The 57,671-nt window shown below is 57.7% G+C and carries 45 protein-coding genes and 1 tRNA gene (1 of these 46 running past the window's edge); 12 read left to right on the plus strand and 34 right to left on the minus strand.

All coding sequences use genetic code 11. The annotated features are described in order from the left end of the window. The 4 genes from KHU33_RS09400 to KHU33_RS09415 all read right to left on the minus strand — a co-directional run. Positions 1-1,112, minus strand: a 1,112-nt coding sequence (locus KHU33_RS09400) for an SEL1-like repeat protein (RefSeq protein WP_211462584.1), incomplete at its 3' end; no start/stop codon positions are given. Positions 1,113-1,123: 11 nt separating this feature from the next. Next, positions 1,124-2,641: a DUF6396 domain-containing protein gene (locus KHU33_RS09405; RefSeq protein WP_211462585.1), complete on the minus strand. Its 1,518-nt coding sequence runs from the start codon at positions 2,639-2,641 to the stop codon at positions 1,124-1,126. Positions 2,642-2,754: 113 nt separating this feature from the next. After that, positions 2,755-4,701 (minus strand): phospholipase D-like domain-containing protein, encoded by a 1,947-nt coding sequence (locus KHU33_RS09410; protein ID WP_211462586.1) that lies wholly within the window; start codon positions 4,699-4,701, stop codon positions 2,755-2,757. A gap of 70 nt (positions 4,702-4,771) precedes the next feature. Continuing rightward, complete coding sequence (locus KHU33_RS09415) at positions 4,772-7,546, minus strand: type VI secretion system Vgr family protein (protein ID WP_329956038.1); 2,775 nt, start codon at positions 7,544-7,546, stop codon at positions 4,772-4,774. 147 nt (positions 7,547-7,693) lie between these two features. Here KHU33_RS09415 and KHU33_RS09420 point away from each other — a divergent pair, with 147 nt between their 5' ends. After that, complete coding sequence (locus KHU33_RS09420) at positions 7,694-7,915, plus strand: hypothetical protein (RefSeq protein WP_211462588.1); 222 nt, start codon at positions 7,694-7,696, stop codon at positions 7,913-7,915. Here the strand turns inward: KHU33_RS09420 and KHU33_RS09425 are convergent. The 8 genes from KHU33_RS09425 to KHU33_RS09460 form a co-directional block, all read right to left on the minus strand. Next, the gene (locus KHU33_RS09425; RefSeq protein ID WP_211462589.1) at positions 7,912-8,730 is read right to left on the minus strand and encodes a M55 family metallopeptidase; all 819 of its coding nucleotides are present in this window, start codon (positions 8,728-8,730) and stop codon (positions 7,912-7,914) included. The two genes, KHU33_RS09420 and KHU33_RS09425, sit on opposite strands and share 4 nt — an antisense overlap. 20 nt (positions 8,731-8,750) lie before the next feature. Beyond that, positions 8,751-9,782 (minus strand): DmpA family aminopeptidase, encoded by a 1,032-nt coding sequence (locus tag KHU33_RS09430; RefSeq protein WP_211462590.1) that lies wholly within the window; start codon positions 9,780-9,782, stop codon positions 8,751-8,753. Further along, positions 9,782-10,681 carry a glutathione ABC transporter permease GsiD gene (gene gsiD / locus KHU33_RS09435; RefSeq protein ID WP_211462624.1) on the minus strand — a complete coding sequence of 300 codons (900 nt, stop codon included), beginning with the start codon at positions 10,679-10,681 and terminating at the stop codon, positions 9,782-9,784. Before gsiD ends, KHU33_RS09430 begins: the two co-directional genes overlap by 1 nt. Positions 10,682-10,695: 14 nt before the next feature. Beyond that, positions 10,696-11,616, minus strand: a complete 921-nt coding sequence (gene gsiC / locus KHU33_RS09440) for a glutathione ABC transporter permease GsiC (RefSeq protein ID WP_211462591.1) — start codon at positions 11,614-11,616, stop codon at positions 10,696-10,698. Between the two features lie 101 nt (positions 11,617-11,717). Further along, a complete protein-coding gene (gene gsiB, locus KHU33_RS09445; RefSeq protein ID WP_211462592.1) occupies positions 11,718-13,271 on the minus strand; it encodes a glutathione ABC transporter substrate-binding protein GsiB in 1,554 nt (517 codons plus the stop codon). Positions 13,272-13,328: 57 nt separating this feature from the next. Further along, positions 13,329-15,191 (minus strand): dipeptide ABC transporter ATP-binding protein, encoded by a 1,863-nt coding sequence (locus KHU33_RS09450; protein WP_211462593.1) that lies wholly within the window; start codon positions 15,189-15,191, stop codon positions 13,329-13,331. Positions 15,192-15,217: 26 nt separating this feature from the next. Further along, on the minus strand, positions 15,218-16,150 hold the full coding sequence (locus KHU33_RS09455) for an isoaspartyl peptidase/L-asparaginase family protein (RefSeq protein ID WP_230414158.1): 933 nt from the start codon (positions 16,148-16,150) through the stop codon (positions 15,218-15,220). A gap of 106 nt (positions 16,151-16,256) precedes the next feature. Then, complete coding sequence (locus KHU33_RS09460) at positions 16,257-17,216, minus strand: MurR/RpiR family transcriptional regulator (RefSeq protein WP_211462594.1); 960 nt, start codon at positions 17,214-17,216, stop codon at positions 16,257-16,259. A gap of 311 nt (positions 17,217-17,527) precedes the next feature. On the opposite strand from KHU33_RS09460, the gene KHU33_RS09465 reads away from it, so the two are divergent. Then, a complete protein-coding gene (locus KHU33_RS09465; RefSeq protein ID WP_211462595.1) occupies positions 17,528-18,031 on the plus strand; it encodes a cupin domain-containing protein in 504 nt (167 codons plus the stop codon). Between the two features lie 17 nt (positions 18,032-18,048). Here the strand turns inward: KHU33_RS09465 and KHU33_RS09470 are convergent, their stop codons facing one another. The 3 genes from KHU33_RS09470 to KHU33_RS09480 form a co-directional block, all read right to left on the minus strand. Continuing rightward, entirely contained in the window at positions 18,049-19,326 is a 1,278-nt protein-coding gene (locus KHU33_RS09470) for a dicarboxylate/amino acid:cation symporter (protein ID WP_211462596.1), read from the minus strand. A 193-nt stretch (positions 19,327-19,519) separates the two neighbouring features. Next, the gene (locus KHU33_RS09475; RefSeq protein WP_211462597.1) at positions 19,520-20,608 is read right to left on the minus strand and encodes a WD40/YVTN/BNR-like repeat-containing protein; all 1,089 of its coding nucleotides are present in this window, start codon (positions 20,606-20,608) and stop codon (positions 19,520-19,522) included. A gap of 2 nt (positions 20,609-20,610) precedes the next feature. Further along, on the minus strand, positions 20,611-20,880 hold the full coding sequence (locus KHU33_RS09480; protein WP_211462598.1) for a MoaD/ThiS family protein: 270 nt from the start codon (positions 20,878-20,880) through the stop codon (positions 20,611-20,613). 179 nt (positions 20,881-21,059) lie between these two features. Here KHU33_RS09480 and KHU33_RS09485 point away from each other — a divergent pair, with 179 nt between their 5' ends. Then, on the plus strand, positions 21,060-22,532 hold the full coding sequence (locus KHU33_RS09485) for an aminotransferase-like domain-containing protein (protein ID WP_407928263.1): 1,473 nt from the start codon (positions 21,060-21,062) through the stop codon (positions 22,530-22,532). 9 nt (positions 22,533-22,541) lie between these two features. On the opposite strand, the gene KHU33_RS09490 is transcribed toward KHU33_RS09485, so the two are convergent. From KHU33_RS09490 to KHU33_RS09545, 12 genes are all read right to left on the minus strand, one after another. Further along, complete coding sequence (locus KHU33_RS09490) at positions 22,542-22,841, minus strand: helix-turn-helix domain-containing protein (RefSeq protein ID WP_211462599.1); 300 nt, start codon at positions 22,839-22,841, stop codon at positions 22,542-22,544. A 4-nt stretch (positions 22,842-22,845) separates the two neighbouring features. Next, positions 22,846-25,149, minus strand: coding sequence for an FdhF/YdeP family oxidoreductase (locus KHU33_RS09495; protein ID WP_211462600.1), 2,304 nt, complete (start codon positions 25,147-25,149; stop codon positions 22,846-22,848). Between the two features lie 311 nt (positions 25,150-25,460). Next, positions 25,461-25,886, minus strand: coding sequence for a CzcE family metal-binding protein (locus KHU33_RS09500; RefSeq protein ID WP_211462601.1), 426 nt, complete (start codon positions 25,884-25,886; stop codon positions 25,461-25,463). Positions 25,887-26,123: 237 nt separating this feature from the next. Next, positions 26,124-27,215 (minus strand): redox-regulated ATPase YchF, encoded by a 1,092-nt coding sequence (gene ychF, locus KHU33_RS09505; protein WP_211462602.1) that lies wholly within the window; start codon positions 27,213-27,215, stop codon positions 26,124-26,126. 250 nt (positions 27,216-27,465) lie between these two features. Beyond that, on the minus strand, positions 27,466-28,890 hold the full coding sequence (locus KHU33_RS09510; protein ID WP_211462603.1) for a DUF6056 family protein: 1,425 nt from the start codon (positions 28,888-28,890) through the stop codon (positions 27,466-27,468). Positions 28,891-29,044: 154 nt separating this feature from the next. Continuing rightward, positions 29,045-29,629, minus strand: a complete 585-nt coding sequence (gene pth, locus KHU33_RS09515) for an aminoacyl-tRNA hydrolase (RefSeq protein WP_211462604.1) — start codon at positions 29,627-29,629, stop codon at positions 29,045-29,047. A 206-nt stretch (positions 29,630-29,835) separates the two neighbouring features. Next, positions 29,836-30,456, minus strand: a complete 621-nt coding sequence (locus tag KHU33_RS09520) for a 50S ribosomal protein L25/general stress protein Ctc (protein WP_211462627.1) — start codon at positions 30,454-30,456, stop codon at positions 29,836-29,838. A 131-nt stretch (positions 30,457-30,587) separates the two neighbouring features. After that, on the minus strand, positions 30,588-31,538 hold the full coding sequence (locus KHU33_RS09525) for a ribose-phosphate pyrophosphokinase (RefSeq protein WP_211462605.1): 951 nt from the start codon (positions 31,536-31,538) through the stop codon (positions 30,588-30,590). A gap of 186 nt (positions 31,539-31,724) precedes the next feature. After that, a tRNA-Gln gene (locus KHU33_RS09530) sits at positions 31,725-31,801 on the minus strand. 95 nt (positions 31,802-31,896) lie between these two features. Continuing rightward, positions 31,897-32,784 carry a 4-(cytidine 5'-diphospho)-2-C-methyl-D-erythritol kinase gene (gene ispE, locus KHU33_RS09535; RefSeq protein ID WP_211462606.1) on the minus strand — a complete coding sequence of 296 codons (888 nt, stop codon included), beginning with the start codon at positions 32,782-32,784 and terminating at the stop codon, positions 31,897-31,899. Between the two features lie 19 nt (positions 32,785-32,803). Further along, positions 32,804-33,490, minus strand: coding sequence for an outer membrane lipoprotein LolB (locus KHU33_RS09540; RefSeq protein ID WP_211462607.1), 687 nt, complete (start codon positions 33,488-33,490; stop codon positions 32,804-32,806). Further along, complete coding sequence (locus KHU33_RS09545) at positions 33,487-35,313, minus strand: tetratricopeptide repeat protein (RefSeq protein ID WP_211462608.1); 1,827 nt, start codon at positions 35,311-35,313, stop codon at positions 33,487-33,489. Before KHU33_RS09545 ends, KHU33_RS09540 begins: the two co-directional genes overlap by 4 nt. Positions 35,314-35,591: 278 nt before the next feature. Between KHU33_RS09545 and mutM the strand changes: the two genes are divergently transcribed. The 3 genes from mutM to mutY are packed head-to-tail and all read left to right on the plus strand — an operon-like array spanning position 35,592 to position 39,502. Further along, on the plus strand, positions 35,592-36,413 hold the full coding sequence (gene mutM / locus KHU33_RS09550; RefSeq protein ID WP_211462609.1) for a bifunctional DNA-formamidopyrimidine glycosylase/DNA-(apurinic or apyrimidinic site) lyase: 822 nt from the start codon (positions 35,592-35,594) through the stop codon (positions 36,411-36,413). Positions 36,414-36,445: 32 nt separating this feature from the next. After that, positions 36,446-38,383 carry a dynamin family protein gene (locus tag KHU33_RS09555; protein WP_211462610.1) on the plus strand — a complete coding sequence of 646 codons (1,938 nt, stop codon included), beginning with the start codon at positions 36,446-36,448 and terminating at the stop codon, positions 38,381-38,383. Further along, positions 38,384-39,502: an A/G-specific adenine glycosylase gene (gene mutY / locus KHU33_RS09560; protein ID WP_211462611.1), complete on the plus strand. Its 1,119-nt coding sequence runs from the start codon at positions 38,384-38,386 to the stop codon at positions 39,500-39,502. It begins immediately after the preceding gene. Positions 39,503-39,526: 24 nt separating this feature from the next. Here the strand turns inward: mutY and KHU33_RS09565 are convergent, their stop codons facing one another. From KHU33_RS09565 to ilvA, 7 genes are all read right to left on the minus strand, one after another. Then, positions 39,527-40,153: an LON peptidase substrate-binding domain-containing protein gene (locus KHU33_RS09565; protein WP_211462612.1), complete on the minus strand. Its 627-nt coding sequence runs from the start codon at positions 40,151-40,153 to the stop codon at positions 39,527-39,529. A gap of 54 nt (positions 40,154-40,207) precedes the next feature. Continuing rightward, positions 40,208-41,071 (minus strand): RNase adapter RapZ, encoded by an 864-nt coding sequence (gene rapZ, locus KHU33_RS09570; protein WP_211462613.1) that lies wholly within the window; start codon positions 41,069-41,071, stop codon positions 40,208-40,210. 97 nt (positions 41,072-41,168) lie between these two features. After that, the gene (gene hprK, locus KHU33_RS09575; RefSeq protein WP_211462614.1) at positions 41,169-42,116 is read right to left on the minus strand and encodes an HPr(Ser) kinase/phosphatase; all 948 of its coding nucleotides are present in this window, start codon (positions 42,114-42,116) and stop codon (positions 41,169-41,171) included. A gap of 92 nt (positions 42,117-42,208) precedes the next feature. Beyond that, positions 42,209-42,685: a PTS sugar transporter subunit IIA gene (locus KHU33_RS09580; protein ID WP_211462615.1), complete on the minus strand. Its 477-nt coding sequence runs from the start codon at positions 42,683-42,685 to the stop codon at positions 42,209-42,211. Between the two features lie 335 nt (positions 42,686-43,020). Continuing rightward, positions 43,021-43,632: a hypothetical protein gene (locus KHU33_RS09585; RefSeq protein WP_211462616.1), complete on the minus strand. Its 612-nt coding sequence runs from the start codon at positions 43,630-43,632 to the stop codon at positions 43,021-43,023. Positions 43,633-43,765: 133 nt separating this feature from the next. Further along, positions 43,766-44,605: an NADPH-dependent 7-cyano-7-deazaguanine reductase QueF gene (queF, locus tag KHU33_RS09590; RefSeq protein ID WP_211462617.1), complete on the minus strand. Its 840-nt coding sequence runs from the start codon at positions 44,603-44,605 to the stop codon at positions 43,766-43,768. A 152-nt stretch (positions 44,606-44,757) separates the two neighbouring features. Next, a complete protein-coding gene (ilvA, locus tag KHU33_RS09595; RefSeq protein ID WP_211462628.1) occupies positions 44,758-46,284 on the minus strand; it encodes a threonine ammonia-lyase, biosynthetic in 1,527 nt (508 codons plus the stop codon). Positions 46,285-46,462: 178 nt separating this feature from the next. Between ilvA and KHU33_RS09600 the strand changes: the two genes are divergently transcribed. The 6 genes from KHU33_RS09600 to KHU33_RS09625 form a co-directional block, all read left to right on the plus strand. After that, entirely contained in the window at positions 46,463-46,954 is a 492-nt protein-coding gene (locus tag KHU33_RS09600) for a YqaA family protein (protein WP_211462618.1), read from the plus strand. Between the two features lie 370 nt (positions 46,955-47,324). Further along, positions 47,325-51,341 (plus strand): DUF3683 domain-containing protein, encoded by a 4,017-nt coding sequence (locus tag KHU33_RS09605; protein WP_211462619.1) that lies wholly within the window; start codon positions 47,325-47,327, stop codon positions 51,339-51,341. A 2-nt stretch (positions 51,342-51,343) separates the two neighbouring features. Next, positions 51,344-51,778 carry an HIT family protein gene (locus KHU33_RS09610; RefSeq protein WP_211462620.1) on the plus strand — a complete coding sequence of 145 codons (435 nt, stop codon included), beginning with the start codon at positions 51,344-51,346 and terminating at the stop codon, positions 51,776-51,778. Between the two features lie 20 nt (positions 51,779-51,798). Further along, positions 51,799-52,230 carry a gamma-butyrobetaine hydroxylase-like domain-containing protein gene (locus KHU33_RS09615; protein ID WP_211462621.1) on the plus strand — a complete coding sequence of 144 codons (432 nt, stop codon included), beginning with the start codon at positions 51,799-51,801 and terminating at the stop codon, positions 52,228-52,230. Between the two features lie 237 nt (positions 52,231-52,467). Next, entirely contained in the window at positions 52,468-54,234 is a 1,767-nt protein-coding gene (locus KHU33_RS09620; protein ID WP_211462622.1) for a ShlB/FhaC/HecB family hemolysin secretion/activation protein, read from the plus strand. Positions 54,235-54,297: 63 nt separating this feature from the next. Further along, on the plus strand, positions 54,298-57,671 hold part of the coding region annotated (locus KHU33_RS09625) for a two-partner secretion domain-containing protein (protein WP_211462623.1) (this coding region is incomplete at its 3' end). The annotated region continues 3,270 nt past the right edge of the window; 3,374 of 6,644 annotated nt are visible.

Genomic DNA, 57,671 nt, shown 5'->3' on the forward strand with positions numbered 1-57,671 from the left:
AGCGGCATGGCCTCTTTCGGCAGCACCCAGCCTTGCGGAATGTGGGCGCGACCGGAAAGGTTAGCGCCGGGTGTCGCGGCCGGCGGCGCTGGCATCGGCATGACCGGCTTGGCTGCATTGAGCAGGTCTTCCGGCTTGCCATTCCATTGCGGTAGTTTAGCCGGTGGTAATGGCAAGACTTTGTCGAGGTTGGGGAAGCGTAGATCTGGATTGTGTTCAAGGGCTTTTCCGAAAGCCCAATAACGGTCTGCCCGCGCTTGATCTATGCCATGAGGAGCCAGACCGCCAACCTTTTCAAATTCATCAGCCAAATAGTTTGCCGCTTGGGCATTACCAAATCTGACGCCTTCGTGGAGATAGCGGAGTGCTCGTGGCTTATCTTTTATGTGAAGTGTCACACCAAGCGCTAAAGCTGCATCGCCATTGCTTTGCGCAAAGGCACATTCCAACATCTTTATACCAATGACAGAGTTACCCCAAAATGTATGATTTGGGTCGTCAAAAACTGCATTTAAACTACGTCCGACAGTGAATTGTGCATAACTGCTGCCCATATCCGCGGCCTGTTGCCAGAACGCCCAGGCGGCCGTCGCATCTCGCTTGACGACAAAACCATCGGCATAGTAGTTACCCATCACAGCGTAAGCCAGCGGCACCCCCATCCGCATAGCATCTTCAGTCAATGCCATCGCTGCTTTAGAATTGCGCGCTACAAGTACCTTGTCAGAGTCGCGCAAGCCCCATACACCGGTCTGATACAGCGTCGCGAGATTGTTCATGGCTTTCCAATGCTTGCGTTCTGCAGCCTTGGTATATAGCTCGATGATGCGCGGCCAGTTGCGGTCGTCTTTCCACAGATCCGGTGTATCCAGCGCCAGCGCTTCCTGATACCAGGCCTCTGCCTGCGGGTCCAGCGCCGGCGTTACCGTCAGTTCGTGCTTGCAGATAAATTCGGTACGGTGCGGATGAAAGAGTTCAGGTATTTGATTACGTGGCAATTTATTGTCCATGGAACAGGCTGTTTGAGAAAGTGACAGACAAAGAAGCCACAGCGGCAGGCAACAACGCCATGCGCCGTCATGCCTGCTGGATGAGGTAAAAAATGGCATCATGCGGTGGCGCCTTACCCTGCCTCGACCAACTGCCACGTCACCATATCGCTGGCGACATCCACCAGCCAATCTTTATCCGGCTCCGGAAAGCGCTGTCCCTGCAACACAGCGCTCTGCCGCCAGCGCCAGTTCACCAGGGATTTCAGCGGATGCTCTGCCGGTATCGTCGGTTGCCAGACGCCGCTTTGCGGGCACGGATCTGCGCCGTCGCACAAGATCATGGCGGCGGGATTCGCGCTGGCGATGCGCCACAGGCCGCTGCGCACCTGGGCGGCCAATGCCGGCAGCGCCAACTGTTGCGGCATGCCCATGTAATGCCACATGATGCGACCGTCGGCTGAGGTCAGACCATTGCGCAGGCCTTCAAACAGATCGCCTTGGGCATACTGTTGCGGCGCTTGATCTTGATTCCATAAGAGATGGGCTTGGGTGCGCGGGCTGAGCAATTGCGGCAGCCAATAACCGGTGAACCGGACGGCGGTGCCTTCATATTGCGACGAGACTTGTCTGCCGTCGCTTGTTTCGGCAGCCAGCGGCATGGCCTCTTTCGGCAGCACCCAGCCTTGCGGAATGTGGGCGCGACCGGAAAGGTTGGCGCCGGGCGTCGCGGCCGGCGGCGCTGGCATCGGCATGACCGGCTTCGCCGCGTTGAGCAGGTCTTCCGGCTTGCCATTCCATTGCGGTAGTTTAGCCGGTGGCAATGGCAAGACTTTGTCGAGGTTGGGGAAACGTAGATCTGGATTGTGTTTCAATGCATCGCTAAACACTTCATAACGATCGGCGCGAGCATTGTCTATTCCATGAGGGGCAAGCCCGCCTACCTCTTGAAACTCGCCGCGCAAATAATTGGCTGCACCTGCATTCCCAAATTTCACGCCTTCGTGGAGATAGCGGAGTGCTCGTGGTTTATCTTTTATGTGAAGTGTCACACCAAGCGCTAAAGCTGCATCGCCATTGCTTTGCGCAAAGGCACATTCCAGCATCTTTATACCAATGACAGAGTTACCCCAAAATGTATGATTTGGGTCGTCAAAAACTGCATTTAAACTACGTCCGACAGTGAATTGGGCATAGCTGCTGCCCATATCCGCAGCCTGTTGCCAGAACGCCCAGGCGGCCGTCGCATCTCGCTTGACTACAAAACCGTCGGCATAGTAGTTGCCCATCACCGCGTAGGCCAGCGGTACCCCCATCCGCATGGCATCCTCGGTCAATGCCATCGCTGCTTTAGAATTGCGGGCTACGAGTACCTTGTCAGAGTCGCGCAAGCCCCATACACCGGTCTGATACAGCGTCGCGAGATTGTTCATGGCTTTCCAATGCTTGCGTTCTGCAGCCTTGGTATATAGCTCGATGATGCGCGGCCAATTGCGGTCGTCTTTCCACAGATCCGGCGTATCCAGCGCCAACGCCTCCTGATACCAGGCCTCTGCCTGCGGGTCCAGCGCCGGCGTTACCGTCAGTTCGTATTTGCAGTTGAACTCGGTACGGTGCGGATGAAAGAGTTCAGGTATTTGATTACGTGGCAATTTATCGTCCATGGAACAAGCTGTTTGAGAGAGTGAAATGCAAAGAAAGAACGCCGCTAAAACACGCCGCGATACACCCGCATATTTATAGATTGCATCGATTCGTGATTTGTTCATGCGTTGGCTACCTCGGTAGTTGAAACGGCTGGGGCCTGTGCCAAACGTATCCCAGTGGCACCAGTTCCTCCACGATTGTCTGAAAAAGTCACAATAAAGTCAGTGATACTTCCAGCATTTTTTATCGCATCGGCATTGTTTAGCATTTTTCTGATCCAATCTCCGTGCGTTTGTTTCATACTCTTTTTATCCCCGTTTAAGTCCTCGCCCGCTACATTCCCCCACACTCTCTGCCGTATTTCTTTGGGCAACTTAGCATCCATGCAAGCAATGTTGATTTCACTGTCACCCGCCATGCTGCGCAAATTCAGGTTGGCGCTGCCGAGTGTAAAAAATACGTCATCGATCACCAACAACTTGCTATGCATGTAGATCTCGCGGCATTTTCCTTTTTCACCCTGCGTGTACAATTTCGCCACCAATACCTGAATGCCCATCATCTCCAGATCAGCAGCACTGACCGGAGCGCGCATCGCTGACTGTTCGATATCAGCATTGATGATGTTGCGGTCGACGATCGTTGCCGGATTCGCCTTATCAAGTATTTTTCCGGCTTTTGCGTACCAGCGGTCGCCGGCTTGAACATTCCCCTCTCGTCGCTCCTGCACAGCCTTTTCGTAGGCTGGAAAGGTCGCGGTGCCGTCCGCTGCATGGGCCTGTCCCAGTTCCGCTATCGTGTCGTAAGTGCGAGGCACAAATTGTGGGCGCTCCGGCTCTGGGGTCAAGATGAACACGTACAAGTCGGGAATCGGCGGCTTGACGCCCGCAGCTTGCATACCCTTCAGATACAGTTGACGCATGGCCTTCAAATGTTCGGACCAGGCGGTGTACTGAAAATATTGGTTCTCGACATAGAGATAATTTCGCGCCTGGCTGGTAGCCAGCCAGTATGCTTCCTGCACGGTCTTATCTCGCTCTTCGGGTTGCGTTCGCACGATCTGTGCGATATGCGCCTTTGCTTTTTTCGGGATTGTGAATTGCTCCGGCTTGATGCCGTCTCGTACAAATGCCAACGAGCCAATATCTGACGGTTTGGGATCCCAGTCGGTTTTCGCACGATCCCACGCAGCGACAAAATTGCGGTTGAGGCAGTGCAAAGTAGAGCCTTTCACACGAATGGCATAATCGCGGTAAGGCTTCAGGCTCAGTGTCGGATTGTTCTCATCCACCGTTCCCTCCCAAAAATGGCCACGTCGCGGATCGTCGTAGATGTGCTTCGGCGTATCCCAACAGTCCGTGGTCGAATTGAGCCCCATCACATAGCCGACAGCAATTTCCGGGATCTCGTAGTCAATCAGAATGGGCTTTTGATGGTGACTGGCAATAGCCTTCATGCCGCCAAGTTCTCCCGGCGTATAACCTTTGGTGTCTCCCTCAATATTAGCGCCAACGTCCTTTGCGGCCGGATCGCGATGCCGCACATGCAGATTGGCAAATCTTCCTTTCATGGCCTTTTTCCACCATTGCTCGCAATAGAGCTGACGTTCTCGGCTGGGCGCACCTTTCTTCTTTTTGCCTTCGTCTGTATAGCCAAAAAGATTGTTTGCACCCCCTCGACCGATCCGGCCAAGTATTTGGCCCTCGCTACACCACACCAACATCCGAACGGTAACGCCTTTGCTGGCAACTTGAGTCAGCAGATCGCCATACAGTTGACCACGCGGCCAATTCTTGCCTTGACGATCCGAAACTTCCATACCAGGATCGAATCCCCAGAGAATCAGATCGACGCTACTTTTCGCTGCAAGAATATCCTTGACTATCTTCGGGAACGCCTCGGAGGCGCATACATAAAATTGCAAGCGGTTGTGTTTGTAAATCGGATGATCACCAGATTTATTCCGGTTCTCCAATAACCATTGTTTACTCATGTTGCCTTGACGACTTAACTCGTCAATGTGGAATTTTCCTGTCCGAAGCAGCTTGGCGATATCTGGCGGCATAACTATGCTTTCTTCAAATGATTAGTGGCAAATAAATCTCAAACCAAGAGGAACACGTCGCTTTCCAGACTTACGACGTTACCCCGTTTTCCGCATCACCCAAATCGCGGAAACCCTGATTCGACAGATGTTGCTGCTGCCCTTGAATTTTTTGATTGACCGGCAAGGTGATACGGCTGCCCTCGCTCAACTTCACTTCGTATTGGCTGGTTGGAATGTGATTTTTGACCACAACACGCCCCCATTCGTCGGTCACGCCGCGTTCTATCAACGCGCCGTCACGGTAGAGTTGATACGGCTCCGGGGTGCTGTGCTGCAAGCCAGCCAAGGTGTGCAGGTTAAATACCATTTGCTCTTGCGCCTTAACCGGAACCGGCAATTTTGGCGTAGATAAATTCGCCGGGCCAATCCAATTTCTACTAGCTGAATGGACTTTCCACGCGCCACTGGTGCCAGTGTCAATACCGCCAGCAGCCCATTTGGTATAACTTCCGCCGCCGTTGATCATCACTTCTTCCTGTGCGGTAATGGTGATGCGATTGGCGGTGTGAGTGATATTCAATTTCGCTAACAGGTTGATACTGTCTTTCAACGCTTGAATCTCGATATCACCTTGTGCGGCAGTGGCTTTGACGCCGCCGCGATGGGTGAACAAGCGAATCCCGTTTTTGACACTTGCCAGCAATCGCTGCCCAATCGACAGACTCACATGCCCGCCGCTGGTCAGTGCAATATGTTCGCCGCTGGCGATGTGCGTCGATTGCGGCGTGGTGGTTTCGATGCCGGCAGGGCTGGCAAGTATCAAATGCGGTTCGGCCAGTTCCGGGAAACTCCCCGCTTTCGCATCGCCGCCGCTGCCCTTGATGGCGTCGTTCTGGGTTTTGATGATCTTGGCGACGTCGCTTTGGTCACCGTTATTCTCTTGAGCCTGATGCAGTTGCGCAAGATCTGCCAGATTTTCATGCTGGTCACGGGCCTGCGTCAGACGCTGTACCGTCTCGCCCATATCGGTAATATGGGCTTGGGCGCTGCTGCGGCCTTCGGTGGTAATTAACAAACCCTCCTTAGCGCGGATCGCGCCGTGACCATCGGTACGCAATTCGTAACCTTGGCCTCTAGGATCTTTACGGCCGGCGTTGTCTTCGATGCGGGTGATATTGCCGAGACTGAGCTGGCTGTGCTGATGATCGCTCTTGAGCTGGACTTGAATCTTCTCTTCAGTGTCATCCATCACCAGATGATTGCTGCGGCCCGCGGCGCTGTTGCCGCCATTCGGCGTCAGTTCGCGACTGCGGAAACCGGACAAGGCGCTCTGGCCGGGCAACGACCAGGCCGGCAGATTCATTTGGTTGTGTACGCGCCCGGTGCAGATCGGCAAATCGGGATTGCCGCTGATGAAATCGATCAAGACTTCCTGTTTTATCCTGGGAATATGACTCGCCCCCAGTTGATTGCCCGCCCAAGGGCTGGAAACCCTTACCCAGCAACTGCTGTTTTGATCGGCTTGCCCCAGACGATCCCATTGGAATTGCACCTTGATCCGGCCCAGATTATCGGTCCAGATAGGCTTATTTTCCGGCCCCACCACGATGGCGGTGAGGATGTGCATGGCCGGTCTTGGCGTGATGCTTTCAGGCCGGTATTGTTCGCCCCGCAGCGGCACCACTTCAAAATCGACATTGACGCGAAATTGTTGCGGGTCGCCGTCCGGGCGCTGGGTTTCCTGCGCGACGTCTTCCATCTCGAAGCGCGTGGCGACGATCAGATATTCGATGTTGGCTTTGCCAACCGGATGCCGGCCCAGCGTGAAGGTGCAACCCGGCACCAAGGCACGCACATGGCCGGCGCCGCTGGCGCGTTCGGCGTTGTTGCGCAGGCGTTCCATGCGGATGCGGGCGTTCTTCTTGCCCTCTTCCAAAGGCTCGTTGGTCGCCTGCTGGGGGCCTGCTTTCGGCTGTACGTAATGGGCGTCCGTGTGATATTCGTAGACCTCGGCGTTATGGTCGGAGACGCGATGGTCGTTGTGGCTGACTTCCAGCGTGCTTCTCGGCCGGGTGTAGTCGTAGTCGCGCGAGGTGTAGCGGCCCGGAGTCACGCGGTGCGCGGGTGAAAACGTATGGATGAATTCTTGGTCGATCCTTGGCTTTTCGCCGTAGTAGTTCAGGACGTGATAGGCGTCGCTATGAAACGGTTGATGCGCGGCGTTGCCGTCAGTGAGCACCAGGCGATGCTTGCCGTCTTTGTGCTCGAAGAAATAGTTGATCCCCGCGACTTCACACAGTCTACTGAAGAAAGTGAAATCCGATTCCGAAAACTGGGTGACGTAATCTCGCTTGGGGTACGTATCGAAAAGACGCTTATCGACCGGAAAAGTGTACTTGGACAGCACCTCGTCCAGAATCTCGACAACGGATTTGTCCTGGAAAATCCGGCAATCGGCGTTGCCGTCAGCCCATTTCAACCACGGCTCCAGCGTGATTTCGTAAAACACATACCGTCCGACCTGGCGCAATATGGTCGCAGTGCTGACGAGACCGGAGATTTCACGGACACCGGCACCGATGTTAGCTAACCCGCTGCCGCCCGGCATGCCTGCAACAAAACTACCTGAGCCTTCCAACTGGATTGCTACGGTCAGTTCTTTGCCTAAAAAGGAGTCCAAGTCATCATCGACGGCCGAAGCGAAATTGACCAAGGCATCCGGCGTTTTGAGGATGACTGTATAGGCGTAGAGGCTATTGAGGGATTCGCTGCCCTTGATACTCACGGGTACCAACGCCGGCTGTCCCATTATTTCTGGGATGGCAACGCTTTTTACACTCAGTGTTCGTGGGGAAGTAAACATAGTGGCGGCGACTCCAAGTTGGATGACAAAATACCAATATTTATATTGATAATACGTCAACTTGTTCGGCGGCGCATCTAGTTTCTTTGCAAAACTATGTTGATTTCTTGTCAGATCGCATGCAAATGCTGTGGCGACAGGCCACGGATGCAAGGGATAGGTAAAGTGAGTTGGGCGTTTTTAGCGCACACAAAAAATCAGTATCAGCAGCGCCCCATATTCTTGCAGATGACAAAGATGCCAGAGATTTTTGTTGCGGATGATATGAGTGAGATGCTGGGCGCGCCAGTGAAACTTTCCAAGTTGAATAAACTACAGTCCATTGCAGCGTTACCGCAGCAATGGGCTGTTGAGCGCTCGCAGGCTTAACGCAGCATGAAAGACATCGCCGACAAGCTATTCAATACTCTCACCGCATATTGCACCGACGGCGCAGAGAATTCGACATTGACGCCGTCGATCCGTTGCAGCAAAGGCAATTGACAGAACAGGTCGGCTAGCGCCGGGCTCTGGATTTGCAGTCTGCACGTGATGGCCGGCGGCAGGATGAATGGACGGGCGGCATGCAGGTTGGCCAATGCGATTTGGGCGCTGTCGCTCAACAAGGTCAGTGCACGTTGCGGCGACAGCGACACGCCGCTGTTGCAGCCATCGGCAGTCTTGACGCTGACCAGCGTAGCCTGCGGAAACAGCGGTCGGTTCTCCGCTACAAAAACATCGTCGCCGCTGCCGAAAATCACCGGCACGCCGAACTCGCCGGCGAGCGCGCCGTAGATGCCGGCTTCGCCCAGTTCCTGATCGTTGAGCCAGACCCGCGAGAAAGCAAAGCTGTTGATGGTGTGGGCCAGGATGCCGCGGCTTTGCGAACGGCCGTGGTAGCCGACCATCATCACGCCGGCGACGCCGCTGTCGACTCCGCTCATCATGCCCAGCAAGCGCGGCTTGCCGAGAATCGCGGAGGCGGCGGGATGCAGCAGATCCGGCAGCAGGTTGCGGAAACCGCCATGCGAGTCGTTCACCAGAATCTCGCTCGCGCCGCCGGCCAACGCACCTTCGATGACGGCGTTGGCTTCCGCCGTCATCAAGCGCCGCGCGCGTTCGTATTCGGGATTGCCGGGGCGCGTTTGTTCGGGATGGAATACGCCGGCAACGCCTTCTATATCAACGGAAATCAGGATCTTCATTATGCTTTTCTCGTAAAAAACTAAGGCAGGCCGGCGGCCGCATCGCGCAAGGACAAGCGCTGATGGCCATCGCGTCCGGTCACGGTTTCAGCCGCAAATAGCGCATTGACGATGGCCTGTTCGGTGCTGTCGACGACTGCTTCAAACAGGGGATCCAGCAGGTTATCGTACAAGGAAAATGACCGCTGCAGCACACTGCAGGGCCGGTACGGCACGGTCTGCGCGGTTGAAAAGGCCAGCGCCAGATCACCGCTGCCATGGCCATAGATCGAGCCGGTACGGCCGAGGCCGACGCCGCAGCGGGTCGCCAACCGGCCCAGCTGCCGTGCATCCAGCGGTGCATCGGTGGCAATAATCATGATGATGGAGCCCATCTCGGGTGTCTCTGCCGCGGGTTGCCGCAAGCGCAGCAATTCTTCTCCGATATGCCGGCCTGCCAGCGTCAATCCCGCCAGCTTGCCGAAGTTGGCCAGCACCAGCGCGCCGATGCAATATTGATTGCCGTCGATGCTTGCATAACGCGAAGCCGAACCGATGCCGCCCTTCAGATCAAAACACGACATGCCGCGCCCGGCGCCCACTGCGCCTTGGGCAAATTCAGGCGCGGCACTGGCCAGCGCTTGCTGATAATGCCCGGCCGTGATGGCCATGGCCTGGATATCGTTCAGGTAACCGTCGTTACATTCGAACACCAAGGGATTGACCGTGGGATCGCTGCGGCCGATTTCCGGGTTGGCCTGGATCGCAGAAATAATTTGCGCGGTGGCGACGCTGCCGACCGACATGGTATTGGTCAGCGCGATCGGCGTCTCAAGCAGGCCCAGTTCCTGCACCTGCACCAGGCCGATGCTTTTGCCGAAACCGTTGAACACCGTTGCCGCCGCCGGCAGCTTGTCGCGAAACGGATCGCCCAGGTGCGGGCGGATTACCGTGACGCCGGTTTGCAGCGCGCCCTGCGCCAGAGTGGCGTGGCCGACCGTAACGCCGGCGACGTCGCTGATGGCGTTCAAGGGGCCGGCAGGCAGCCGGCCGATATGAGGAAGAGCAAGCATCAGCGGCGGTCGATCTTGGGATCCAATGCGTCGCGCAAGCCGTCACCCAACAGATTGAACGCCAGCACGGTAAAGAAAATTGCCAGGCTAGGGAAAATCGCGATATGCGGCGCCGTCATCATGTCGGCGCGTGCTTCGTTAAGCATCGCTCCCCATTCCGGCATTGGCGGCTGTGCGCCCATGCCGAGGAAGGAAAGGCTGGCGGCAGTGATGATGGAAGTGCCGATACGCATGGTGAAATACACCACCACTGCCGACACCGTGCCGGGGAAGATATGGCGCAGGATGATGATGCGGTCGTTGGCGCCGATGCTGCGCACCGCTTCGATGAAAGTCAGGTGTTTCAGCGCCAGCGTATTGCCGCGCACCAGCCGGGCAAAAGTCGGGATGCTGAAAATCGCCACCGCGAGAATCACGTTCGACATGCCGTTGCCCAGAATCGCCACGATGCCGATGGCCAGCAAGATACCGGGAAAAGCAAACAGCACATCGCAGATGCGCATGATGATGCGGTCGGCCCAGCCTTCGTAGTAGCCGGCAATCAGGCCGGCCAAAGTGCCGACCACCGCGCCCACCGCCACCGATGAGAAACCGGCGGTGAGGGAAATACGGGTGCCCATCAGGATCCGGCTGAAAATATCGCGGCCGAGGGAATCGACGCCGAACCAGTGCGCCAGCGACGGCCCGGCGTTCAAGGCGTCGTAATCGAAATAATTCTCGGCGTCGTAAGGCGCCAGCCAGGGTGCGGCAATCGCTACCACGATCAGGAACAGCACGAAACAGCCGGCCGCGACCGCCAGATGCTGTTTCTTGAACTTGCGCCAGAATTCGCTCCAAGGAGTGCGGATGGTATTGGGCAGCGGTGCGGCAGCAACTGCAGCCACGGGATTGAGTGGAATAGACACAGGCGGCCTCACTTGTAACGGATGCTAGGGTTGATGACGGCGTACAGCACGTCAACCACCAGATTGATGAAAATGAATTCCAGCGAAAACAGCAGGATCTCGGCCTGGATGATCGGATAGTCGCGCATTTCAACGGCGTCGATCAGGAGCCGGCCCATGCCGGGCCAGTTGAACACTTTTTCCACCACGATCGAGCCGCCCAGCAAGAAGCCGAATTGCAAGCCCATCATGGTGACTACCGGAATCAGGGAATTGCGCAGGCAGTGCTTGAGCACCACGATGGTTTCCGACAAGCCTTTGGCGCGTGCCGTCCGGACAAAATCTTCCTGCAAGACTTCGACGAAGGAGGAGCGGGTAAAGCGCGCCATCACGGCGGCCACCGCTGCGCCCAGCGCCAGCGACGGCAGGATGTAATGACGCCAGCTGTCGGCGCCTATGGTGGGCAGCCAGCCGAGCTGGACCGAGAACAGCTCCATCAGCAGCATGCCGAGCGCAAATGAAGGGAAAGAAATGCCGGATACCGCCAGCGTCATGCCCAGGCGATCCGGCCATTGATTGCGCCATACCGCGGAAACGATGCCGATCACCAGGCCGAACAGCACCGCCCACATCATGCTGGTGATAGTGAGCCAGAAGGTAGGCCAGAAACGTTCGGCGATTTCATCGCTGACCGGGCGCTTGCTGCGCAGGGAATGGCCGAAGTCGCCGCGCACAGCCTTGCTGAAATAGTTGATGAATTGCAGGTGCATCGGCTGATCCAGGCCGAGATCCTTGCGGATCAGCTCGACCGTCTGCGAATCGGCTTCAGGCCCGGCCACCAGCCGCGCCGGATCGCCCGGCAGCAGATGGACAAACAGGAATACCATGAGCGCCACGATCAGCAAGGTTGGTATCAGGCCCAGCAGGCGTTTTAGTACGTAAGGAAACATGGGGCACTCGGGTAATTGGCCAAATCGCGGCGATAGAATATGTTTGCTGAAAATCTCTGCTGCGTCATCCCCGCGTTCGCGGGGATGACGCTGGCTGACGATTATTTCATTTCGATTTCATCGAAATTGAAAGAACCGTCAGGCATCACATAGATACCTTTCAGGCTCTTGCTGCGTGCATACAACAGTTTCTCGGTAACCAGGAAAGCCCACGGCGCATCTTTCCAGATTTCGGTTTGCGCATCTTTGTAGAGCGCGGTTTTTTCGGTGCGGTCGGTAGTGGTCAGCGCCTTGGCGATATCGGCGTCGACTTTGTCGTTCTTGTAGTAAGCCGTGTTGAACAGCTTGGGCGGGAACGATTCCGAGGCCAGCAAAGGACGCAGGCCCCAGTCGGCTTCGCCGGTCGAGGACGACCAGCCGGTGTAGTACATGCGCACCGGTGCGTTGGCCGCAACCGGCGCGCTTTCCACTTTCTCTACACGTACGCCGGCTTCCAGCGCCATCACCTTGGCCTTGATGCCGACCTGCGCCAGTTGCTGTTGCACGAACTGGATGATCTTTTGCGCGGTAGTGTGGTTATAGGCAGACCACAATTCGGTTTCGAAGCCGTTCGGATAGCCGGCTTCAGCCAGCAATTGCTTGGCCTTTTTCGGATCGTACGGCCAAGGTCCGGTCTTCAGCGCGTAATCGACGCCTTGCGGCAGCACGCCGTCCTGTGGCGCTGCGTAGCCGCTGAAGGCCACTTTGATGAGTGCTTCTTTGTTGATGGCGTAGTTGATGGCTTGCCGTACTTTCGGATTGTCGAAAGGCTTTTGCAGCGTATTCATCGAAATGTAGCGTTGCACGATCGACGGCGAGGAGATCAGGTCCAGATTAGGCTTGCCTTTCAGCAGTTCGGCTTGCTCGAAAGGGATGCGGAAGGCGAATTGCGCCTCACCTGTTTGCATCACGGCGCTACGGGTATTGTTGTCGACCACCGGCTTCCAGGTGATGCTGTCGATCTTCGGGTAACCCTTCTTCCAGTAGCCGTCGAACTTGCTGACCTTCAGGTAATCGGTCTGTTTCCATTCTTCAAACTTGAACGGGCCGGTGCCGACCGGATGGAAGGCGATATCCTTGTTGCCGTATTTCTTGAGCGCGGTCGGCGAAATCATCGCCGCGGAAGAGTGGGCCAGAGTATTGATGAAAGGCGAGAACGGCTCTTTCAGGGTGATCTTGACTTCGTAATCGTTGACGACGTCGACCTTGGAAATCCGGTTGAACAAATTGAAGCGCTTGAGCTTGTTGTCCGGATTGATAACCCGTTCCAGCACCATCTTCACTGCATCCGACTTGAAGTCGGTGCCGTCCTGGAACTTGACGCCTTTGCGCAGGCGAATGTTGTAGACCAAGCCGTCTTTGCTGACTTCATAGCCTTCCGCCAGCACATTGACCAGCTTCAAATCCTTGTCGAAGCCGAACAAGCCTTGATAGAAGGATTTGATGGCCGCTTGCGACAGCGTGTCGTTGCTGTCATATGGATCGAGCGTGGTAAAGGTCGAATCGACCGCCAGCGTGACGTCTTTGGCGGCGAAAGCCTGGCCGACGGCGAATTGAGCGGTCAGTGCAACGGCGGTAGTTGCCAGTGCCTTGCCGAAATATCGAGTAGTGCGCATGTGTTATTCCCCTGGTTCAAAAAGTCGTTGAAGATAAACAAACAAAGCAGAAAACGCTTAAAAGGCACCGGCAATCCGGTGAGTTGCAACAAAGTGTCCCGGGCCGACTTGCTTCAGCGGTTCGACCACGGGCAGGTCATCGATATTGCGGATCGGGCTGGGAATTTCTTCCGGCAGCATTTCGCGCTGGCGATGACGTTGATTCGGATCGGCAACCGGCACCGCCGCCATCAGCTTCTTGGTATAAGGATGCTGCGGATTTTCAAAGATCGCGCGGCGCGGACCGATTTCGACGATCTGCCCCAGATACATGACGGCGACCCGATGGCTGATGCGTTCCACCACCGCCATGTCGTGCGAAATGAAAATGAATGAAATGCCCAGTTCCCGTTGCAGATCGAGCAGCAGATTGACGATCTGCGCCTGGATCGAGACATCCAGCGCCGATACCGATTCGTCGGCGATGACGATCTTCGGGTTCAACGCCAGCGCCCGGGCGATGCAGATCCGCTGGCGCTGGCCGCCGGAGAATTCATGCGGATAACGCTGCGCATGTTCCGGCAGCAGGCCCACCCGCTCCAGCAGCGCCGCGACTTTCTCTTGCGCGCCTTCCGCCATGCCGTGCACCAGCAGCGGCTCCATGATGGAATAGCCGACCGTCAGGCGCGGATCCAGCGAAGCAAACGGATCCTGGAAAATAAATTGAATCTCGCGCCGCAGCGAGCGTAGTTCCGAGCGTGGCAGCTTGGCCAGATCGCGGCCGCCGAACTCGACGCTGCCGCTGGTGATGTCGACCAGCCGCAGCAGCGAACGGCCGGTGGTCGATTTGCCGCAACCGGATTCGCCCACCAAGGCCAGCGTTTCGCCCGGATACAGATCGAAATTGATTTGTTCAACCGCATGCACGCGTTGCTTGACGCGGCTGAAGACGCCGCTTTTGACATCGAAACGGGTGGTCAGATTGCGCACCTTCAGCAGCGGTTGCTGCTGCGGATCGGAACCGGGAATGGCGCGGATGATTTTCGCTTCCGCCTCCATTTCAGGAGTGACGATTGCGCCTGCAATGGCAATCCGTTCCGGCAAATCGGTGCCATGCATGGCGCCCAGGCGCGGCACGGCCGCCAGCAAGGCGCGGGTGTAGGGGTGCTGCGGCGCTTCAAAGATCGCGTGCACATTGTTTTCTTCGACCTTTTCACCGCGGCACATGACCACTACCCGATCGGCGATTTCGGCCACTACGCCCATATCGTGGGTGATGAAGATCACCGCCATCTGCATTTCATCCTGCAGTGCGCGTATCAGCTGTAGAATCTGCGCCTGGATCGTCACATCCAGCGCGGTGGTCGGCTCGTCGGCAATCAACAGCGATGGTTTGCAAGACAGCGCCATGGCGATCATCACGCGCTGGCGCATGCCGCCGGAGAGCTGATGCGGATGGCGGTCAAGGATGCGCCGCGCTTCCGGGATACGCACCGTTTCCAGCATGCGCAAGGCTTCGGCGCGTGCTGCGGCCATGCTCTTGCCTTGATGCAGGCGTATCGATTCGGCGATCTGTTCGCCGACCGTGAACACCGGATTGAGCGAGGTCATCGGCTCCTGGAAAATCATGGCGATTTCCGAACCGCGGATGCGGCGCATGGTGTGCTGATCGGCACTGGCCAGATCGATGACGCTGCCGTCGCGGCGCTGGAAATTCATGCGGGCGCCGGTGATGCGGCCGCCGCCGTAATCGATCAGGCGCATGATGGCTTGCGACGATACCGATTTGCCCGATCCGGATTCGCCGACGATGGCCAGCGTTTCACCGGCATCGATATGGAAGGACAGATCGCGCACCGCTTCCACCTTGCGTTCGGAAGTGGTGAAGCCAACGCTCATTTGTTCCACCGTCAGCACCCGACGGCCGATTTGCTTGTTCATAGGATCGCTTTCTGTCGCTGCTTGCATCATTTGTAGATTGCCGTTACCGGGGCTTCGCCGACCTTGGCAAAGCCGCGATACATGCCTTCGGTATTGAACGGCAGCGTCACATTGCCGTGCGCATCGATGGCGATCAAGCCGCCGCGGCCCTTATAACGCGGCAACAGATCCATCACAACTTGTTGTGCCGCGTCCTGCAACGACTGGCCTGCATATTCCATGCGCGCCGAAATATCGTAAGCCGCCACGGTGCGCATGAATGCTTCGCCGGTGCCGGTGGCGGAAATAGCGGCGGTGCGGTTGTTGGCGTAGCAGCCGGCGCCGATCAGGGGCGAATCGCCGACCCGGCCAACCCGCTTGTTGGTGATGCCGCCGGTCGAGGTGGCTGCCGCCAGGTTGCCATGCATGTCGACCGCAACCGCGCCGACCGTGCCGAATTTATTGTCGGGATCGATGGGCGCAATATCGATCTCTAGCTCGCTTGCAGCTTCACTTGCAGCTTGGCTGGCGGCGTCGTGATCGAGCAACAGCATGCCTTCCTGATCGCGGGCGCGCAGCCATTGCGCGTGCCGGGCTTCGGTATGGAAGTAGTCTGGCTCCACCATCTGCACGCCATGCTGGGCGACAAAGGCTTCAGCGCCTGCGCCTACCAGCAGAATATGTTCGCTATGTTCCATGACGGCGCGCGCCGCCAGTATCGGATTGCGCACATGTTCGACGTTGGCGATGGCGCCGGCGTCCAGCGTGGCGCCGTCCATGATTGCGGCGTCCAGCTCGTGCGTGCCGGCATGGGTGTAGACCGCGCCTTTGCCGGCGTTGAACAACGGGCAATCTTCCAGCATGCTGACGGCGCAGGCAACCGCATCCAGCGCGCTGCCGCCGTCCGCCAGAATTTTCTGGCCGGCGCTGAGGATTTCATTCAGCGCGTCGTGGTAGGCCTTTTCCTGTGCCGTGTTCATGGCGCTGCGCAAGATGGTGCCGGCGCCGCCGTGGATGGCGATGGTGGCGATATTAGTTGGGGTGGTCACACTCGTGGTTGCATTCGTAGTTACATTGTTACTCACGTTATTTCGCCTTCGCTGCAGATTTTGTGGTTGCCGCTTTGCGGGCCTTGTTTTGTGTGTCCGGTTGCCGTTGCCCGTCCGGGTGATGCAGCCAGGGCAGCACAGCTTCAGTCATTTTCGACGCCGCATGCACCGACCGGTTGGCGCGATGGGCGACAGCGTCGCATACCGCCTGGATCAGGGCTAGCGCCGCCGCATCCGAGGTTGGCGACAACAGGCGTTCGGTCTGTGCGTACAAGGTCACGTCCGCCAACGGCACCAGCGGCGATGTCGGGCCATCGGTAAACGCCAGCAGTTGCGCCGAGCGCTCCTTGGCGCGGCTTGCCAGCGTCACGGTATCGGTGACATAGCGTGGAAAAGCCAGCGCAATGACCAGGTCGCGCTGATCGAGTTTGAAGAATTGGCGTCCGGTTTGCGACGGCCCGCCGGGCCCGGCCGCCGACAGCACCGTGCGGCAATAGGGTTCCAGAGCGTGCGCCATGATGCCGGCCAGAAAAGCGCTGGCGCCGAAGCCGACGATGAATATCCGGTCTGCATTGAGAATCATGCTGACCGCCCGATCGCAATGCTGCGGCGATAGGGCGCGTCGGGTGGCTTCCAGGTTTTGCATGTCGGCTGTCAGCGCCGCGGCCATGATTTCCGCGCTGCTGGCGGGGCGCAGCACCTGGTCGCGCAGTTTTTCGACCGGCGCCAGCGACGAAGCAAAATCCAGCACCAGCGCCGCCCGGAATGCCGGGTAACCATCGAATCCCAATGCATGCGCAAAACGGTTTGCCGTCGCCAGCGATACGCCGACTGCATCAGCCAGTTCGTCTATGGTCATGGTGGCGGTATGGAATACATTCGCTAGCACGTAGTCGGCTGCCTTGCGGTGCGCTTTCGATAATTCCGGATAGGCTTTGCCTATGCGTGCTGCGACCGCACTTTCGCGTTGCCATGCTGTGATTGCGGAATGTTGCACCGTCTGCCCCTTGGATTGGTTTTTATAATTTGTGTAAATATATTTTCATTTCGTTTGCAAGTAAAGGAAATTTATTTTCTTTTTTGAGATGTGTATTTTGTGTCATCGCAGGTGTGCGGAAGTAGTGCGCAGATAGTCCGTAGACAGCGCTGAAATGCGGCTTTGCACCATTTTTGTGTTGCGATTGTCCGCAACGGTGCGTGTGAATTTAATGGTGGAAATAAGCAGGAAATTGCTTTAGAGCACGCTTGCTGTATTCTGCTTGGCACGCGCCGGCTTCAGTTCTGGCGCCAATAATTCCGGAGAAAAGAATGAGTGAAAACGTAGAGAGTTTGAGCCGCCGCCTGATTCGCAATTTCAATACCGCGCCGCTTACGCACGATTTGCGCGAACCGCTGTATGACTCGCTCTGCGCGCGCCTGGCGCTGGGCACCGCGGCCCAGAAGCTGGGCGCCAGCATAGATACTGTCGCCCCCGGCAAGATCTCTTGCCCGTATCACTTCCACTACGCGCAAGAGGAGATGTTTATTATTCTGGAGGGTAGCGGCACGCTCAGGGTGGCGGGAGAAATGCTGCCGCTGCGTAGCGGCGACATCATCTTTATTCCGCCTGGCCCGGAATATCCGCACCAGATAGTGAATACCTCGGATCAACCCTTGAAGTATCTGTCGATCAGCACCAGGGAGCAGCCGGAGGTTTGCGAATACCCCGATTCCGGCAAGTTCCTGGCGACCGCGTCCGCCGGCGGCGAACGGGTTTTCGATGTCATCCAGCGCGTTGAAAACGACCTGGACTATTGGGATGGCGAGCCTTAAAAATAAGGCTGGCTGGATCAGACCGCCGCGTTGCTGTTCTGATCCAGTCCGACGTCGCTGTTGGCGGCGTTATAAATGTCCAGATCCAGCAAACCTTCTCCCTTGGCCACCAGCACCGGCACCAGCATTTGTCCGGTGACGTTGGTCATGGTGCGCATCATGTCGAGAATGCGGTCGATGGCGACCAGATAGCCGATGCCTTCCAGCGGCAGGCCGGCCGAACTGAGCACCAGCGTCACCATCACGATCGCCGTGCCGGGCACGCCGGCGGTGCCGAAAGAGCCGAGCACCGAGGCCAGCATGATGATGAAATACTGCGACAGATCCAGATGCAGGCCGAAATACTGCGCCACGAAAATCGAAGCAATCGCTGGATAAATGGCGCCGCAGCCATCCATCTTGATGCTGGCGCCGAGCGGCACCGCAAACGCTGCGTATTCCTGTTTCACGCCGAGGTTATGCACCACGCTGCGCAAGGCGATCGGCATCGAAGCAAAACTCGACGAGCTGGTGAACGCCACTTGCATCGCCGGGAAAGCGCCGCGGAAAAAGCGGATCGGATTGAGGCGATGGCTCAGCAGCAGGCCGCCGTACACCACCACGATGTGCAGCGCGCAAGCCAGGTACAAGGTGAAGACGAAATTCCCCAGCGGCAGCAGGCGCTCGAAGCCGTAGGAGCCGACCAGGGCGGCGATCAAGCCAAAGGTGCCGAGCGGCGTCATTTCCAATACAAAGCGGGTGATCTGGATCATGGCGCTGCTGGCTTCACCGACCAGTTCACGTACCTGTTTCACCTTATCGCCCAGTTTCACCAGCGCCATGCCGAGCAAGCCGGCGAAGAAAATCACTTGCAGGATCTTGCCTTCGGACAGCGCCTTGAACGGATTCGACGGTACCACATCCAGCAGCACCTGGATCGGCGTCGGTACTTCGCGCACGGTGTAATCGGCGGCGATGCTGAGCTGGCCCAGGTTCTGGCCGGGGTTGGTGAAATTCGCGACCAGCAAGCCGACGCCGACCGCCAGCACCGCCGTCAGGGCAAACCACAAGAAGGTCTTGCCGCCCAGCGCGGCGACGCTCTTCATGCCGTGCAAGCTTGAAATGCTGTTGGTGACGGCAAAGAAAACCAGCGGCACGGCGATCATCTTGATCAGCGTGACATACAGCTTGCCGAGCGGGCCGAACCAGGTTTCGGCAGGCGCGCCCACCAGCCAGCCGGCCAGGGCGCCGAGCACGAAGCCGCCCAGCACGCGTTGCCAAAAGGGGATGCGGAACCAGAGAGAGAAAATGTTCATAGAGTAGTCAACGGAATATCAGCGGTGTCTTTATTGCGACGCCAAAGTAAGGAGTGCGGCAGGCCTGAAACAGGCGCGTAAGCCAGATGACCCGAGAGTATCGGGGCTGGCTGCGGCTGCGTCCAATATTTTTTTGCTCTATCGATATGTCGAACTGTTTTTTTTATCGAAATCGCATAAATAATAAAGCCGCTCAGCCAAAGCACACCGCATAAACCGGCGGCATGTTGCTGGCGATAGTCTGCCAGCTGTCGCCGGCGTTTTCCGACAGCCAGACGCTGCCGGTGGTCGAGGCCATCAGCAAGGTGCGGCCGTCATCCGCCACCGCCAGTCCGTGACGATAGACCAAGTCGTAGCAGTGCTGCTGCGGCAGGCCGTTGCGCAAGGCCGTAAACGATTTTCCGCCGTCGGTAGTGCGCGTGACGGCCAGGGCGGCATGCGCCGGAATCCGCGTCTGGTCGGCCAGTGCGGGGGCAAACCAGGCGGTATTGCCGTCGCCGGGATGCACGGCTACGGCGAAACCGAAATTCGATAAGGGCGCCGTGCTGACTTCCTGCCAGTCTGCGCCAAAATTGCCGGAGCGCCAGATGCCGTTGTGGTGCTGGCACCAGAGCTGATCGGGGGTATCCCTGGCGCCGACGATCCGATGCGGGTCTTGGATATTCTGGTCGTCGCCGCGCTCCGGCGGCATGTAGACGGCGTGCATGCCCTTGGCGCTCAGAGACCAGCTGTCGCCGCTGTCATGCGTGACCCAGGCGCCGCCGCAGGATATGCCCACCAAGACGTGGCGGCTGTCGCGCGGATCGACGCAAATGCTGTGGATTCCCGGAACATCGTAGCCGCCGCCGAACCATTCGCGGCGCTCGGGAGCGTCCCATAAGGAATGCATGAGCGTCCACGACTCGCCGCGATCGCTGGAACGGAACAAGCCGCCCGGCAAGGTGCCGGCCCAGATCACGCCAGGCTGGTCGACGCCGCCGCCAGCAAGCGACCAGATGAATTTCACAGTCCAGTCGACCGGATCGCTTGAACTTTCGGGCTTGACGGGATAGGCCGGTGCGGCAATTTCAGTCCAGTGCTCGCTGCCGGCATCCTTGCGATGCAGTTTTACGCCGAAATGGCCAAGATTCAGCGCGGCATAGACCGCGCCGTCGCGCGGGTCCGGCAGCACCATGGAGACCGGCTCGCCGAGAAAGGCAATCGATCCCAGGGCCCAGCTGCCGTCCTGCTTCAGCAGTTCAAACAATCCTTTGCGGCTTGCGATCCAGGCGCGGTCAGTCATGGTCAACCTCCGGAGAGAGCTTGCAGAACGTGCACCTTGCTGTGCGCCGTCAGCGGCGCGTTCAGGTGCACGTGGTCGCGGACGTTATGGCCGTCGATGAAAATGGCGACATTCGGCCGCAGGCGGCCTTGCTCATCGAGCAGATAAGCACGCAAGCGCGGGTTGGATGAAAATGCTGCTTCCAGGCCGGCGCGCAAGGTGAGGGCGTCGGTGTGAATTTCCGGCGCTGCGATAAAACGGGCAAGTTGCGGAGTGAAAATGAGTGTCGCCATGAATAATCACCATCAGTCGCCAGAAATATTCAATCCAGGTCGAAGCTGGGCCGCAGCTATTTACTATAGATCGATACCGCATTTTTGCGATGCCTGCGTGATAACTGCTGTTTATGAGCAAGGGATTTGTTTGATTTTCACTATAATGAGCCCATCTTTGGCCTCTGTCACTGTCCGGTTTGAAAACAACGCGCCAGCCCCTTTACCAACGTTTTGCCGAGCAGATCAGGGTTTCGCTGCAGAATGGCGTGCTGCGTCCCGGTGATCGCCTGAGTTCGGTGCGTCAGGCCAGCCGGCAGCATGGCTTGAGCATCACGACCGTAGTGCGTGCTTATGAATTGCTGGAAAGCAGCGGCCTGGTCGAGAGCCATCCGCAATCGGGTTATTTTGTGCGGGCGAGGTTTACCGCCGAAGTGGCGCCGGCCTCGGCGCATGAGTCAGCGTTTCATGCATCGCCTGCGGAACCCGGCAGGTCCAGGCCGTCGCCGGTGTCGGCTGAAGTCGACGTCAGCCGCCATGTATTGGCCACGCTCAAATCGATTCATCAGCACGACGCCATTCCGCTCGGCTCGCCCTATCCCGATCCGACCTTGTTCCCGGCCCGGCGCATCAGCCAGTACAACGGCGCGATCCTGCGCAGCGGCGGCCCGCTGGGCGTGCTGGACGATTTGCCGCCCGGCCATCCGGACCTGATCAGGCAGATCGTCAGACGCCATCTGGAAACCGGCCTGAGCGTCGATCCCGGCGATGTGGTGGTAACGGTGGGCGCCACCGAAGCCATCAACCTCTGCCTGCAAGCGGTGGCGAAAGCGGGCGATACGATTGCGGTCGAGTCGCCCACCTTTTATGCGATGCTGCATGCGATTGAGAGGCTCGGCATGCGCGCTATCGAAATCCCCACCGATCCGCGGTTGGGGATGGACATCGCTGAGCTGAAGAAAGTCGTGCAGAGCCAGCCGGTTGCAGCCTGCATGGTGATGCCGAATTTCCAGAATCCGCTAGGCTTCGAAATGCCGGAAGAAAACAAGCGGCAACTGGTTGAGCTGGGCGCGCGCTACAACATGCCGATCATTGAAAACGGCGTTTGCAACGAACTCTATTTCGGTACAGCGCATCCGAGTGTCTTGAAGGCCTACGATAAACGCGGCATGGTGCTGTACTGCTCGTCGTTTTCCAAGAGCCTGACTTCGGCCTACCGCATCGGCTGGACCCTGCCGGGCCGTTATCGCGAGCAGGTGGAAAAGCTGAAATTCCTCAACACGCTCAGCACCTCGACCTTGCCGCAACGGGCGATTGCCGCCTACCTGACCGCCGGCGGCTACGACCGCCATCTGCGCCGGCTGCGGCGCACCTTGCAACAACGCTGCGACATCATGAGTGCTTTCGTCGGCCGCTTTTTTCCGGCCGGCACCCGCATCACACGGCCGGCCGGCGGCTATGTGCTGTGGATAGAATTACCGGCGGCGATCGATTCCATGGCCCTGTACCGGCAGGCGCTGGCAGAAGGCATCACGATTGCGCCGGGCCGTTTGTTTTCCACTTCGGACGCTTATCGCAGTTTCATCCGCATGAATTACAGCTACAGCTGGACGCCGCAAATTGAACAGGCGATACGGCGCTTGGGCGAGATGCTGGCCGCCATGCTGGAATAAGCACGACAGTCATCGCGCGATTTCTGCGGCCCGGCTTTCATCCAAGGCATCGAAAATCGCCATTCCGAATGGCGTCAATGCAGCGCGGCCGGTGCCGTCTTCGTTGAGAATGACGCTGACCAGTTCGCTGCTTTCCAAGGCGCTGAGATGACGCCGCAAAGTGCTCATGCGTTGTTCTACCCGCTTGCTGAGTTTTGCCAGCGACATGCCAGGCTCGATGTTGTGGGTGCGCTCGCCGATGGTTTCGGCATGCAGTGCGGACAAGATTGCCAACACCGCATCGTCAATCCGATCGTCCCGATTCATCATGGTTTCACGCTGCCTTCTGCATCGAACGGCGCATCAGCACCGGGATCGATTTCGAGGTCGGCGTGCGCGCTTTATCGGCAAAGCTGTTGAGCGGCACCAGCGGATTGGTTTCTGGATAATAGCTGCTGATGCAGCCGCGCGGAATGTCGTATTCCACCAGCAGGAAACGGTCGGCGCGACGTTCGACGCCATCGTCCCAGACGCCGATCAGATCGACCCAGTCGCCCGCCGCAAAACCTAGCATCTGGATATCCAGCAGGTTGGCAAACACCACCCGCCGTTGTCCGAACACACCGCGATAACGATCGTCGAGTCCATAGATGGTGGTGTTGTACTGATCGTGCGAACGGGTGGTCATCAGCGTCATCAGCTCGGGGCCGTATTTGCGGCGCGCCTGGTGAATCGGCGTGTCCTTGGGAATCTGCAGCACTTTGAACTGCGCTTTGCCGCTGGCGGTTTTCCAGATGCGCTCACGCGAAGCCACGCCCAGATGGAAGCCGCCCGGCTGGGCTATGCGGGCGTTGTAATCTTTGAAGGCGTCGTACACTTTTTCAATGTCGTCGCGGATCAACGCGTAATTCTTGACGTAATCCAGCCAGCAGGTACGGCTTTGTTTCAGCGTGGCGTGCGCCAGGCGCGCCACAATATCGATCTCCGATAAGCAGGTCTTGGCGACCGGTTTGTTGATGCCGTAAGAGATGTGCACCATGCTCATCGAATCCTCCACCGTCACGCCTTGCGGGCCGCTTTCCTGCAGGTCGATTTCGGTGCGCCCCATGGTCGGCAGGATCAGAGCATTCTTGCCGTGGATCAGATGGCTGCGATTCAGTTTGGTGGTGATGTGCACGGTCAGCGCGCAAGATTGCAACGCCTGCCAGGTGCGCGGAGTGTCGGGCGTGGCCATGGCAAAATTGCCGCCGAGACCGATGAATACCTTGACCTGGCCCTGCAGCATCGCCTCAATCGTACCGACCACGTCGAGACCGTGTTGGCGCGGCGGCCTGAAGCCGAATACCTGCTCGATGCGATCGAGGAAAGCCGCGGTCGGCTTTTCGTCGATGCCGACGGTGCGGTCGCCTTGCACGTTCGAATGGCCGCGCACCGGGCACAAGCCTGCGCCCGGGCGGCCGATATTGCCGCGCAATAGCATCAGGTTGGACACCATCTGGATCGTATCGACGCCGTGCTTGTGCTGGGTCAGGCCCATGCCCCAGGTGGCGATGACGTTTTTGCCGCGCACATACACTTGCGTCAGCCGTTCGATATCGTCGCGGCCGACGCCCGATTCGGTGACGATGTCATCCCAGCTTTCGGCGCGGATGTCAGCCGAGAACTCTGCAAAATAGGCAGTATGTTCAGCGATAAACTGGACGTCGATCACGCGTTCGGTCTGATTTTGCAGCGCCAGATCGTCTAGCTCCAGCACCCGTTTGATGACGCCCTTGACCAGCGCCAGATCGCCGCACAGGGTAGGGCGGATAAACATATTGCTGATGCTGGTGCCGGCGCGCGACAGCATGTCGGAGGGATGCTGCGGGCTGGAGAAGCGCTCCAGGCCTCGCTCGCGCAGCGGATTGATGGAAACGATGGTGGCGCCGCGCTTGGCGCATTCGCGCAGCTCGCCCATCATGCGCGGGTGGTTGGTGGCCGGATTCTGGCCAAAGATCAGCAAGGTATCGGCCAGGTCGAAATCGTCCAGCGTTACCGTACCCTTGCCGACGCCTACCGTCTCGGGCAAGCCGACGCTGGTCGGCTCGTGACACATGTTGGAGCAGTCGGGAAAGTTGTTGGTGCCGTATTCGCGCACGAACAATTGATACAGAAACGCCGCTTCGTTGCTGGTGCGGCCGGATGTGTAGAACGAGGCCTGGTTCGGATCGTCCAGCGCGTTCAGATGATCGGCCATCAGTGCGAATGCGTCTTGCCAGGAGATGGGCTGGTATTTGTCGCTGGCAGCGTCATACGCCATCGGCTCGGTCAGGCGGCCGTGTTCTTCCAGTTCGTAATCCGATTGTTGCAGCAACGCGCTGACGCTATTCTGCGCAAAAAAGGCTGCGGTAACGCGCTTGGAGGTGGCTTCCGCCGCTACGGCCTTGACGCCGTTTTCGCAGAATTCGAAGGTCGACGCATGATCGCGATCCGGCCAGGCGCAACCGGGGCAATCGAAACCGTCCGGCTGGTTTTGCGCCAGCAAGGTACGCACGCCGCCGCCCGGCACTTTTTCCTTCAGCAAGTGCAATGCCACATATTTCAAGGCGCCCCAGCCGCCGGCGGGGTGCTTGTATTGCTCAATCTTCTGGTCGCTCAATTTATTTCCTTGTGGCGCTGGTGATGCCACGCAAAGCAGTCACGCAATGCGAATTGCACAAAATACGCAAAATGCGCAGGGTAGGGTGGAGTGTAGTCAGGGCCCGGCTGACACGGTATGTACAGTGGGCGCGGTAGATTTAAAGCACAGTTACAATTTTCAGTTTACTGTGCTTGTTCCTGCGTTTTCAGGGGGGAATTAGCGGGTTGTCGAGGGCAAGGCAATAATGCCCTCGAAGCTCGCTATGGAGACTGTATTTTCGTCTCCATAGCGAGCTGTCGTATGGATATCAGGCCATTGCTTCGGCTTGATTATTTGTGACCGCCGCCATGACCGCCGCCGCTGGTAAAGTCGTTGCCATGGTCACCGCCATGACCGCCGCCATGGCCCCCTCCGTGGTGGTGGCCATCGCCGCCGCCGGAATATAGCGGATTGGCGGCGACATAGGCGATGACTTTGTGGTCAAGAATACCTGGCGGCGCGGTTTGATTTAAGTCGAATTTCTCAATATATTCGGCGCCGTCAAAATTCCATGCAAATGATTTGTCGCCCACGACGAATTTAATGATTTCGCCGCCGGTTACATTGACGTAGCTGGTATCTGGAGTGATAACGATGGTTCGCGTGGCGGCCGTTACTACTGCCGGATCGCCCAGAAGATCGATCCTGGGCGGTAATGAGCATGCAGCGCATAGCGTGACTGTAGCAATGGCTGGGATAAGCAATTTGGCGTTCATGGCTCCTCCTGAAATAGAGGTGGCGAGAGTGCAACATGCGAGCGTCGTACCACACCTTATTAGAGTGCATCGCGCTTGGCTTTGTTCATCAACGTTTGATAGAGAAAAAGCCCGGCGTCCATCTCCAATTTGCAGGGAGAGAGCCGGGCTTCGCAGTCTTTGAATTTGCCGGATGTCTGTTCGACATGCCCCAGAATTCAATAGGGCAGTCAATACACCTATGTGTCGAACGGAGGCTTAGACGTTAAACAGGAAATTCAGCACGTCGCCGTCCTTGACCACATATTCCTTGCCTTCAGCACGCATCTTGCCGGCTTCCTTGGCGCCTTGCTCGCCCTTGTGGCTGATGAAATCTTCGAAAGCGATAGTCTGGGCGCGGATGAAGCCGCGTTCGAAATCGGTGTGGATCACGCCTGCGGCTTGCGGGCCGGTATCGCCGACATGGATGGTCCAGGCGCGTACTTCCTTGACGCCGGCGGTGAAGTAGGTTTGCAGGCCAAGCAGTTTGAAGGCGGCGCGGATCAGGCGGTCCAGGCCAGGTTCTTCCATGCCCATGTCGGCCAGGAATTCGTGTTTGTCGGCTTCGTCCAGATCGGCGATTTCCGATTCGATGGCGGCGCAGATGGCAACGATAGGCGCATTTTGCGAAGCTGCGTAAGCGGTCAGCTGATCCAGCAGCGGATTGTTGGTGAAACCGTGGTCGGAGACATTGGCGACGTACATGGCAGGCTTAGCGGTGATCAGGCAGAGCGGCTTGATCAGGGCCATTTCTTCGGAGTCGAGGCCGCAGGCGCGTACCGGTTTGGCTTGGTCCAGTTCCGGCATCAGGCGTTCCAGCAGGGCTACCAACTTGGCGGCGTCCTTGTCGCCGGAGCGGGCTTTCTTGTTTTCGCGATGGATGGCTTTTTCAACCGTGCCCATGTCGGCCAGCGCCAGTTCGGTCTGGATCACTTCGATGTCATCCAGCGGATTGATTTGGCCGGCGACGTGGATCACGTTGTCGTCTTCAAAGCAGCGCACTACATTGACGATGGCGTCGGTTTCGCGGATATGGGCGAGGAACTGGTTGCCCAGGCCTTCGCCCTTGGAGGCGCCAGCCACCAGGCCGGCGATATCGACAAACTCCACGGTCGCCGGCAGGATGCGTTCCGGCTTGACGATCTCGGCCAGCGCCTTCAGGCGCGGATCGGGCACCTCTACCATGCCGACGTTCGGCTCGATGGTGCAGAAAGGGTAGTTTTCTGCCGGAATGCCTGCTTTAGTCAGCGCATTGAAGAGGGTAGATTTGCCGACGTTGGGGAGGCCGACGATGCCGCATTTGAGACTCATGGGAAAACTTTCTAAATCAATAGGTTAGCTGTGTTTTGCATTCGTTCTACGAGCCAACTGCTATTGAGTTAGGCTGAATTTTGAAATTGCACAGTGAAAATTAAAATCAGAACAAGGCGAGCATGTTTCGCTTTTTTTCGCGGCCATTCTTCGCAATCGTCAATTGTAACTCTCTCGGAGCGGCTTATCCAAAGGCTGGCTGTAAATGTCTGCCGAACATTGCGTGACTGCATGTCGTTCGGCCTTGTCTTCATTCAGGCTTTGGTTTTAAGCGCACCTCGGTTAATTCAAAATATTGGGCAAAACAAACATTTTCCCATTCCTTCGGATTAGTTTTGATTTCGTTAAAAAAAGTGATCGGTTTCGGTTCCTTGGTATATCCGGCAGCTTCCAATACCTTGCCTTTTGCTTGTTTGGCGGCATCAAAGCGGGCCGACATGACGGACTTCAACTCGGCAGACGCCGCGATACCTGTGACAATCGGTCTCCATGTGTGATTTGGCAAGAATATAAAACTCATTATCAGCGCAACTGTGCCAACGAAGAGCGTGCCAGCCATTACGGATTTGCGTTTCGCCATGTTGATAGCGCGACGTTGTGTGTGAAGATGCGTTGCAATCAGAAACGCCAAGACATTCACGAGCATATAGTCGATGGTTCTTGCTCGTTCCGGTCCGAGATCGTTTAGTACAAATGTTCTCGCAAAAATGCTCGCCCATAGAGCTAAAAACAGGAATGTCGAAAACCCGAATATAAAACGACGGGAGAATTCGATCTCTTTTCGTGGCCTGATTATCGCGAAGAAACAATAAAATAGCAGCAGACTCACTAAAAACGAAGCAACGTATTTAAGCAAGATCAACCTAAGAGCGCTCCAGGCGGCCAATAGCACATTGATATGCTGCGGCATTGTCGCGGCCCGCAAAAAATTGCCAGGAGCCGCCGCCGATATAATGGCGCCGATGATGGCCGCTACCAATATGAACACGACAGCTTTGTTGGCCTTTTGGGAGATGCAGTAAATCGTCAGGGGGAACAACAGTGCGATATGCGCAAGCATGACCGTTTCGTTAAAGCTGGCCAGGAACACACTTGCCAATGACAGCAGTGCGATTCGTTTTTTTGAGATAACGAGATTCCCGCGGAATATTCGCAGCTCTTCAGCTATCAAAGTCAGGAACAGCGCGCACGATACGCCGTAGGTGGCGCCCCCGGCAAGCCAGAACAAAGATTCCCTCATGCGGAACGTTGCCATGAGCATGACGAAGAAAAGCAGAACGAACGCACCGCTTTTTATCCCGGCGACTGACAAAAAGTGGCGTGCAGCCATGAAATTCAGGGCCAGGATCAGTAGTGGAACAACGTAGTAATGACGCAGCAACACTTGGTCCGAGACCGCAAACGCGCCGATCAGAAACGCCGGTGTATAACGACCTCCCCAGGTCAGATATTCCGTAACCACATTTTGAAAGACTCCTCGGCTGCGTGCGCCAAAGCCGTAGCAAAAATCGTCAGCGGAGGGAATCGCGTGAAACGCGTTCCAAAAAATCCATAGTAAAAATATTGCCCCGATCGCCAGCACCCCGCTGCGAGCGAAATAGGTCAATCGCTCATCGGAAATATCGAATGCACCGTTTAGCCGAGTACGGGAGGTTAGCGCCTCTTCAGTCTTCAATTTAATCTCTTTCCCTGGATGTATTGCATCATGTTGAGCTTGTGTTGGCAGAATTGTATTCGTCAAGCAGTCGAGCACGCAATCCAGTAGGGTTTGCCTGATCTGGCCATGCCGTTACGAAGAATTGCGGGAGCACTGGCAATCCGCAGCGCCGTTATTTCGCTGTATGCAACTGCATGGTCGCCGCTTCGAATTTACCTTCGCACAGCATGGGGATGATTCTCAGGCTGCCGGCAATCGCATCTTCGATCAGCGGCTGTTCATCCTTGCGCGGCCGGTGCAAAACGAAATCGGCCACCACTTGCTGCAGGTTAAGTATGCGCGGATGGCCTATGCCTAAGCGCAGGCGCCAGTAATCCTGGGTGCCGAGAGCAGCGGTGATGTCTTTCAAGCCATTATGTCCGCCGGAAGAGCCGCCCTTTTTCAGTTTTGCGCTGCCGGGCGGCAGGTCCAGTTCATCGTGCACCACCAGGATTTCATCCGCAGTAATCTTGTAGAAACGCGCCAGCGCACCGACCGACTGGCCGGAACGGTTCATGAAAGTCTGCGGTTCCAGCAGCCAGACTTCCTGGCCGGCGATGCTGGTTTTGGCGACGAAGGCGTTGAAGCGCGCCTCTCTGGCCAGCTTGCGGCCGAGCTCGTTGGCCAGATTGTCGACTAGCCAGAAACCGGCGTTGTGGCGTGTTTGCTCGTATTCCGGGCCGGGATTGCCGAGGCCGACGATGAGGCGGATAGACATGGGTTGGTTTTTTACTCTTTCTGACTTTGTCGATTTTGACTGTGCTGCTTTTGACGTTGCTGATTATCGCGGATATTAGGCACTACCGTCCAATCTAGCCCAAGGACGGCGCGAAGACTTATCCGAAACAGGCTCGCAATAATAAAAAACCCGCCACGAAGGCGGGTTTTTCGGCCAGAAAACCGCTCTGGCAAATACGACGGCTATTACTTCTTGTCAGCAGCGTCAGCAGCTGGTGCTGCTGCAGCGGTCGGAGCTTCAGCTTCGACCTTGCCAGCTGGGATCGATGCAGTAGCGATAGTCAGGTTTTCTTGCGACACGGCTGCAACGCCCTTAGGCAGCTTCAGGTCGGCCAGGTGGATTGAGTGACCGACTTCGATGCTGGTCAGGTCAACTTCGATGAACTCTGGCAGATCTGCCGGCAAGCAGGTTACTTCCAGTTCAGAGAAAACGTGGCTGATGATGGCGCCAGACAGTTTTACTGCAGGAGCGATTTCTGCATTGACGAAATGCAGAGGCACTTTAACGTGAATTGCTTGTTTTGCATCAACGCGCTGGAAGTCAGCGTGCAGGACCAGTTGTTTGTATGCGTGGACTTGGAAGTCGCGCAGCAGAACTTTCTGTACCTTGCCGTCGATTTCGAGGTCGAGGATCGAGGAGTGGAAAGTTTCTTTTTTCAGCGCGTGGTACAGCGCATTGTGGTCCAGCGAGATATTGACCGGCGCGTCGGAACCACCATAAACGATACCTGGGGTTTGGCCAGCATTGCGCAGGCGGCGGCTCGCTCCGGTCCCCTGCTCTTTGCGTACAAATGCGATTACTTTCATTTTGAAGCTCCAGTGTGTGCCGGACATTGGTCCGGCGGTAAAAATCCCCCGCGACCAGGGGATTTAAGGTCATCTTCGCAGCTGTTGCCAGATGCAAGGACGATAAAACTTATTTAAAACTTATTTAAAACTTATTCTGCAAACAGCGACATGACCGAATCGCCCTTGGTAATCCGCTTGAACGTTTCAGCCAGCAAGCCCGCGCAAGTCAATTGGCGGATCTTGCCGCAGGCCTTGGCTTCCGCCGACAGCGGGATGGTGTCGACCACCACCAGCTCATCCAGCGGCGAATTGACAATGCGCTCAAGGGCAGGACCCGACAGCACCGGGTGTGTACAGTAAGCCACCACTTTCTTGGCGCCGCGTTCTTTCAATACTTCGGCGGCCTTGGTCAGGGTGCCGGCGGTATCGACCATGTCATCCATGATCACGCAGTTGCGGCCTTCGACTTCACCGATGATGTTCATGACTTCCGAGACATTCGCTTTCGGCCGGCGTTTGTCGATGATCGCCAGGTCGCAGTTCAGGCGCTTTGCCAGTGCACGGGCGCGAACCACGCCGCCGACGTCAGGCGATACCACCAGCAGGTCGTCGTAGTTCTTGCTGACCAGGTCGCCCAGCAAAATCGGCGATGCGTATATATTGTCGACCGGGATGTCGAAGAAACCTTGAATCTGGTCCGCGTGCAGATCCATGATCAGGACGCGTTCGACGCCGGCTTCCTGCAGCATGTTGGCGACCACCTTGGCTGAAATCGCAACCCGCGCCGAACGTGGGCGGCGGTCTTGCCGGGCGTAGCCATAGTAAGGAATCGCAGCGGTAATCCGGCCAGCCGACGCGCGCTTCAGGGCATCGACCATCAACATGATTTCCATCAGGTTGTCATTGGTCGGCGCGCAAGTCGATTGCAGCACGAATACGTCTTTGCCGCGCACGTTCTCGTTGATCTCGACCATCACTTCGCCGTCGGAGAATTTGGTAACGTTGGCTTTGCCTAGCGGGATACCGAGTTGCTTGGCAACTCCAATAGCTAGTTCCGGGTTTGCGTTGCCGGTAAAAACCATCAGGTTTTCGTTTGCCATGGAGATCCCTGGATACAGTCGTTAAAAAGTTGAAAAGCCGACAATGCCCGACTATTCTAGTCTTGCGTTGGCGGCTTAGTATTCGCTGTGTGCTGTTGTTGTATTTCTGAAGCGGCTTAATCTGGCTGCCGCTGTAAGACCCGCAGTAACACTATTACTTGGTGGACTTTTATTGTCCGTATTTAATGGCAGGGGAACAAGGATTCGAACCTTGGAATGCTGGAATCAAAATCCAGTGCCTTAACCAGCTTGGCGATTCCCCTACGCAACTTGTTGTCTACCATAAATCCGCGCAATGTTCGCTATAAAACCCTGGAACCGCGCTTGAATCTGATGCTAAACCGAATTCTGTACCACTTTACCGATTCAATAACCCTGCGAGCGGATGTTCCTGCATCGCCTTGGCTTTCCATGCCTTCCAGTGATTCGGTACCAGTTTCAGCACTTCATCAGCCTGATCTTCTTGCGTAAAACCGCAAAAAACACAGGCGCCGGATCCGGTCATTCTGGCATCTCCATAATTACCGAGCCATTTTATGGCCTCTGCAACTTCTGGGAACTGCTTGGCAGCCACGGGTTCCAAATCGTTTTTTCCGAAAAGGTTTTTAGTACCTATCGAAAAGTCCGTCATTTTGACGGGTTTCGTATTCCTTGTCAATTCCGAAGATGAAAAAATTAATGCAGTCGGAATTGTTACGCCGGGCTGAATTATAACGAACCATAGGTCGGGGGTGTCAAGCTTTTGTAGGGTTTCTCCGATTCCTTCGGCGAATGCATTCCGTCCGAACAGGAAAAACGGTACATCGGCGCCCAGCTGCAGCCCCAAAGCCATTAATTCTTCACGCGATAAGCGGCCTTGCCAAAGATGGTTCAGCGCCATCAGCGTGGTGGCGGCGTCGGACGAGCCGCCGCCCAGTCCGCCGCCCATCGGCAATTTTTTTTCGATGCCGATGTTTGCGCCTAATGCGGTCGCGCTAACTCTCGCTGTGCCGTTTTTTTCACGAATCGCGGTTTGCAGCAATCGGGCGGCGCGCACGATCAGATCGCTTTCTTCAGGCACGCCCGGGATGTCTGTCGTGCGCCGGATCCGGTCGTCAGCGCGCACCTCGAAATGCAACAGGTCGCTGAAATCGACCAGCTGGAACACGGTTTGCAGCAGATGATAGCCGTCCGGGCGGCGTCCGGTGACGTGTAAAAACAAATTCAGTTTGGCCGGCGCCGGGCAATTGTTCAGTGTGCGAGTCATTACGAGGTTTAGTGCGGGGTCAGTGAGGTTGGCGGCTGTCGATGACGATGCGGATCGCGACGTCGCCCGCTTGCGTGGCGTTACGCGCCAGATCTATTCGTTTCGGATAACTGTCGGCGCCGTTGTTCTGGTCTTGCCAGTTGCTGTATTGGATCAGCCAGTGGTCGGCGGTGGTGACGCTGAAACTGTCGGCTGCGGCCGGGATAGCGGTAAATCGCTGGCCCGCCACATTCTGGCCGAAACCTTGCAGCCAGTCGCGCAAACCGGCAATCGGCAGCGGCCAGCCCAGAGCTTGTACGGTCAGTGCATCGACGTCGCTAGCGCTGCGCAAGGGCCGGTCGGCTTGCTTCAAGGTTGCCTGGTCGGCCCCGATATTGATGGTGGCCAGGGTTTGTCCCAGCGGCGAGAGCAGGGTGATCACGGTTTCCTGCTTGTCTTGCGACCAGGTAAAACTGCCGTGCATCGCCTGGTCCTTGCCGTCTTGCTGATAGCGTATCGAGAGGCGGCCGCTGACGTCGATGGCCTGATGATATTGCCGCGCCGCGCCGCTGGCGGCGGTTACGGTGGCCGCAGCCGCCGATGTGGGCGATTGCGACAGAGCGCTGCAGCCGCTCAGCGCGACGATCGCCAGGGCGGCAACCGCCAGGCTGCTGCGCCGGATTGCCGGCAATATTTGTTGAGCGGTGTTGCGTGGCGCCCGTATCATAACTTGGCGCCCAAACGGACCAGGGTGTTTTTCAAGGCGTCGTTTTGCGGATCTTTCTGGTGCACTTCACGCCACAATTTTTGCGCATCGGTTTTTTGCCCCTTGACCCACAGGACTTCACCCAGATGGACGCCGATTTCCGGGTCGGGCAGCAAGCTGTAGGCATTGCGCAAGCGTGTTTCGGCTTCGTTCAGATTGCCCAGGCGGTATTGCACCCAGCCCATGCTGTCGACGATGAAGGGATCCTGCGGCGCCAGCGTCAGCGCTTTCTGAATCAGCGTCAGCGCTTCCGGTAAACGGATATTGCGATCTGCCAGTGAATAGCCGAGCGCGTTATACGCCTGCTGATTCTCCGGCGCCAGCGCGATCAGTTTGCGCAGTGCTGATTCCATCGCGCTCAGATTGTTCAGCTTTTCTGCCGCCATGGCGTAGTCGTATAGCAGGTCGGCATTGTCGGGCTGCGCCTTGAGTGCTGTTTCCAGGACTTTGAACGCTTCTTGCGGGTGGTTGGCTTCGCGCAGCAATTGCGCTTCCACCTGGGTTACCTGGGTTTTTTCACGTTCGCCATTGGTCTCGATCTCGGTCAGCACCCGGCGCGCGCCGTCCAGGTCGCCGCGTTTGGAGAGCAATTGCGCTCGCCGCAACTGGGCATCCAGATAAGCATCGCCCGGCTCGACTTGCGCCAGCCATTTCAAGGCGCTATCGATATCGTTGCGGTCGGCTGCGATTTGCGCCAGGATCAGCAAGGCCTGGGTGCTGTCGCGCGCCTCCTCCGGATGCTTGTTCAATTGGTCGATGTAGCTGATCAGGTAGCGCTCGGCCGCCTTGAGGTCGCCGATCTGCGCATTCAACAGGCCTAGCGCCAGCAATGTAGTGGCGTCCTGCTTGTCGCTCTTGAGCAGGATTTCAAATTGACTGCGGGCTTTTTCGTATTGCTTCTGATCGATCAGGGTGCGCGCATAAGCCACCCGTACTTCACGCGAGCCGGGATATTTCTTGAGGAAATCGGTCAGGATGCGTTCGACGTCGTTATTGTCCGCAGCGACTTGCGCGCTGGTCAGAATCGCCAGTTCAGAATCGGGCTTGAGATTCAGCGCGATTTTCGCTTCTTCCTGAGCGCGGGTGCTGTTGCCTATGCTGAACGCCTCCTGCGCCAGCGCCAGATGCGCTTCCGACATCGAGGTGTAGGGCGCGACCAGTTGTTCCAGCAAGCTGAACGCGCCGGGTTTGTCCTGCGCCCGCGCCAGCAACCGCTGGATCTGCAGCATCATGACGCCGCGTGCTTGCGGCGGCGCATCCAGCAAGCGTTTTTCAAGAATCGGCCTGGCCTCCGCCAGATTGTTGCTGAGCATGATGAAGCCGAGATAATACTGGGTCGCCTCTTCCGAATCGGGAGCCAGTTCGCGCCACAGGCGGATGGCGACCAGCGCTTCGTTGGCCTGCTTGGCGCTGAGCGCCATTTCGGCGGCGCGGCGGGCCAGGCGCGGGTCACGCGTTTGCTGGGCGGCGCCAAGCAGCGTCACGTAAGCGGATTGCCAGTTGCCGCGCTGGTAAGCGATTTCAGAGCTGAGCACCTTGAACAGGATTTCCTTGGTCAGCGCTACCGATGGCAGATGTTCTTCCGGCGGCTTGACCGGCATTACCCTGGCCGCCAGCTTGCGGCTTGCGATTTGCTCGGGATTGGGCGCAGGGGTAGCGGCGGGGGGAGTTGCAGCTGAGGTGCTGGCGGCGGCAGTGGAATTTATGGCATCGTTGCCCGGCGTTACGCCGGCGCAAGCCGACAGCAAGGTGGAGAGCGTTACAATGGCAAAGGTTTTTTTCAAGGGATATATCCTGGCTTGGCATGCATTTGTAGAGATCTGATGTAAAAATTCAAAGTAAGAATTTAAAACAAGAGATTTAAAACAGATCCTAATCATTTCCTGAAAGCTGGTTTTGGCAAAAACAAGTTTTTCGTTTTGCAGCAAGTTTTCAGAGGTAATCTTGATTTTACGCCCAACCAGAGAGCAATGCGCAGGCGCCAGCTCCGGATTTGTTTCAAAAAGTACATAACAAGTAGTTGAATTGATTATGCCGTTTCACCCGTGACTGTATCCGAACCATGCCCGAACTACCTGAAGTAGAAGTGACCCGCCGCGGCGTCGCGCCGCATCTCGACGGCCGTGTCGTGACTGCCGTCACCTTTCGCCACCGCGGCTTGCGCTGGCCGTTTCCGCTTGATTTGCCGGAGCTCTTGATCGGCCATAAGGTGCGCAGCACTGGCCGGCGCGGCAAATATCTGCTGCTGCGCTTCGATCACGGCACCGTGATCATCCATCTGGGAATGTCTGGCCATCTGCGGATCCTGGAGTTGGGCGTTGAACCGCAAAAGCATGACCATTTCGATCTGGTGGTCGGCCGCCAGTTGCTGCGGCTGACCGATCCGCGCCGTTTCGGCGCGGTACTCTGGCATGCCGCCGCCGACGGCCCGGTGGAGCAGCATCTGCTGTTGGCAGGATTGGGACTGGAGCCGCTGGAAGATGTTTTTTCCGCGCAGATTCTCTATCAAAAAACCCGTAACCGCAGCGCGCCAGTCAAGCAGGTGCTGCTGGCCGGCGACATCGTGGTCGGGGTCGGCAATATCTACGCTTCCGAAAGCCTGTTCCGCGCCGGCATCAATCCGAAAACGCCGGCGCACCGCATCAGTCTGGCGCGGTATGAACGGCTGGTTGATGCCATTCGGATAATCTTAGCGGCCGCAATTGACAAGGGCGGCAGCAGTTTGCGTGATTTTATTGGCGCCGATGGCCAATCAGGCTACTTCCAACAGACTTATTTCGTCTATGATCGTGCTGGGTTGCCATGTAGAAATTGCGGCACCCTGATTACGCAGATTAAACAGGGGCAGCGTTCGACGTTTTATTGTAAGAAATGTCAGAAATAAATATCAGATAGAAATAACAGGCGAGAGAGATAGTGAGCAATCTAGTCCAAAAATTCCAGGAATACAGTGAATGGCGTACCGGCGTCGCCGGCGCGTTGCGGCGTTACCAGACATGGGCGAGCGCTTCGAAATTGTCGGATGTGGCCAGCGAGCAGCGAATCAGCCGGGCTCTGGCGCGCTTGACCGACGACAAATTGTCGATCGCATTTGTGGCGGAATTTTCGCGCGGCAAATCGGAACTGATCAACGCCATCTTTTTCGCCGACTACGGCCAGCGCATCTTGCCGTCGGCCGCCGGCCGCACCACCATGTGTCCGACCGAGTTGCTGTATGACGCCTCTTTCCCGTCATGCATCCGCCTGTTGCCGATAGAAACCCGGGCCGAATCGCAATCCACCAGCGATTACAAGGGGGCGCACCACGTCTGGACCGTATTGCCGCTGGATATTTCATCCACCGACGGCATGCTGGAAGCATTCAAACAGGTCAGCCTGACCAAATGGGTGCCGATTGAAGAGGCCAAACGCTACGGCTTGTACGATGAGGACGATGCGGACGCCGCCATCGCCGTCGATGCGCAGGGACGCGTTGAAATTTCCCAGTGGCGCCACGCCATCGTCAATTTTCCGCATCCCTTGCTGAAAGAGGGGCTGGTGATTATCGACACGCCGGGCTTGAACGCGATCGGCACCGAACCGGAGCTGACGCTCAACCTGATTCCTAACGCCCATGCCGTGCTGTTCATTCTGGCGGCAGACACCGGCGTCACCAACAGCGATATCGACGTCTGGCGTCATCACATCGGCAGCGGCGCCGGCCGCATGGTGGTGCTCAACAAGATCGACAGCATGTGGGACGAGCTGCGCTCGCCGTTAGAGGTCGAGCAGCAGATCAGCAAGCAGGTGGCTAGCGTGGCGCACACGCTGGGTTTATCGGAGACGCAGGTGTATCCGGTCTCGGCCCAGAAGGGCCTGGTCGGCAAGATCAACGGCGAGCCGGATCTGCTGAAAAAGAGCCGCTTGCCGGCGCTGGAAAATGCCTTGTCGGGTGAGCTGATCCCGGCCAAGCGCGACATCATCCGGGCGCAATTGATCGGCGATATCCATGATCTGACGGTCACCAAACAAGCCCTGATGTCGGCGCATATCCGCAGCGTGGTCGAACAGTTGCTGGAGTTGAAGAGCTTGCGCGGCAAGAATACTTCCATCATCAGCCACATGATGAAGCGCATCGATATCGAGAAAAAAGAATTCGACGAAAGCTTGCTCAAGCTGCAGGGCACGCGCATGGTGTTTGCGCGCTTGTCGGCCGGCGTCTTCACCACGCTGGGCATGGGCTTGCTGAAAGAAGAAATCCGCAAAACGCGGGAGACCATGGAGGGCAGCATGTTCACCGCCGGCTTCCGGCATGCGGTCAAGGGGTTTTTTGACAATGCTCAGGAAAACCTGAGCTTGTCCGGTCAGAAGACCGATGAAATTTCGGAAATGATGACCATCATGTACCGCAAATTCTCGACCGAGCACGGTCTGGCCTTGTCGACGCCAATGCCGTTTTCGCTGGATAAATACCGGAACGAGATCAAGGTGATCGAAACCGCCTATCATCGCCAGTTCGGCACGGTGACGTTGGTGAAGACCAGCCAGGTGGTACTGATGCAGAAATTCTTCGATTCGATTGCCTCGCGCGTCAAACAAAGTTTTCTGCAAGCCAACCGCGACGTCGACGCTTGGCTCAAGGTGGTGATGGCGCCGCTGGAAGAACAGATCCGCGCCCACAAATCGCAGCTCAAGCAACGCACCGATTCGATCGAGCGGGTGCATGTGGCGATCGACAGCCTGGAAGAAAAAATCCAGTCGGTGGAAATGCTGCAAAACGAGTTGACTGCGCAGCGCAATACCTTGATGGCGTTGGAAAACGATTTGAAGAATGCACTGGGATCCGATCGGGCGCTAATGAAAGTTGCGGTATAAATGAAACGTGTAGTAATCAACAGCAGCAGCGCGGCAGAAGATGAAGCGGCATTTGCCGATCCATCTTTTTCCGCGGCAGTGATTCTCTGGCAGAGGCAGCACGGCCGCCACGCGTTGCCGTGGCAGACTTCGCGCGACGCCTACCGGGTCTGGCTATCTGAAATCATGCTGCAGCAAACGCAGGTGGCGGCGGTGATTCCTTATTACCAGCGTTTCTTGTCAAGCTTCCCGGATGTGCAGGCTCTGGCCGCTGCACCCAGCGAAGAAGTGATGGCGCACTGGAGCGGCTTGGGTTACTACACGCGCGCGCGCAATCTGCATCGCTGTGCGCAACGGGTAGTGGCCGAGCATGGCGGAATATTTCCGCGCGATCCCTTGCTGTTGCAAGACTTGCCCGGCATCGGCCGTTCCACCGCCGCCGCCATCGCGGCATTTTCTTACGGCGTGCGCGCCGCCATTTTGGATGGCAATGTCAAGCGCGTGTTTGCCCGGGTGTTCGGCATCGACGGTTATCCCGGCGCCAAGCCGATCGAAGATGCGATGTGGCGGCGCGCCGTGGCCCTGTTGCCGGCGCAAGGCGTGGAGTCGTATACCCAGGGTTTGATGGATCTGGGAGCGACGCTTTGCACTCGCAGCAAACCGTCTTGCCAGACTTGTCCGCTGGCGCAGCGTTGTGTCGCACTGGCTAGCGACCGGGTCGGGCAACTGCCGGTGCGCAAACCGAAAAAAGCGATTCCCGAAAAACATACCGGGATGCTGGTGATCGTCGATCGGCATCAGGTGTTGCTGGAGCAGCGTCCCGACAGCGGCATCTGGGGCGGCTTGCTGTCGCTGCCGGAAATTGCGCTAAAAGCCGATTTCGAGGCGGCGCTAAATCGCGCCACTGCAACGTTTGGCGCTATCGCGTCATGCGAGCCGCTGCAGCCGTTCACACACGTGTTTACCCATTTTAAACTGCAGATATCACCGTTCCAGATCACGCTTGAACGACGGCTTGAAGGCGTCGCCCAGGCCAACTACGTTTGGTATCCGGCCGACAAACTGGCAGACGCGCCGCTGCCGGCGCCGGTCAAGAAACTGCTGCTGGAAGTTTTCCGCGAAGCCGATCTGTTTGCCTGAAGCCGCGTGTTTCTGTGACGATTTTCAGATGATGTGATGTTGCAGCAGATATTGATGGACGATGCTCAGGCGTTCGCTCCCGTCCGTCAGTTCCAGCAATTTCTGCCGCGCCTTCAGGGAAATCGGCAGGATTTCGCACCAGCGGTTGGCGACCCAGCTGGCGTTGTCGAACCGCAGCGGCAGCGAAAACGGGCTGGCGTAATCTGCACCGTGGCTGGCCCGGCCCCTGTTCTGGATATCGTCGATCACCAGTTTCAAGGTGCTGGCGCATTGCAGGTGAACCTGATCCGGGGCGCTCGGCTGGTCATCGGCGATCAGGCTGATTTGCGCTTCCAGCCGCTGATCGGCAAGTACCCGTTGCTGCAGAATCCGGAAGCGCTGGTTGCCTTCGATCCGCAACATCAGCACGCCCAGGTCTTGCATATCCCATTCGATGATACGGGTCAGGCAGCCGACGCTTTCCGGTTCGGCCGCAGCGCCTACTTCGGAGCCGCTCTTGATCAGCACCACGCCGAACGGTTGCTGGCTTTTCATGCACTCGCGCAGCATGTCGAGATAACGCGTTTCAAATACCTTGAGCGGCAGCACGCCGCCAGGGAACAATACGGTATTAAGCGGAAACAGCGGAATCCAGGAGGTATTTTCAGGCATGGTTGAAAGAGGAAGTGAACGGCCTAGAGCGCCGGCCCGTTTAACGTTTAGCGTTTAACCCAGTTCGCGATGGCGCCGCACCACGCGTTCGGTAACCTGAAAATATTGCGCCAGCTGTTCCACCATGTACACCGAGCGATGCTGGCCTCCGGTACAGCCGATCGCTACCGTCAGGTAACTGCGGTTGTCGTCCTTGAAAGCCGGCAGCCATTTCTCCACAAAGTTGCGGATGTCGCCTAGCAAGTCGGTCACCGCCGGCAAGCCTTCCAGGAAAGCGACTACCGGCTGGTCGCGTCCGCTCAGCGGACGCAGCCTCACGTCGTAGTGAGGATTGGGCAACATGCGTACGTCGAACACCAGATCGGCGTCGAGCGGTACGCCGCGCTTGAACGCGAACGATTCGAACAACAAGGTCAGCGGCGCCGGTTCGGTATCGACCAGCTCCTTGATCCAGCCGCGCAGACGATTGGCGCTGACGTCGGAGGTGTCAATCGTATGGCCGATGCCTTCGATCTCGACCAGCATCTCGCGTTCGTTCAAAATGCACTCGGTCAAGGTCAGGCGGTCCGCCGGATTCTGGCCGGGCAGCAGACGGTGCGACAGCGGATGGCTGCGGCGGGTTTCGGAAAAGCGGGCGATCAGGGATTCGGTCTGGGCCGTCAGGAAGAACACTTTGACGTCGTGTCCCTCGGCTCTCAGTTGCTGGATATCGGAAGGCAGGCCGGCCAGCGAGTCGGCGCTGCGAGCGTCGGTGGCTACCGCCAGCATTTGCGCGCCCTCATGCCGGCGCGCTGCGACCAGATCCCGCAACAAGGTCGGCGGCAGATTGTCGACGCAAAAATAACCTGCATCTTCGAGCACGCGAAGAGCAACTGATTTGCCGGAGCCGGAGATGCCGGTGATAAGAATTATGCGCATCGGCCAATGATACCGTAACTACGGCGATCGGGAGCGCAGGGTGGCCGCTTCGCTTGGCGTTTTATAACGCGCCGGTTTCGGATACGGCCTTGAATATTTAAATATCGCTATCGCTATCCATCGCAATCCGTTGGCGTGCGATGAAATCCTTGAGCGTATCGATGCCGCGCAACTGCAGGATGGTATTGCGCACCGCAGCTTCCAGCAGCACCGCGATGTTGCGGCCGGCGGCCACCGGGATGATGACTTTGCGGATGGGCAGCCCCAGCACTTCCTGGGTGTGAGCGTCGAGCGGCAGGCGTTCGTAATTTTCTTCCAGCGTGGCGCGCCGCACCAGATGCACGATCAGCTTCAGGCGCATTTTGCGGCGTACCGCGGTTTCGCCGAAGATGGTCTTGATGTCGAGCAGGCCCAGTCCGCGTACTTCCAGCAGGTTTTGCAGCAGATGCGGGCAGCGTCCCTCGATCATGTTCGGTGCAATCCGGGCAAATTCGACTGCGTCGTCGGCCACCAGGCCATGGCTGCGCGAGATCAGTTCCAGCCCCAGCTCGCTTTTGCCGAGGCCGGATTCGCCGGTAATCAGCACGCCGACGCCCAGCACATCCATGAAGACGCCATGCATGGTGATCCGTTGCGCCAGCTTTTTCGACAGATATACCCGCAGATAATCGATTACCTGAGCGGCGGGCAACGGCGTCGAAAACAGCGGGATATTTTTTTCATCGCAGATTTCAAGAATGTCCGGCGGGGTTGCCAAGCCTTGCGCGATGATGAAGGCGGGCGGCGCGCCTGCCACCAGTTCGGCGGTCTGGTAGACCCGCGATGTGGCGGAGAGGCGTTGGTAGTATTCGGTTTCCTGGTGGCCGAAAACTTGAATCCGGCCCGGATGGATCAGGTTCAGATGGCCGACCTGGTCGGCCGCCGAGGCGGCATCGCCGGAAATCAGCCGCTCGCCGCCGGGGAAACCGGCAAACCAGCCCAGTTGCAGCGATTCGCGGTTTTCGTCGTACAGCTGCTGAATCGATAGAGGCGTTGAAACGGGCATGGTTGGCGGTGGTGAAGTGAATAAGATCGCCCGCAGGCGATTCTGGCACGATGAGCGCTGTACTAGCTTAAATCGTAAAGCTTTACGCCAAATTATGTCGCATTTTCCGTGCCCATGGGCTGCCAGGTGATGATGTGGGCGTGCACCGAGGCCGGATCGGGATCGCTGGCAAGGATGGTGCGGAAGGCGTCGCTGGAAAACATCTCGGCGATTTCCGACAGGATCTCCAGATGTTGCTGGGTGACGTTGTCCGGAATCAGCAAGAACACCAGCAGGCTGACCGGCTGGCCGTCCGGCGATTCGAAAGGAATCGGTGCGGCCAGGCGCACAAATGCGGCCAGCGGCGATTTCAATCCCTTGACGCGGCCATGCGGCACGGCGACACCGTGGCCGAGGCCGGTAGAACCTAAACGTTCACGCGCAAACAGGTTGTCGGAGACGGTAGAGCGGGCAATCCCGCAATTGTTTTCGAAGAGTAAACCAGCTTGTTCGAAGGCGCGTTTTTTGCTGGAGACTTCCAGATCCAGCGCCACATTTTGTGCGGGCAGGATTTTTGCAAGATTAGTCATAATACAAATTGGTATGCGGCACAATACGGGTGGTTGTGTCTAAGTCAGTGAATAAGTCACCATATAGGTCACCATTTGAGCCACCACTAACAACTGCCGCAGCATTTCGAAAACATGCCAATCTCAGGGTTAATGCCGCCGGTCGCATAGTGTGACCGCAGCTGTTATAGCTGTTATAGCTGTTATAGCTGTTACTACAACGTCTCCCCCGATTTCGACCCAAGTCAACGCAACTCAGGCTACGGTTTTAATGGCACCCATCCCGGATTATAGACTTGTTTCAGATCAACAACACCAACTTGCCGTCATGGCTATGGCTGAATCGGGGATGGCTTTTACTTTACCTCAAAGCGCGCAAATATCAGCCAGACGTCGCCATTGCCCTTGTGCTGCGACAGGCGCGGCACGTAAGAGCCCATTAATTTGGCTCCCTTGACGCCCAGCGACGCCACTGGCAAGGCAATCGGGAACGGGACGCCGCCGAAATAATCCTGGCGGCTCATCAACATGGCAGTATAGCCGGCGCCGACCTCGACTGGCGTCTTGGGCACGTTCCAGATCCATTCGTAGGCATAACCAGCCATGACCTGCGGCTTGTAATGGGAGTCGCGGATCGCCAGCAGATACAGGGATTCGTCATTGCCGCTTTCGTTGCGGATAGTGCGGCCGCCACCCAGGCCCCAGGCCTTTTCATTCAGTTCTTCGATGCGCTCTTTTGTATATGTGTGCCGGCCGTGATAGGCATAGCCGGACAGATACACTTCCATGTCGCCGTTTTCGACGATGTTGTCGAGCCGGTTTTTGGTCTGTGAGAGAGTTTTGCTGAACCAGCCGGTGGTGTCCGGGGTTTCCTGAGCTTGGGCCGGAGCACACACGGCGGCGAATACGGTGATGCAGGAGAGCAATACGGTGCGTTTGAGAGCGGTAAAACGGGGAAAAATCATCATAAGCAAAAGAATCCTTTACGGCGAGGTCGTACGGTAGACGTTGATCCTTGCAACGTCAATATTCTCAACCGAATAATTGTTATTTAAGCACTTAAGTGCTGTCTTTTTGCTACGCTTTGTAGCGAATCGTTAATTATTGCCTTGCCTGGCGCCAATTCAACGGTGGCTGCGAAGTGGAGAAATTGCTGCGCCATGGATTGATATCGAGACCACCGCGCCGGGTGTAGCGCGCGTATACAGACAGCTTTTGCGGCGCACAGTTGCGCATCAGGTCCATAAAAATGCGTTCGACGCATTGTTCGTGAAATTCATTATGGTTGCGGAAGCTGATCAGGTACTTGAGCAAGCTCTCCTGGTCGATGGCGGCGCCGACATAGTGGATTTGCACGCTGCCCCAGTCAGGCTGGCCGGTTACCAGGCAATTCGATTTCAGCAGATGCGATACCAGGGTTTCTTCTATGACAAGCTGGTTCGGGTCGCTTTTCAACAAGGATGGATTCGGCTGATATTCGCTGACCTCGATATCCAGCCGGTCCAGCAACAAGCCTTGCGGCTCTTGCAGCTTAAGCGCGGCGAAGGCGTCGACGGTTGTCAGTACGACATGCACCGATGCGCCGAAAGCGGCCGATAAATCAGTGCGCAACAGCTGCAGCAAAGCAGCTGTATCCGCCAGCTTGGTCTGGTTGAAGGAATTCAGATATAACTTGAACGACTTCGATTCGACGATGTTGGGCGAATCCGCCGGCACCGTGAAAGTGGCGATGGCAACCTGCGGCTTGCCGCGCAAATTAAGCCAGGACACTTCATACGCATTCCAGATATCGACGCCGAAAAAAGGCAGCGTGCCGCTGATGCCGATTTCTTCGCGCTTGCCCAAGCGGGCGATCGGAAACAGCAGCGACGGCTGATATTGGGTCTGGTAGGCGGCGGGTTTGCCTAGCGGCGATGCGTCAGGCGTATTTGATGTGGACATGGCTTCTGCTTCTGCTTAAAAGCAGTATTTTGCCAGATAAGCACGATGGCCTTGATATTCGCGGCCCGGTGGCCGCTATAAACAGCGCATTTGCAAGGGGGGAGTACAGAGTTCGCTTGCGGCGACGCGCACCGCAAGCGTGGCCAGGCATCTTAGCCAAGAAATAATTTATACACCGGATTGCTGCTTTCATCCCAATAGCGATAACCCAGGCTGGACAGGAAGCTGCGGAAAATTTTCATTTCCTTTTTCGGCACTTGCAGCCCGACCAGGATGCGGCCGACGTCGCCGCCCTGGCTGCGATAGTGGAACAGGCTGATATTCCAGTCGGGCGCCATCGAATTCAAGAAGCGCATCAGCGCACCCGGACGCTCCGGGAACTCAAAGCGATACAGCAATTCGTTTTGCGCCAGCGGGCTCTTGCCGCCGACCAGGTGCCGTACATGGACCTTGGCCAGCTCATCATGGGTCAGGTCGAGCGTGCTGAAGCCGTGCTTTTCGAAATTCCTGGCGATCTGGGCCGCTTCTTCTGCGCTCGAAGTTTGTACGCCGACAAACACATGGGCGATTTTCTCATCGCTGATGCGGTAGTTGAACTCGGTGACGTTGCGTGGCCCGACCAGTTCGCAGAAACGGCGGAAGCTGCCGTGCTGTTCCGGGATGGTGACGGCAAACACGGCTTCACGCAATTGGCCGACATCAGCCATTTCGGCGACGAAGCGCAGCCGGTCGAAATTCATGTTGGCGCCCGAAGCAATGGTGATCAGGGTCTGGTCCTTGACCGGCTTGCGGGTGCCTTTGGCGCGTTCGACATAGGCTTTGGCGCCGGCCACCGCCAGCGCTCCGGACGGCTCCAGGATGCTGCGCGTATCCTGGAACACGTCTTTGATCGCGGTGCAGACCGCATCGGTATCGACCAGGATCACTTCATCCACATGCAGCCGCGCGACGCGGAAGGTCTCCTCGCCCACCAGCTTGACCGCAGTGCCGTCGGCGAACAGGCCGACATCCGCCAGCGTGACGCGGCGGCCAGCCTTGAGGCTGCGCGCCATGGCGTCGGAATCGGTGGTTTGCACGCCGATGATCTTGATCTCCGGCCGTACCGCTTTGACATAGGCGGCGATACCGGCAATCAGGCCGCCGCCGCCGATCGGCACGAAAATCGCGTGGATGGGGCCGGCGTGCTGGCGCAGGATTTCCATGCCGATGGTGCCCTGGCCGGCGATCACATGCGGATCGTCGAATGGATGCACAAACGTCAGCTTGAGTTTCTTTTCCAGCGTCAGCGCGTGGTTGTAGGCATCGGTGTAGGAATCGCCGAACAAGACTACTTCGCCGCCACGCGCCCTGACCGCATCGACCTTGACTTGCGGCGTGGTGGTTGGCATCACGATCACGGCGCGGCAGCCCAGCTTGGCGGCCGACAGCGCCAGTCCTTGCGCATGATTGCCGGCCGAAGCGCAAATCACACCGCGTTTAAGCTGGACCGGAGTCAGGCTGGCCATCTTGTTATAGGCGCCGCGCAATTTGAAACTGAACACGCTTTGCACATCCTCACGCTTGAAATAAATCTGGTTAGCCATGCGCTGCGACAGCGTCGGTGCAAATTCAAGCGGAGATTCGACCGCGACATCATAGACGCGGGCGGTGAGGATTTTCTGCAAATAGTCAGTGGTCATGTCGTAGGTCATGTAGCGTTGCAAGGGCGCCGCCGAAGCAGCCGGTAGCAGGATCAAAGCAGGATCAAAGCAAAATCAGGTCAGCACAAACAGCCGATCATTATAATGGACGGCTTTTTAAGCGCCAGCGGTTTTGCCGCTAGCTGCCGAATCCTGGAATTTTCTGAATTGTTTCCCCATGATCGAATCCGCCGTTTTATGGTTGCTGAAGACACTCGCCGTGCCAACGGTCGGCCTGACTTCAGTCTTTATCATCAGTTTTGTCGCCGCCACCTTGCTGCCGCTCGGCTCGGAGCCGGCCGTGTTTGCCGTGATCAAGGCCAATGGCGCGTTGTTCTGGGCGGTGATTTTGGTGGCGACCACCGGCAATACGCTGGGCGGCGTGGTCGATTACTGGATGGGTTACGGCGCCAAGCAGGCGTTCGCCCGCGAGCGCGGCAGCAACTGGTTCGGCTGGCTGCAGCGCTACGGCGCCAAAACCATGCTGCTGGCCTGGGTGCCGGCCATCGGCGACCCCATCTGCACCCTGGGCGGCTGGCTCAAGCTGCCGTTCTGGCCTTCCGTCATGTACATGGCGATCGGCAAGTTCGTCCGTTACATATTGGTGGTCTGGCTGCTGCTGAATGTGCCGGACGGCTTTTGGCGGCAAGTGGCGAGCTGGCTGGCCTGATCGCGGGCGAATTACCGGTTGGAACGCATTTCCCGGCGCATCGCTGACAGGCCCCAACTCCTGGCGTAAGGCGAATCAGCCTTTGCACTGACCGTAATCGGCCAATGTGAGGGCAATGCTTTCCATGATTTCGCTGATGATCTGGCTAAACATAAGGGCTCCTGAAGGTAGTGGGTACGGATGCATTGTAGTTAAAAACTATTAATAAATAAAAATTGATTGTTTTTATTGATTTAATTGGCATTGGCTATCCTGGCGGGGGCAATCTCTTGCACTGCACAAATCCGCATCTTGCCGTCGCGAAGTTGCGCGATAAGCTAAAATGCTGATTCAGCAGCAGTAGCCACGCAGTCGTCACTTCAATAGACCAATGAACGCCCCCGTAAAAATCCAGGCACTTTTGTCAGATGCGCCACACGGCGCCACTCCTACGCGTTTGCGCGAAATCCCCTATAACTACACCTCGTTTTCAGACCGTGAAATCGTGATCCGGCTGCTCGGCGAGGATGCCTGGCACTTGCTCGATGAACTGCGCGTCAAACGCCAGACCGGCCGTTCCGCAAGAATGCTGTACGAAGTGCTGGGCGATATCTGGGTGGTGCGGCGCAACCCGTATCTGCAAGATGACATGCTGGACAATCCAAAACGCCGTCAGGCGCTGATTGACGCGTTGCATCATCGCCTGAGCGAGGTCGACAAGCGGCGTATCGTGACCGACCAGGCCGATATCGCCGAGGCGCCCAACGATGTTGAAGCCAAGAAACGCAGCGAGAATGTCGAGGCGCTGCTGGCTGCGGCGCGCAAGGCGATTGCCGCCTTCTCCGACGAATTCCGCCAGACCTACGATTTGCGCAAGCGCACCAATAAGATCCTGGGGCGCTACACCGCCAAGGACAACATCAAGTTCGACGGCTTGTCGCGCGTATCGCATGTGACCGACGCTACCGACTGGCGCGTCGAATATCCGTTCGTGGTGCTGACCCCGGACAGCGAAGATGAAATGGCCGGCCTGGTGAAGGGCTGTATCGAACTCGGCCTGACCATCATCCCGCGCGGCGGCGGCACCGGCTACACCGGCGGCGCGATTCCGCTGACGCCGCTGGCGGCCGTCATCAACACCGAAAAACTGGAACAGCTGGGCCCGGTCGAAATGGCCGTGCTGCCGGGGCTGGATAAAGAATACGCCACCATTTATTCGGGCGCAGGCGTGGTCACCAAGCGGGTTTCCGACGCCGCTGAAAAAGCCGGTTTCGTGTTCGCGGTCGATCCGACCTCGGCCGAAGCATCCTGCGTCGGCGGCAATATCGCCATGAACGCGGGCGGCAAGAAGGCCGTGCTGTGGGGCACCGCGCTCGACAATTTGGCGAGCTGGCGCATGGTCGACCCGAACGGCGACTGGCTCGACGTTACCCGTCTCGACCACAACCTCGGCAAGATCCACGACACGCCGCTGGCGCGCTTCCAGCTGGAATGGCGCCACCCGGCTGAAAAAGGCCGTCCAAGCGAAAAACCGTTCAAGACCGAAATCCTGGAAATCGCCGGCCGCGTATTCCGCAAGGAGGGCCTGGGCAAAGACGTGACCGATAAATTCCTGGCAGGTTTGCCGGGGATTCAAAAAGAAGGTTGCGACGGCTTGATCACCTCCGGGCGCTGGATTCTGCACAAGATGCCGAAGCATACGCGCACGGTCTGCCTGGAGTTCTTCGGCCAGGCGCGCGATGCGATTCCATCGATCGTCGAGATCAAGGATTTCCTCGATGCCGAAACCAGGAAGGGCGGGGCGATCCTGGCCGGCCTGGAGCATCTGGATGAGCGCTATCTGCGCGCCGTCGGCTACACCACCAAATCGAAACGCGGCGTGCTGCCGAAGATGGCCTTGTTCGGCGACATCGTCGGCGACGATGAAAACGCGGTAGCGCAAGCGGCATCGGAAGTGGTACGCATGGCCAACAACCGTGTCGGCGAAGGTTTCGTCGCGGTCAGCGCGGAAGCGCGCAAGAAATTCTGGCTGGATCGTGCCCGCACGGCCGCCATCGCCAAACATACCAACGCCTTCAAGATCAATGAAGACGTGGTGATTCCGCTCAACCGCATGGGCGAATACACCGACGGCATTGAGCGCATCAACATCGAACTGTCGGTCAAGAACAAGCTGCAACTGCTGGACCAGTTGCGCGACTTCTTTATCAAGGGCAATCTGCCCCTGGGCAAGAGCGAAGATGCGGAAGGCGAAGATATTTCCGCCGCCGAAATGCTGGAAGACCGTGTCCATCAGGCCGAACAACTGATCGCTGCAGTGCAGGCGCGCTGGACCTATCTGCTGGCGCATCTGGACATGCCGCTCGCCGCTGCGAAAGAGACACTGGCCGCATTGGGGCTGGACAAACTCAGCGCCGCATTCGACCAACGCCTGGCGCAGCAACCGGCCGCCACCGTGTTCGACGTGGTGCAGGATCGCACCGTGCGGGTATCCTGGAAGCAGGAAGTGCGGGCCCAGTTGCGGCAGATTTTCAACGGCGCTTCGTTCAAGCTGATTCTCGACGAGTGCAACGCGATTCATAAGCAAGTCTTGCGCGGCCGCGTGTTTGTCGCCTTGCACATGCACGCCGGCGACGGTAACGTGCACACCAACTTGCCGGTCAATTCCGATCACTATGAAATGCTGCAGGATGCGCACGCCGCGGTGGCGCGCATCATGACCCTGGCGCGTTCGCTGGACGGCGTGATTTCGGGCGAACACGGGATCGGTATCACCAAGCTCGAATTCCTGACCGAAGACGAGATCAGCGATTTCCGCGACTACAAATTACGGGTCGATCCGGAAGGCCGCTTCAACAAGGGCAAGCTGCTGAATCTGCCCGGCTTCGAGGCTGATTTGCGCAATGCCTACACGCCGTCGTTCGGCCTGATGGGACATGAATCGCTGATCATGCAGCAAAGCGATATCGGCGACATCGCCAACAGCGTCAAGGATTGCCTGCGCTGCGGCAAATGCAAACCGGTCTGCGCCACCCACGTGCCGCGCGCCAACCTGCTGTACTCGCCGCGCAACAAGATCCTGGCGACCTCGCTGCTGGTGGAAGCCTTCCTGTATGAAGAGCAGACCCGGCGCGGCATCTCGATCAAGCATTGGGAAGAGTTCGAAGATGTGGCCGACCACTGCACCGTCTGCCACAAATGCGTGACGCCGTGCCCGGTCGATATCGATTTCGGCGATGTCTCGATGAACATGCGCAACCTGCTGCGCAAGATGAACAAGAAATCGTTCAATCCCGGCACCACGGCCGCCATGTTCTTCCTGAATGCAACCGATCCGGCCACCATCAACATGACTCGCAAGGTGATGACTGACTGGGGTTTCAAGGCGCAACGCTTCGGCAACGAGCTATTGAAGAAATTCGCCAGGAAGCAGACCAAGAAACCGCCGGCCACGGTCGGCAAGGCGCCGATCAAAGAGCAGGTGATCCACTTCATCAACAAGAAGATGCCGGGCAATCTGCCGAAGAAGACCGCGCGCGCATTGCTCGATATCGAAGACGACAAGATCGTGCCGATCATCCGCGATCCGAAGAGCACCACCGCCGATACCGAAGCCGTGTTTTACTTCCCCGGCTGCGGTTCCGAGCGTCTGTTCTCGCAAGTGGGCTTGGCAACCCAGGCCATGCTGTGGCAGGTCGGGGTGCAAACCGTGCTGCCGCCGGGTTACCTGTGCTGCGGTTATCCGCAGCGCGGCTCCGGCGACTACGACAAGGCCGAGAAGATCATCACCGACAACCGTGTGCTGTTCCATCGCATGGCGAACACCTTGAACTATCTCGACATCAAGACCGTGATCGTTTCTTGCGGTACTTGCTACGACCAGTTGCAGGGCTACCAGTTCGACAAGATCTTCCCGGGCTGCCGGATCATCGATATCCACGAATACCTGCTGGAGAAAAATCTCAAGCTGGAAGGCGTGACCGGCACTCGTTATATGTACCACGACCCTTGCCACAGCCCGATGAAATTGCAGGATCCGATGAAGACGGTGAATGCCTTGATCACTACCGACAGCGGCGCCAAGATCGAGAAAAACGAGCGTTGTTGCGGCGAGTCCGGCACCTTCGGCGTGAGCCGTCCGGATGTTTCGACCCAGGTGCGCTTCCGCAAGGAAGAAGAGATGACCAAGGGCGCGGATAAGCTGCGCGCCGACGGTTTTGGCGGCGACGTCAAGATCCTCACTTCCTGCCCGTCTTGCCTGCAAGGCTTGTCGCGCTACAACGACGATTCCGGCACCACTGCCGACTACATCGTGGTCGAGATGGCGCGTCATCTGCTGGGCGAGAACTGGTTGCCGGATTATGTGGCGCGCGCCAACAACGGCGGTATCGAAAGGATCCTGGTGTAACCATGACCATGACAGCCCATGCGGTCGATTGCGAACTGTGCAGCGGCGACGGTGGAGAAATTCTCCACCGCGCCGAGAAATTCCGCGTGGTGCTGGTTGACGATCCGCTGTATCCGGGCTTCTGCCGTGTCATCTGGCATCGGCACGTCAAGGAAATGACGGACTTGTCGGCGGCTGACCGCAATCAATTCATGGATGCGGTGTGGACAGTTGAAACCGCCGTGCGCAACATCATGCTGCCGGAAAAAATCAACCTGGCCTGCCTCGGCAACATGACGCCGCATCTGCATTGGCATGTGATTCCACGTTATCTCGACGATGCGCATTTCCCCAGTCCGGTATGGGCGCAAGCCCGGCACCAGCCTTCGCCATTAGTTCTGGAGCAGCGGCAGGCTTTGCTGGTCGCCTTGCGCTCGGCGATCTCCGAGCAGTTTTAATTCTCTATTCAGGCCATCCAATGACCGGCTCCAAACAATCAGCACCGGCGCCTGTGCCGGTGTCATTCACAGTACATAAGCAATCGTGCAAGCTGGAAGTTGCCTTCGATGACGGCGCGGTTTTTTCGCTGCCGTTTGAATTGATGCGCGTTTATTCGCCATCCGCCGAAGTAAGCGGCCATGGTCCGGGACAAGAGGTATTGCAAACCGGTAAGCGCAATGTCGAAATGGCCGCACTTGAACCGGTTGGCAACTATGCGGTCAAGCCGGTCTTTTCAGACGGCCACGTCAGCGGCATCTATACCTGGGCCTATCTGTACAAGCTGGGGCGCGATCAAGAGGTGATGTGGGAGGACTACCTGCAGCGTCTGGAAGCCGCCGGCCATACGCGGGAAGCGGGCCGCGACCTGCCCATGACAACCAAGACCGCGGGCGGCCATGGCTGTGCGTAATTAAGCCGGAATTTAAAGGCATCAAATCTCTTGGGTGCGCGAGCATTGCTCGCCACTCCTTCGCAAAAAAACAATCACCATCATTCGATAACGATCGCTCATCGGTAAAGTGTTTGAGAGATTCGACATCTGCAGCTTTTTCAGATAACCCCTAATCAAAAATAAGATAATTCTCATATCCAAACGGAAAGCCACTTTGTAGGGTGTTAGTTTGCATCTTTACAACGAAAGCGCCAAATGGAAAAGCGTGCTGCATGCGCCGGCGTTAGTGAACACCTGCCGGCACTTGCATTGAGCGTAGGACTCGCTCTCTTCATCGCAAGCACCAGCTCTGTCGCTAACGCCCAAACAATTCAAACTCCCGCCAGCGAAGAGCAACGCCGCCGCAGCCAGGCCGAGGCAGAGGAGCGCCAGCGGCAATTGCAAGCGCCGAATATCGATCTGCAAGGCGCGGCGCCGGTGGCAGCCGCCGACACGCTGGTGCTGCCGGCCGAATCTCCCTGCTTTCCGATTCAACAGTTTGTCCTTGACGTCCCGCACCAGCTATCACCGGCCATCCGTTTCGCCGGCGCCAGCGATTTACCGCATGATCCCTTCCGCTTTGCCCAAGACTACCTGAATCAATACACGGGCGCCTGCATCGGCAAAGACGGCTTGAATCTGATCGTCAAACGTTTGACCGGCCTGATCTTGAGCAAAGGCTACAGCACCACGCGCATCGGCGTCCCCGAGCAGGATCTGGCCGGCGGCACGCTGGCACTGACGCTGGTGCCCGGCGTGATCCGCGCCATCCGCTTTACCGATCCGGCTGGCACCTGGAAAAACGCCTTCCCCACCGGCCCCGATCAGTTGCTCAATCTGCGTGATCTGGAACAAGGCCTGGAGCAGATGAAGCGCGTCCCGAGCCAGGATGTCGATATGCAAATCGTGCCTGGTGAAATTCCAGGCGAGAGCGATGTGGTGATCGAAGTCAAACGCGGCAAACCGTGGAAATTGAGCGGCACGCTCGATGACAGCGGCGCGAAAGGCACCGGCAAGCTGCAAGCCGGAATTAATCTAGCCATCGACAATCCGCTGGGTCTCAACGACCTGTTCAATCTCGGCCTCAGCACCGACGCTGACCGCAAAGCCGGCCAGCGCGGCACCAGCGGCAGCAATATCTACTATGCAATTCCAGCCGGCTACTGGAACTTTGCCGTATCCGGCAGCAGCTACGATTATCACCAGCAAATTGCCGGCAACAATCAAGACTTCATTTCCAGCGGCAAGTCGCGCAACCTGGAATTCAAGATCGCGCAGTTATTCCAACGCAATCAGGCGCAAAAGAATAGCTGGCAATTCAAGCTCGGCAAGCGCTGGAGCAAGGCCTTCATCGACAATACCGAAATCGATGTGCAAAAGCGCAATACCACCTTGGCCGAGTTGGCCTGGCTGCATAGACATTATTTCGGCGTCGCGCAATTGGATCTGACGCTGGCCAATCGCTGGGGCGTCTCCTGGTTCAACGGCCAGGGCGACGCCGCTGCGCGCACCGCGGACGATCCAAGCTTCCGCTACACCCTGCAAACCATCGACGCAACGTTAAGCGCCCCATTTCAAATCGCCGGTCAAGCGCTGACTTACATCGGCACTCTGCGCGGCCAGACCACCCGTTCGCGCTTGCACCTGACCGATCAATTCAGCATCGGCGGACGTTATACGGTGCGCGGCTTTGACGGCGAGCTGACCTTGGCTGCCGAGCGCGGTTTCTTCATGCGCAACGAACTCGTCGCGCCGCTGGCGCAAAGCGCGCAATCCGCTTACATCGGTCTCGACTATGGCCAGGTCTATGGCCCCAGCGTCCAGTACCTGATCGGCAACAAGCTGGCTGGCGCCACTGTCGGCCTGCGGGGCGGTCTGTTCGGCCTGAGTTACGACGTGTTTTCCAGCTGGTCGCTCTACAAACCGCAAGAGTTTCGCACGGCCGCACCGGCCATTGGCGTCAACCTGGCTTATCAATATTAATCACCCGACTTTCCCTGCCTGACACCGCATCAACCGCATCAATTGATATGAATTGGAACATGTATGAATAAGCTAGCTTACCGCGTCATTTTCAATAAAAACCGTGGCATGTTGATGGCGGTTGCAGAGAGCGTGTCCAGCCAGGGGAAGGGCCGCGCGGCAGGCGGTGCATCAGGGGCAAGCAGTTCAGTGTTGATGCGCCTGGTGCATTTGGGGGTGGCGATTGCGGCGCTATTCGGCGGCGTCGCCGTGGTGCAGGCGCAAATGGTGGCGTATAAAAGCGGCGGCCCCCAGCCGATTCCTGCTATCAACCAAACCGCCAACGGCCGGCCGCTGGTGCAGATCGTCACACCGAATGCGGCAGGCGTCAGCCATAATCGCTACGACCGGTACAACGTCGACAGCAAAGGCGTCATCCTCAACAACGCCCGCACCGTCACCCAGACCCAGTTGGGCGGCCTGGTCGACGGCAATCCGAACCTGGCCAATGGCAGCGCCCGCCTCATCCTCAACGAGGTCATGGGCAGCGGCCGCAGCCAGTTGAACGGTTATACCGAAGTGGCCGGCCAGCGCGCCGAAGTGATCATTGCCAATCCGAACGGCATCACCTGCTCCGGCTGCGGTTTTATCAATACTTCACGCGGCGCGCTCACCACTGGCAGGCCGCTGTTCGGCGGCGACGGCAGCCTGAATGCGTTTCGCGTCACGCGTGGCGATATTCAGATTAACGGCCTCAATGGCGCCAACACCGATCAATTGGATCTGATTGCCCGCAGTGTGCAAGTCAACGGCCAATTGTGGGCGAATCAACTGAACGTTTTTAGCGGCAGCAATCAAGTCAGATACGCCGATCTGGACGTAATCGTCATCCAGGGTGAAGGCGCGCAGCCGACCGTCGGCATCGATGTCGCGCAACTGGGCGGGATGTATGCCAACAAGATCCGTCTGATCGGCACCGAAGCCGGGGTCGGCGTTGCCAGCCTTGGCACGATTAGCGCGCAAGCCGGCGATCTCCAGCTCGACAGCCGGGGAAAAATCACCCTCGCCGGCAAGACCAATGCCAGCGGTCAGGTCACCATCCACAGCGCCGATTCCGTGATCAATGCCGGCACGCTGTACGGCCAGCAAGCCGTGCAACTCTCCAGTGACGGGCAGATTGCCAACAGCGGCACGATGGCGGCACAGGGCGACCTGACACTGTCCGCCGGCAGCATCAACTCAAGCGGCGTGCTGGGCGCCGGAATTGACGCCAACAGCCAGGCGACGCAAGCCGGCAGTTTGCATCTGGCCGCCGCCGCCGGCATTACGGCCACCGGCCAAAACATCGCCGGCGCGAATGTCGCCATCGACGGCGCCAGCCTGAATCTCGTCAATGCACGCACCAGCGCCGCCGGCAGCATCACGCTGACCGCGCGCGCCGGCGATATCGACCATAGCGGCGGCAATTTGCAAGCGGCGGGCGCTGCCGCCATCAGCGCCGCCGGTGCTGTCATCAACAATCATGGTCTGATCAATGTCTCGCAACTGACCAGCAACTCCGCCAGCTTGTCCAATAGCGGCGGCACATTGAATCAATCGGGCAGCGGCGCCACCGGCATCACCACCACCGGCTCACTCAACAACAACGGCGGCGCAATTACCACCAATGCCCAAAACCTCAACCTGCAAGCCGGTAGCCTGAGCAACGACGCCGGCGCCATCAATCACGCCGGATCGGGCACGTTGACAATCAATACCGGCGCACTGAGCAACATCGCCGGCAATGCGGCCTCCAATGGCCAATTGGCGCTGACTGCGGCCAGCATCAACAATCAGCGCGGCAGCCTGTCCGCCGCCGGCGGCAGTGTCTTGCACAGCACGGGCGCCATCGGCAATCAGCAAGGCGTGATCCAAGCCGGCAGCGGCTTGACCATCGCCGCCGGCGATATCGATAACGGCGCCGGCCGCATCACGTCGTTGAATGCAGATGGACTGGTGTTGAGCGCCAGCGGGCAACTGACTAACGCCGCCGGCGGTGTCATCGGCGGCAACGGCGATGTCACAGTGACTGCGGCCAACGCCAATAACGCCGGTAGCATTACCGCCAGCCGCAACCTCACCGCCAACATCGGCAACCTGCTCGATAACAGCCGTGGCCGCCTGGCCGCCGGCAGCGCACTGCAAGCCAATGCGGCTGCTTTCAAGAACAATGGCGGCGTGGTGGATGCGGCAACCGTCGCCTTGACTATGAAGCAGCTCGATAACGCTCATGGCAAGATCAATGCCGATCAACTGACGATCCGCAGCAACAGCCTGAACAATCAAGCCGGTCAGATTGCCCAGTTTGGCACTGACGCCAACGTCATCGATGTCGCAGAGATCCTCGACAACAGCAACGGCGGCGTGATCCAGACCAACAGCGCCGATCTGACGCTGACGCCTCGGCAACTCAACAACGCCGGCGGCACGATCGCGCTCGCCGGTACCGGCAAACTGAAGGTTAGCGTCAACAACGGTCAGGCCGCATTACAGAACCAGGGCGGCAGCATCGGCAGCAACGGCCAGGTTTCGGTGATTGCCGGCAGCATCGACAATCGCAGCGGGACGATATTTTCCCAAGCACAAGCTGAGATTGTTGCCACCCAAGGCGATATCGACAACAGCGCCGGCGCCTACCTCGGCGGCAGCCAATTAACGGTGCGGGCGGCAGGCAGCATCAACAACAGCGCCGGTAAAATCGAGGGCCTCAAGAGCGGCCTGGCCATCCGCGCCAACAGCCTCAACAACGCCGCCGGCACCGTGCAAAGCGTGGCAGCCGCACCGCTCAGCATCATGCTTGCGCAAGATATCAACAATGGCGTGGCCAATGGCGTCGGCGGCTTTATCGGCAGCGCCGGCGCCTTCCATCTCCATGCAGGAACCATCGACAACAGCGGCGGCACGCTCTATGCCAAAGACGATCTGACACTGCAGTCAGACGGCCAATTGATCAATGCCGACGGCGTGATCCAGAGCGCCGCCAGTCTGAGCGCTGCCGCCGCCGGCGCCGTGCGCAACGACCATGGCCGCATCGAAGCCAATGGCGGCAACGCCACGCTGACCGTATCGGGCAGCAGCATCGACAACAGCGCAGGCCGCATCGCCAACAGCGGCAGCGGCCTCACCCGGATCGACGGCGGCAGCCGGATCACCAATACCAATGCCGCCAATACGGCTGAGCGCGGCGCCATCGGCGGCAATGGCGATGTGCTGCTGAGCAGTGCGTATCTGGACAACAGCCAGTACGGCCAGATCATCGCCGCCGGCAACCTCACCTTGAACCACGGCAGCGCGCTCAATAACAATGCCGGCAAGTTGTACGCCGGCAGACATCTGCAATTGGACCAGGCCGGCGCAAGACTGAGCAATATCGACGGCAACATTGGCGCTGCCGGCGATATCGACATCAGCGTCGCCAG

The sequence above is a fragment of the Collimonas silvisoli genome, from assembly GCF_018305005.1.
GTDB classification, from domain to species: Bacteria; Pseudomonadota; Gammaproteobacteria; order Burkholderiales; family Burkholderiaceae_D; genus Collimonas; species Collimonas silvisoli.

Excerpts from the sequence above, each read along its gene's own strand:
- KHU33_RS09430 (WP_211462590.1), bottom strand. The coding sequence starts at position 9,782 with ATGCTTGCTCTTCCTCATATCGGCCGGCTGCCTGCCGGCCCCTTGAAC.
- KHU33_RS09470 (WP_211462596.1), bottom strand. The coding sequence starts at position 19,326 with ATGAACATTTTCTCTCTCTGGTTCCGCATCCCCTTTTGGCAACGCGTG.
- rapZ (WP_211462613.1), bottom strand. The coding sequence starts at position 41,071 with ATGCGCATAATTCTTATCACCGGCATCTCCGGCTCCGGCAAATCAGTT.
- mutY (WP_211462611.1), top strand. The coding sequence starts at position 38,384 with ATGAAACGTGTAGTAATCAACAGCAGCAGCGCGGCAGAAGATGAAGCG.
- KHU33_RS09480 (WP_211462598.1), bottom strand. The coding sequence starts at position 20,880 with ATGGCGACACTCATTTTCACTCCGCAACTTGCCCGTTTTATCGCAGCG.
- KHU33_RS09605 (WP_211462619.1), top strand. The coding sequence starts at position 47,325 with ATGAACGCCCCCGTAAAAATCCAGGCACTTTTGTCAGATGCGCCACAC.
- KHU33_RS09455 (WP_230414158.1), bottom strand. The coding sequence starts at position 16,150 with ATGAACACGGCACAGGAAAAGGCCTACCACGACGCGCTGAATGAAATC.
- KHU33_RS09490 (WP_211462599.1), bottom strand. The coding sequence starts at position 22,841 with ATGATGAATCGGGACGATCGGATTGACGATGCGGTGTTGGCAATCTTG.
- KHU33_RS09565 (WP_211462612.1), bottom strand. The coding sequence starts at position 40,153 with ATGCCTGAAAATACCTCCTGGATTCCGCTGTTTCCGCTTAATACCGTA.
- KHU33_RS09425 (WP_211462589.1), bottom strand. The coding sequence starts at position 8,730 with ATGAAGATCCTGATTTCCGTTGATATAGAAGGCGTTGCCGGCGTATTC.
- KHU33_RS09540 (WP_211462607.1), bottom strand. The coding sequence starts at position 33,490 with ATGATACGGGCGCCACGCAACACCGCTCAACAAATATTGCCGGCAATC.
- pth (WP_211462604.1), bottom strand. The coding sequence starts at position 29,629 with ATGTCTATCCGCCTCATCGTCGGCCTCGGCAATCCCGGCCCGGAATAC.
- KHU33_RS09475 (WP_211462597.1), bottom strand. The coding sequence starts at position 20,608 with ATGACTGACCGCGCCTGGATCGCAAGCCGCAAAGGATTGTTTGAACTG.
- KHU33_RS09615 (WP_211462621.1), top strand. The coding sequence starts at position 51,799 with ATGACCGGCTCCAAACAATCAGCACCGGCGCCTGTGCCGGTGTCATTC.
- KHU33_RS09580 (WP_211462615.1), bottom strand. The coding sequence starts at position 42,685 with ATGACTAATCTTGCAAAAATCCTGCCCGCACAAAATGTGGCGCTGGAT.
- KHU33_RS09500 (WP_211462601.1), bottom strand. The coding sequence starts at position 25,886 with ATGAACGCCAAATTGCTTATCCCAGCCATTGCTACAGTCACGCTATGC.
- gsiC (WP_211462591.1), bottom strand. The coding sequence starts at position 11,616 with ATGTTTCCTTACGTACTAAAACGCCTGCTGGGCCTGATACCAACCTTG.
- ychF (WP_211462602.1), bottom strand. The coding sequence starts at position 27,215 with ATGAGTCTCAAATGCGGCATCGTCGGCCTCCCCAACGTCGGCAAATCT.
- queF (WP_211462617.1), bottom strand. The coding sequence starts at position 44,605 with ATGTCCACATCAAATACGCCTGACGCATCGCCGCTAGGCAAACCCGCC.
- KHU33_RS09420 (WP_211462588.1), top strand. The coding sequence starts at position 7,694 with ATGCAAGGGATAGGTAAAGTGAGTTGGGCGTTTTTAGCGCACACAAAA.
- KHU33_RS09450 (WP_211462593.1), bottom strand. The coding sequence starts at position 15,191 with ATGAACAAGCAAATCGGCCGTCGGGTGCTGACGGTGGAACAAATGAGC.
- KHU33_RS09525 (WP_211462605.1), bottom strand. The coding sequence starts at position 31,538 with ATGGCAAACGAAAACCTGATGGTTTTTACCGGCAACGCAAACCCGGAA.
- mutM (WP_211462609.1), top strand. The coding sequence starts at position 35,592 with ATGCCCGAACTACCTGAAGTAGAAGTGACCCGCCGCGGCGTCGCGCCG.
- KHU33_RS09585 (WP_211462616.1), bottom strand. The coding sequence starts at position 43,632 with ATGATGATTTTTCCCCGTTTTACCGCTCTCAAACGCACCGTATTGCTC.
- KHU33_RS09520 (WP_211462627.1), bottom strand. The coding sequence starts at position 30,456 with ATGAAAGTAATCGCATTTGTACGCAAAGAGCAGGGGACCGGAGCGAGC.
- gsiB (WP_211462592.1), bottom strand. The coding sequence starts at position 13,271 with ATGCGCACTACTCGATATTTCGGCAAGGCACTGGCAACTACCGCCGTT.
- KHU33_RS09600 (WP_211462618.1), top strand. The coding sequence starts at position 46,463 with ATGATCGAATCCGCCGTTTTATGGTTGCTGAAGACACTCGCCGTGCCA.
- ispE (WP_211462606.1), bottom strand. The coding sequence starts at position 32,784 with ATGACTCGCACACTGAACAATTGCCCGGCGCCGGCCAAACTGAATTTG.
- ilvA (WP_211462628.1), bottom strand. The coding sequence starts at position 46,284 with ATGACCACTGACTATTTGCAGAAAATCCTCACCGCCCGCGTCTATGAT.
- KHU33_RS09415 (WP_329956038.1), bottom strand. The coding sequence starts at position 7,546 with ATGTTTACTTCCCCACGAACACTGAGTGTAAAAAGCGTTGCCATCCCA.
- KHU33_RS09610 (WP_211462620.1), top strand. The coding sequence starts at position 51,344 with ATGACCATGACAGCCCATGCGGTCGATTGCGAACTGTGCAGCGGCGAC.
- KHU33_RS09620 (WP_211462622.1), top strand. The coding sequence starts at position 52,468 with ATGGAAAAGCGTGCTGCATGCGCCGGCGTTAGTGAACACCTGCCGGCA.
- KHU33_RS09465 (WP_211462595.1), top strand. The coding sequence starts at position 17,528 with ATGAGTGAAAACGTAGAGAGTTTGAGCCGCCGCCTGATTCGCAATTTC.
- hprK (WP_211462614.1), bottom strand. The coding sequence starts at position 42,116 with ATGCCCGTTTCAACGCCTCTATCGATTCAGCAGCTGTACGACGAAAAC.
- KHU33_RS09410 (WP_211462586.1), bottom strand. The coding sequence starts at position 4,701 with ATGCCGCCAGATATCGCCAAGCTGCTTCGGACAGGAAAATTCCACATT.